56 protein-coding genes and 1 pseudogene (2 of these 57 running past the window's edge) are annotated in these 57,671 nt (G+C 39.0%); 34 read left to right on the forward strand and 23 right to left on the reverse strand.

Annotated features, from left to right (window positions below):
• The 4 genes from aceE to ampD all read right to left on the reverse strand — a co-directional run.
• Positions 1-826, reverse strand: the 5' portion of a protein-coding gene (gene aceE, locus AOR04_RS15290) for a pyruvate dehydrogenase (acetyl-transferring), homodimeric type (RefSeq protein ID WP_096793815.1). 1,841 nt of this gene lie to the left of the window's left edge; 826 of the gene's 2,667 nt are visible here — the first part of the coding sequence; it begins with the start codon at positions 824-826; the stop codon falls past the left edge of the window.
• An 88-nt stretch (positions 827-914) separates the two neighbouring features.
• Complete coding sequence (pdhR, locus tag AOR04_RS15295) at positions 915-1,664, reverse strand: pyruvate dehydrogenase complex transcriptional repressor PdhR (protein ID WP_002957764.1); 750 nt, start codon at positions 1,662-1,664, stop codon at positions 915-917.
• Between the two features lie 402 nt (positions 1,665-2,066).
• A complete protein-coding gene (ampE, locus tag AOR04_RS15300; RefSeq protein ID WP_096793816.1) occupies positions 2,067-2,918 on the reverse strand; it encodes a beta-lactamase regulator AmpE in 852 nt (283 codons plus the stop codon).
• A 13-nt stretch (positions 2,919-2,931) separates the two neighbouring features.
• Positions 2,932-3,486 (reverse strand): 1,6-anhydro-N-acetylmuramyl-L-alanine amidase AmpD, encoded by a 555-nt coding sequence (ampD, locus tag AOR04_RS15305; RefSeq protein WP_096793817.1) that lies wholly within the window; start codon positions 3,484-3,486, stop codon positions 2,932-2,934.
• A gap of 774 nt (positions 3,487-4,260) precedes the next feature.
• Here ampD and nadC point away from each other — a divergent pair.
• The 7 genes from nadC to yacG all read left to right on the forward strand — a co-directional run bounded on the left by nadC (position 4,261) and on the right by yacG (position 11,163).
• The gene (gene nadC, locus AOR04_RS15310) at positions 4,261-5,106 is read left to right on the forward strand and encodes a carboxylating nicotinate-nucleotide diphosphorylase (RefSeq protein WP_096794146.1); all 846 of its coding nucleotides are present in this window, start codon (positions 4,261-4,263) and stop codon (positions 5,104-5,106) included.
• Between the two features lie 460 nt (positions 5,107-5,566).
• Positions 5,567-6,025 (forward strand): pilin, encoded by a 459-nt coding sequence (locus AOR04_RS21900; protein WP_269467059.1) that lies wholly within the window; start codon positions 5,567-5,569, stop codon positions 6,023-6,025.
• Between the two features lie 60 nt (positions 6,026-6,085).
• A complete protein-coding gene (locus AOR04_RS15320) occupies positions 6,086-7,312 on the forward strand; it encodes a type II secretion system F family protein (RefSeq protein ID WP_096793818.1) in 1,227 nt (408 codons plus the stop codon).
• A gap of 15 nt (positions 7,313-7,327) precedes the next feature.
• On the forward strand, positions 7,328-8,212 hold the full coding sequence (locus AOR04_RS15325) for a prepilin peptidase (RefSeq protein ID WP_096793819.1): 885 nt from the start codon (positions 7,328-7,330) through the stop codon (positions 8,210-8,212).
• Between the two features lies 1 nt (position 8,213).
• Positions 8,214-8,861, forward strand: a complete 648-nt coding sequence (coaE, locus tag AOR04_RS15330) for a dephospho-CoA kinase (RefSeq protein WP_096793820.1) — start codon at positions 8,214-8,216, stop codon at positions 8,859-8,861.
• Positions 8,862-9,139: 278 nt separating this feature from the next.
• Positions 9,140-10,816 (forward strand): type IV-A pilus assembly ATPase PilB, encoded by a 1,677-nt coding sequence (gene pilB, locus AOR04_RS15335; RefSeq protein WP_096793821.1) that lies wholly within the window; start codon positions 9,140-9,142, stop codon positions 10,814-10,816.
• A 116-nt stretch (positions 10,817-10,932) separates the two neighbouring features.
• Positions 10,933-11,163 carry a DNA gyrase inhibitor YacG gene (gene yacG / locus AOR04_RS15340; protein ID WP_007376049.1) on the forward strand — a complete coding sequence of 77 codons (231 nt, stop codon included), beginning with the start codon at positions 10,933-10,935 and terminating at the stop codon, positions 11,161-11,163.
• Positions 11,164-11,445: 282 nt separating this feature from the next.
• Here the strand turns inward: yacG and AOR04_RS15345 are convergent, their stop codons facing one another.
• The gene (locus tag AOR04_RS15345) at positions 11,446-11,934 is read right to left on the reverse strand and encodes a periplasmic heavy metal sensor (RefSeq protein ID WP_096793822.1); all 489 of its coding nucleotides are present in this window, start codon (positions 11,932-11,934) and stop codon (positions 11,446-11,448) included.
• Between the two features lie 189 nt (positions 11,935-12,123).
• Here AOR04_RS15345 and AOR04_RS15350 point away from each other — a divergent pair, with 189 nt between their 5' ends.
• The 3 genes and pseudogenes from AOR04_RS15350 to AOR04_RS15360 all read left to right on the forward strand — a co-directional run bounded on the left by AOR04_RS15350 (position 12,124) and on the right by AOR04_RS15360 (position 15,156).
• Entirely contained in the window at positions 12,124-12,813 is a 690-nt protein-coding gene (locus AOR04_RS15350) for a response regulator (RefSeq protein WP_008136799.1), read from the forward strand.
• Complete coding sequence (locus tag AOR04_RS15355; protein ID WP_096793823.1) at positions 12,791-14,206, forward strand: ATP-binding protein; 1,416 nt, start codon at positions 12,791-12,793, stop codon at positions 14,204-14,206. The genes AOR04_RS15350 and AOR04_RS15355 overlap by 23 nt, the downstream gene beginning before the upstream one ends.
• A 3-nt stretch (positions 14,207-14,209) precedes the next feature.
• A pseudogene (locus AOR04_RS15360) lies at positions 14,210-15,156 on the forward strand (alpha/beta fold hydrolase).
• A gap of 103 nt (positions 15,157-15,259) precedes the next feature.
• Here AOR04_RS15360 and AOR04_RS15365 read toward each other — a convergent pair.
• Positions 15,260-16,102, reverse strand: a complete 843-nt coding sequence (locus AOR04_RS15365) for a cation diffusion facilitator family transporter (RefSeq protein WP_081824583.1) — start codon at positions 16,100-16,102, stop codon at positions 15,260-15,262.
• Positions 16,103-16,261: 159 nt separating this feature from the next.
• On the opposite strand from AOR04_RS15365, the gene trmL reads away from it, so the two are divergent.
• From trmL to AOR04_RS15385, 4 genes are all read left to right on the forward strand, one after another.
• Positions 16,262-16,726 (forward strand): tRNA (uridine(34)/cytosine(34)/5-carboxymethylaminomethyluridine(34)-2'-O)-methyltransferase TrmL, encoded by a 465-nt coding sequence (trmL, locus tag AOR04_RS15370; protein ID WP_077536891.1) that lies wholly within the window; start codon positions 16,262-16,264, stop codon positions 16,724-16,726.
• Positions 16,727-17,204: 478 nt separating this feature from the next.
• Positions 17,205-17,879 carry a TorF family putative porin gene (locus AOR04_RS15375; RefSeq protein WP_096793824.1) on the forward strand — a complete coding sequence of 225 codons (675 nt, stop codon included), beginning with the start codon at positions 17,205-17,207 and terminating at the stop codon, positions 17,877-17,879.
• Between the two features lie 10 nt (positions 17,880-17,889).
• Entirely contained in the window at positions 17,890-18,615 is a 726-nt protein-coding gene (locus AOR04_RS15380; RefSeq protein ID WP_096793825.1) for a substrate-binding periplasmic protein, read from the forward strand.
• Positions 18,616-18,813: 198 nt separating this feature from the next.
• Complete coding sequence (locus AOR04_RS15385; RefSeq protein ID WP_096793826.1) at positions 18,814-20,301, forward strand: methyl-accepting chemotaxis protein; 1,488 nt, start codon at positions 18,814-18,816, stop codon at positions 20,299-20,301.
• Between the two features lie 41 nt (positions 20,302-20,342).
• Here AOR04_RS15385 and gpsA read toward each other — a convergent pair whose 3' ends face one another.
• Genes gpsA through AOR04_RS15405 form a run of 4 tightly spaced genes read right to left on the reverse strand, consistent with a single transcriptional unit; the run spans position 20,343 to position 22,594 of the window.
• Positions 20,343-21,350, reverse strand: a complete 1,008-nt coding sequence (gpsA, locus tag AOR04_RS15390) for an NAD(P)H-dependent glycerol-3-phosphate dehydrogenase (protein ID WP_096793827.1) — start codon at positions 21,348-21,350, stop codon at positions 20,343-20,345.
• A gap of 3 nt (positions 21,351-21,353) precedes the next feature.
• Complete coding sequence (secB, locus tag AOR04_RS15395; RefSeq protein WP_007376038.1) at positions 21,354-21,839, reverse strand: protein-export chaperone SecB; 486 nt, start codon at positions 21,837-21,839, stop codon at positions 21,354-21,356.
• Positions 21,840-21,873: 34 nt separating this feature from the next.
• Complete coding sequence (gene grxC, locus AOR04_RS15400; protein ID WP_002957783.1) at positions 21,874-22,131, reverse strand: glutaredoxin 3; 258 nt, start codon at positions 22,129-22,131, stop codon at positions 21,874-21,876.
• 31 nt (positions 22,132-22,162) lie between these two features.
• A complete protein-coding gene (locus AOR04_RS15405; protein WP_007376037.1) occupies positions 22,163-22,594 on the reverse strand; it encodes a rhodanese-like domain-containing protein in 432 nt (143 codons plus the stop codon).
• A gap of 264 nt (positions 22,595-22,858) precedes the next feature.
• On the opposite strand from AOR04_RS15405, the gene gpmM reads away from it, so the two are divergent.
• The 4 genes from gpmM to AOR04_RS15425 all read left to right on the forward strand — a co-directional run bounded on the left by gpmM (position 22,859) and on the right by AOR04_RS15425 (position 27,669).
• Positions 22,859-24,403: a 2,3-bisphosphoglycerate-independent phosphoglycerate mutase gene (gene gpmM, locus AOR04_RS15410; protein ID WP_008136787.1), complete on the forward strand. Its 1,545-nt coding sequence runs from the start codon at positions 22,859-22,861 to the stop codon at positions 24,401-24,403.
• Between the two features lies 1 nt (position 24,404).
• Positions 24,405-25,544, forward strand: coding sequence for a murein hydrolase activator EnvC family protein (locus AOR04_RS15415; protein ID WP_096793828.1), 1,140 nt, complete (start codon positions 24,405-24,407; stop codon positions 25,542-25,544).
• A 34-nt stretch (positions 25,545-25,578) separates the two neighbouring features.
• Entirely contained in the window at positions 25,579-26,835 is a 1,257-nt protein-coding gene (locus tag AOR04_RS15420) for a S41 family peptidase (RefSeq protein WP_007376034.1), read from the forward strand.
• 66 nt (positions 26,836-26,901) lie between these two features.
• On the forward strand, positions 26,902-27,669 hold the full coding sequence (locus AOR04_RS15425; RefSeq protein ID WP_373462520.1) for a divergent polysaccharide deacetylase family protein: 768 nt from the start codon (positions 26,902-26,904) through the stop codon (positions 27,667-27,669).
• A 479-nt stretch (positions 27,670-28,148) separates the two neighbouring features.
• Here AOR04_RS15425 and rpoH read toward each other — a convergent pair whose 3' ends face one another.
• The 4 genes from rpoH to ftsY form a co-directional block, all read right to left on the reverse strand.
• The gene (gene rpoH / locus AOR04_RS15435) at positions 28,149-29,012 is read right to left on the reverse strand and encodes an RNA polymerase sigma factor RpoH (RefSeq protein ID WP_007376032.1); all 864 of its coding nucleotides are present in this window, start codon (positions 29,010-29,012) and stop codon (positions 28,149-28,151) included.
• 334 nt (positions 29,013-29,346) lie between these two features.
• Positions 29,347-30,333, reverse strand: coding sequence for a permease-like cell division protein FtsX (gene ftsX, locus AOR04_RS15440; RefSeq protein ID WP_007376031.1), 987 nt, complete (start codon positions 30,331-30,333; stop codon positions 29,347-29,349).
• The gene (ftsE, locus tag AOR04_RS15445) at positions 30,330-31,007 is read right to left on the reverse strand and encodes a cell division ATP-binding protein FtsE (RefSeq protein ID WP_096793829.1); all 678 of its coding nucleotides are present in this window, start codon (positions 31,005-31,007) and stop codon (positions 30,330-30,332) included. The genes ftsX and ftsE overlap by 4 nt, the downstream gene beginning before the upstream one ends.
• An 85-nt stretch (positions 31,008-31,092) precedes the next feature.
• Positions 31,093-33,009: a signal recognition particle-docking protein FtsY gene (gene ftsY / locus AOR04_RS15450; RefSeq protein ID WP_096794148.1), complete on the reverse strand. Its 1,917-nt coding sequence runs from the start codon at positions 33,007-33,009 to the stop codon at positions 31,093-31,095.
• 208 nt (positions 33,010-33,217) lie between these two features.
• Here ftsY and rsmD point away from each other — a divergent pair, with 208 nt between their 5' ends.
• The 14 genes from rsmD (at position 33,218) to AOR04_RS15520 (ending at position 49,040) form a co-directional block, all read left to right on the forward strand.
• The gene (rsmD, locus tag AOR04_RS15455; RefSeq protein WP_007376028.1) at positions 33,218-33,823 is read left to right on the forward strand and encodes a 16S rRNA (guanine(966)-N(2))-methyltransferase RsmD; all 606 of its coding nucleotides are present in this window, start codon (positions 33,218-33,220) and stop codon (positions 33,821-33,823) included.
• 145 nt (positions 33,824-33,968) lie between these two features.
• Positions 33,969-34,184 (forward strand): 30S ribosomal protein S21, encoded by a 216-nt coding sequence (gene rpsU, locus AOR04_RS15460; protein WP_002957797.1) that lies wholly within the window; start codon positions 33,969-33,971, stop codon positions 34,182-34,184.
• 19 nt (positions 34,185-34,203) lie between these two features.
• The gene (locus AOR04_RS15465) at positions 34,204-34,650 is read left to right on the forward strand and encodes a GatB/YqeY domain-containing protein (protein ID WP_007376027.1); all 447 of its coding nucleotides are present in this window, start codon (positions 34,204-34,206) and stop codon (positions 34,648-34,650) included.
• A 242-nt stretch (positions 34,651-34,892) separates the two neighbouring features.
• Entirely contained in the window at positions 34,893-36,644 is a 1,752-nt protein-coding gene (gene dnaG, locus AOR04_RS15470; RefSeq protein WP_008136894.1) for a DNA primase, read from the forward strand.
• 124 nt (positions 36,645-36,768) lie between these two features.
• Complete coding sequence (gene rpoD, locus AOR04_RS15475) at positions 36,769-38,619, forward strand: RNA polymerase sigma factor RpoD (protein ID WP_007376024.1); 1,851 nt, start codon at positions 36,769-36,771, stop codon at positions 38,617-38,619.
• A gap of 68 nt (positions 38,620-38,687) precedes the next feature.
• Positions 38,688-39,569, forward strand: coding sequence for a 50S ribosomal protein L11 methyltransferase (gene prmA, locus AOR04_RS15480; protein ID WP_096793830.1), 882 nt, complete (start codon positions 38,688-38,690; stop codon positions 39,567-39,569).
• Positions 39,570-39,850: 281 nt separating this feature from the next.
• Positions 39,851-40,822 (forward strand): tRNA dihydrouridine synthase DusB, encoded by a 972-nt coding sequence (gene dusB / locus AOR04_RS15485; protein ID WP_198022396.1) that lies wholly within the window; start codon positions 39,851-39,853, stop codon positions 40,820-40,822.
• Between the two features lie 19 nt (positions 40,823-40,841).
• A complete protein-coding gene (gene fis / locus AOR04_RS15490) occupies positions 40,842-41,132 on the forward strand; it encodes a DNA-binding transcriptional regulator Fis (RefSeq protein ID WP_002957804.1) in 291 nt (96 codons plus the stop codon).
• Positions 41,133-41,457: 325 nt separating this feature from the next.
• Positions 41,458-43,044 (forward strand): bifunctional phosphoribosylaminoimidazolecarboxamide formyltransferase/IMP cyclohydrolase, encoded by a 1,587-nt coding sequence (purH, locus tag AOR04_RS15495; protein WP_096793831.1) that lies wholly within the window; start codon positions 41,458-41,460, stop codon positions 43,042-43,044.
• Positions 43,045-43,150: 106 nt separating this feature from the next.
• Positions 43,151-43,972, forward strand: a complete 822-nt coding sequence (locus tag AOR04_RS15500; RefSeq protein ID WP_096793832.1) for a class I SAM-dependent methyltransferase — start codon at positions 43,151-43,153, stop codon at positions 43,970-43,972.
• 15 nt (positions 43,973-43,987) lie between these two features.
• Positions 43,988-45,271 (forward strand): phosphoribosylamine--glycine ligase, encoded by a 1,284-nt coding sequence (gene purD, locus AOR04_RS15505; RefSeq protein WP_096793833.1) that lies wholly within the window; start codon positions 43,988-43,990, stop codon positions 45,269-45,271.
• Between the two features lie 96 nt (positions 45,272-45,367).
• Positions 45,368-47,908 carry an EAL domain-containing protein gene (locus AOR04_RS15510; RefSeq protein WP_096793834.1) on the forward strand — a complete coding sequence of 847 codons (2,541 nt, stop codon included), beginning with the start codon at positions 45,368-45,370 and terminating at the stop codon, positions 47,906-47,908.
• Positions 47,909-47,930: 22 nt separating this feature from the next.
• Complete coding sequence (locus tag AOR04_RS15515) at positions 47,931-48,740, forward strand: DUF2797 domain-containing protein (protein WP_008136908.1); 810 nt, start codon at positions 47,931-47,933, stop codon at positions 48,738-48,740.
• Between the two features lie 6 nt (positions 48,741-48,746).
• On the forward strand, positions 48,747-49,040 hold the full coding sequence (locus tag AOR04_RS15520; RefSeq protein WP_096793835.1) for a hypothetical protein: 294 nt from the start codon (positions 48,747-48,749) through the stop codon (positions 49,038-49,040).
• A 13-nt stretch (positions 49,041-49,053) separates the two neighbouring features.
• On the opposite strand, the gene AOR04_RS15525 is transcribed toward AOR04_RS15520, so the two are convergent.
• The 6 genes from AOR04_RS15525 to AOR04_RS15550 form a co-directional block, all read right to left on the reverse strand.
• On the reverse strand, positions 49,054-49,971 hold the full coding sequence (locus AOR04_RS15525; RefSeq protein ID WP_096793836.1) for a histone deacetylase family protein: 918 nt from the start codon (positions 49,969-49,971) through the stop codon (positions 49,054-49,056).
• Positions 49,972-50,074: 103 nt separating this feature from the next.
• Positions 50,075-51,616 carry a serine hydrolase gene (locus tag AOR04_RS15530; RefSeq protein ID WP_096793837.1) on the reverse strand — a complete coding sequence of 514 codons (1,542 nt, stop codon included), beginning with the start codon at positions 51,614-51,616 and terminating at the stop codon, positions 50,075-50,077.
• 15 nt (positions 51,617-51,631) lie between these two features.
• On the reverse strand, positions 51,632-52,126 hold the full coding sequence (locus AOR04_RS15535) for a gamma-glutamylcyclotransferase family protein (RefSeq protein WP_096793838.1): 495 nt from the start codon (positions 52,124-52,126) through the stop codon (positions 51,632-51,634).
• A 26-nt stretch (positions 52,127-52,152) separates the two neighbouring features.
• On the reverse strand, positions 52,153-52,791 hold the full coding sequence (locus tag AOR04_RS15540; RefSeq protein WP_096793839.1) for a LysE family translocator: 639 nt from the start codon (positions 52,789-52,791) through the stop codon (positions 52,153-52,155).
• 11 nt (positions 52,792-52,802) lie between these two features.
• Positions 52,803-53,576 (reverse strand): hypothetical protein, encoded by a 774-nt coding sequence (locus tag AOR04_RS15545; RefSeq protein ID WP_096793840.1) that lies wholly within the window; start codon positions 53,574-53,576, stop codon positions 52,803-52,805.
• Positions 53,577-53,606: 30 nt separating this feature from the next.
• Positions 53,607-54,092 (reverse strand): CreA family protein, encoded by a 486-nt coding sequence (locus tag AOR04_RS15550; RefSeq protein WP_007376009.1) that lies wholly within the window; start codon positions 54,090-54,092, stop codon positions 53,607-53,609.
• Positions 54,093-54,296: 204 nt separating this feature from the next.
• Here AOR04_RS15550 and AOR04_RS15555 point away from each other — a divergent pair, with 204 nt between their 5' ends.
• Positions 54,297-54,626: a 5-carboxymethyl-2-hydroxymuconate Delta-isomerase gene (locus AOR04_RS15555; RefSeq protein WP_007376008.1), complete on the forward strand. Its 330-nt coding sequence runs from the start codon at positions 54,297-54,299 to the stop codon at positions 54,624-54,626.
• An 85-nt stretch (positions 54,627-54,711) separates the two neighbouring features.
• Here the strand turns inward: AOR04_RS15555 and AOR04_RS15560 are convergent, their stop codons facing one another.
• Positions 54,712-56,295: an EAL domain-containing protein gene (locus AOR04_RS15560; protein WP_157770552.1), complete on the reverse strand. Its 1,584-nt coding sequence runs from the start codon at positions 56,293-56,295 to the stop codon at positions 54,712-54,714.
• Between the two features lie 295 nt (positions 56,296-56,590).
• On the opposite strand from AOR04_RS15560, the gene AOR04_RS15565 reads away from it, so the two are divergent.
• Complete coding sequence (locus AOR04_RS15565; RefSeq protein ID WP_232525483.1) at positions 56,591-56,935, forward strand: hypothetical protein; 345 nt, start codon at positions 56,591-56,593, stop codon at positions 56,933-56,935.
• 14 nt (positions 56,936-56,949) lie between these two features.
• On the opposite strand, the gene AOR04_RS15570 is transcribed toward AOR04_RS15565, so the two are convergent.
• Positions 56,950-57,651 (reverse strand): HNH endonuclease, encoded by a 702-nt coding sequence (locus AOR04_RS15570; RefSeq protein WP_096793842.1) that lies wholly within the window; start codon positions 57,649-57,651, stop codon positions 56,950-56,952.
• Positions 57,638-57,671: the end of an AAA family ATPase gene (locus tag AOR04_RS15575; protein WP_096793843.1), read on the reverse strand. Its footprint extends 1,526 nt past the window's final position; only the last 34 of its 1,560 coding nucleotides appear in the window; the start codon falls outside the window, past its right edge; it ends in the stop codon at positions 57,638-57,640. Before AOR04_RS15575 ends, AOR04_RS15570 begins: the two co-directional genes overlap by 14 nt.

Below are 57,671 nucleotides of genomic sequence, written 5' to 3' on the forward strand. Positions count from 1 at the left end.
GAATAATTTTACCGTTACCCATAACTGGGCCGTCTAAGCGCTGTAAGTTACAGTTAACTAAATAACAAAGGTTATCTAGCTTTTCACGTGCAGCAAAAGAAATAGCACCGCGTGACTCTGGCTCATCCATTTCACCGTCACCTAAAAACGCGTATACACGTTGGTTTTTAGTGTCTTTTAAGCCACGACCATCTAAGTACTTTAAGAAGCGTGCTTGGTAAATTGATGAAATAGGACCTAAGCCCATTGATACCGTAGGGAACTGCCAAAACTCAGGCATTAACTTAGGGTGAGGGTACGATGGTAAGCCTTCGCCATCAACTTCTTGACGGAAGTTATCTAGTTGCGCAGCCGATAAACGACCTTCAACAAATGCACGTGCGTAAATACCCGGAGAAATATGACCTTGGTAATAAACTAAGTCACCACCGTCTACATCATTTGGTGCTTTAAAGAAGTGGTTAAAACACACTTCATAAAATGCAGCAGATGATTGGTAAGACGCCATATGGCCGCCTAAGTCGAGATCTTTTTTAGATGCACGTAGAACGATCATAATCGCGTTCCAACGTATAATTGAACGAATACGACGCTCAAGATTTACATCACCCGGGTAAGCAGGTTCTTGATCTACAGGAATAGTATTAACGTAGTTCGTGGTAATACCCGTTGGCATATCAACGCCGTCTAAACGGGCTTGCTCTAATACTTGCTCAAGTAAAAACTGAGCTCGTTCAACACCTTCTTCGCGCACAACTGATTCAAGAGCTTGTAACCACTCTTGTGTTTCTAGCGCGTCTACGTCAATTTTATTGACTTCAGACATATGGAGGTTTCCTTATGTTTAAAATACGAATATTGTTAATTTAATATCACAGCTACTTAATGTGTGTTCAAAGTAATTATGTACTAACTTAATTTTGTTTAGTGCGTCTTAAACTACGTTCAATTCGCGAATGTTCTTTGCCTGCTTCAAGCAATGCTTCTTCTATAAATGCTAAGTGCGCATTACTTGCTAAACGGGCTTGTTCTGGATTACCGTCAATTACGGCATCCATTAATAAACGCCTGTGTTGGGCTAATTGACTGCTAATATCTGACTTTTTTAATAGAACAGTTAAATTTTGCAGTACATTTTGCTCAAGCAGCGCTTTCATACCTCTAACTAAATGCAATAACACGACATTATGCGAAGCTTCAGCCACACTAAAGTGAAATGCATTAATTGCTTTTGCTTTTTGCTGTAAATCATCATTAACTAAGGCAATTTCATCAAAGCTTTGTTTTACTTTGCTAAAATCGTTGCTGGTCCCGCGCAGTGCTGCGTAATAAGCAGCAATCCCTTCTAATGCATGACGAAATTCAAGTAAATCAAACTGCGACTCAGGGTGTTTACTAATCAAATCAAAAAGTGGATCAGTAAGCCCTTCTTCGAGCTGATTTTTTACAAACGTGCCGCCACCTTGACGACGCGTAACTAAACCTTTCGCTTCTAACTTTTGAATTGCCTCTCGCAGTGACGGGCGAGACACTTCAAATTGCTTTGCTAGTTCACGCTCTGGTGGCAACTTTTCACCTGGTGCTAACGAGCCTTCAAGAATCATGTTCTCAAGTTGCTGTAAAATAACATCAGATAATTTTGCTGCTTTAATCTTTAAAGACATGAATCAACGTCCGCGTTGTATAAATACCAAGAGCCCACAAAACGGGGCTTTAAGTCGTATGATTTACCCAAAAGGTAAATTGGTCATACCAAAAATTTTCAATACGGTATCAAAAAGCCTAATAGCTGTCAATTCACAGTGTATTTATACGTTGGCAGTAGCGTAACGCATTTTGAACGAAGATTAAACAATGCGCAATTTACAAAAATTGTTATAACGTTAATAGGATGAAAACAATTGGTCTGACCAGATGGATTTAGAGTTTTAACTCTACTTTAATTGAGGGTTTGCTAACGAAAAAGCGATATCAAAAAATAAGTACGGAGGGTGGGGGCTGCACTTTATATAAATGCCCCACCACTCATTTTATTAAACGATTTTATAGAAGAGAACTCAGCGTTACTAAGACAGTCCGCCAAACAAGGTTAATAGCGCGATTAACACTAAATAAAATAATACATTACGTTTTACTAGTTTAATCATGCAGGTGGCTTCGTAAGTGCAACCATAATAACGTTTTTCTACTTGTTCAGCAGCTAATGCGGTATACGTCACAACTTTACGGTTAGGACTTGAAAAATCAAGCGCATAACGTAACCAGCAACTTGTGCCTTTATTAAAGTTACCTATTACTAAATAACCAAAGCTAGTAATACGCGCAGGTAACCAATCAAGCCAAAATAGTAGTTTATGTATAAGCTTAAAGCGCTTAGCAAAGATTACTTTATGATCTTCTCGTACTAAATCAGCTAAGGTACGCACTAATGCATATAAAACAGCGCCTGGCGCGCCTAAAACAACAAACCAAAAAATAACAGCGCAGTAAAATCTAAAATTTACCCACGCCAAAGTTTGTCCAAAAGTTTCACCGTTTTCTTGCGCTTCAGTACGTTTTTGCCCTATTTGTAGTGCATATAAAGATGCAGCAGTACCGTCATCTCGCGTTAACGCATTTAAGTACGACTTATACAAAGCACGCTGCTTAGCACAACCAAAGCAAACCAAAAGCACCGCAATATTAATACCCAACTGCCACAATACAAAATCTGACAAACAATAAACTAGCGCTATAGCTATAACAGGGAGTGCAAGCCAAACTAAAAATCCCAGTGTTGAGCTAAATAAGCCCTTATAACCAAGTAATTTATTAGAGCGATTTAAATAACCATTTGCGTAATAACTTATTTGCCAATAATTAGACCGAGCACCTAGACGCTCAAGTATTAGTGCAATTATTATAGAAACCAAAATCATTGTAGTTACTCTCTTAGCTTGATTGCTCAAGCATATTTAAAAACAATTGCCAATTAAAGCTACTACCTGGGTCGGTTTTTCGCCCTGGAGCAATATCGCAGTGCCCCACAATACGTGAAGGCGTTATTTTTGGATAGCGCTGCATTATTGATTTGCTCAAAACAGCTAACGCATTATATTGCATTAAAGTATAAGGAGTGGTGTCAGTTCCTTCAAGCTCAATACCAATGCTAAAATTGTTACACGCCGCATGCCCTTCAAATTCAGATAAGCCGGCGTGCCATGCGCGCTTATTAAATGGCACGTATTGTAAAATATTCCCGGTGCGCTTAATAAAGCAATGGGCAGATACACGTAAATTCTTTAAGTCACTAAAACTCGGATGAGCATTACAGTTAATGCTACCCATAAATAACTCATCAACGAAAGGTGTACCAAACTGCCCTGCTGGCAATGATATATTGTGAATCACCAATAAGGAAATATCAGCCTCATCAGGGCGCTCATCAAAATGCGAACAAGGCCGCTGCACTACCGTACTTAAAACACCACTTAAATCTATTTTCATGATACGTTTGCTATATAAATATCAAGATATACATATCGCTGATGCTAAAGGATTTATTAAAACAATGATAGTAACAAGCGAGGTATAAAACCTTACCTACAACATACACCAAACCGTAGGTGCGAATTTACGCCCGCTTATTTAACGTAGCTTGGGTGTTTAAAAAGCGAGGTGTAAAACCTCACCTACAACATACGACAAACCGTAGGTACGAATTTACGTCCGCTCATGTAACGTGGCTTTGGTATTTAAAAAGCGAGGTGTAAAACCTCACCTACAACATACACCAAACCGTAGGTGCGAATTTACGTCCGCTCATTTAACGTAGCTTGGGTGTTTAAAAAGCGAGGTGTAAAACCTCACCTACAACATACACCAAACCGTAGGTGCGAATTTACGTCCGCTCATGTAACGTAGCTTGGTTTTTTAAAAAGCGAGGTGTAAAACCTCACCTACAAATAATTTAAACCCACACGTAGGTGCGAATTTACGTCCGCTCATGTAACTTGGCTTGGGTGTTTAAAAAGCGAGGTGTGAAACCTCACCTACAAATAATTTAAACCCACACGTAGGTGCGAATTTATTTCGCGCTCATGTAACGTAACTTTTTAAATTAAAAGCGAGGTGTAAAACCTCACCTACAACATACACCAAACCGTAGGTGTAAATTTACTTTGCGCGCTTATCTTTATATCGGAACAAAGCCAATCGCTTCTCTTTCATCTACAAACATAGTAAAATTTCCTTAATTTATTAACGCTTATGAGCTTTGCTATGTCTATTTCGCACACCTTAATTAGTCAACTTGTTACTCTTGCACTCGACGAAGATTTAAATTACCAAACCGCGCAAGATGGCGATATTACCGCACAACTGATCCCACTAAACGAGCAAACAAATGCCAAAGTAATAACGCGCGAAGACTGCGTTTTTTGCGGAAAAGACATCATCCTTGAAGTATTTAAACAAGTAGACCCGACTGTAAAAGTAGCCGTACTCGTAAATGATGGCGACGTAATTAAAGCAAACAGCACATTATTTACAGCCTCTGGTTCAGCACGTTCAATATTAACTGCCGAGCGTACTGCACTTAACTTTGTGCAAACCTTATCAGGAACAGCGACTACTACAGCGCATTATGTAAAAGAGTTAAGCGGTACCACTACACAACTACTCGACACTCGAAAAACCATACCAGGGCTTCGCGCATTACAAAAATACGCAGTAAAATGTGGCGGTGGTGCAAATCATCGTATTGGCTTATTTGATGCGTTCTTAATTAAAGAAAACCATATAGCAGCCTGTGGCACGATTGATAAAGCAGTAGCTCAAGCAAAACTGAACCATCCTAATAAATCAGTTGAAGTCGAAGTTGAATCACTTCATGAGCTAAATCAAGCTATTCACGCTGGCGCTGATATTATAATGCTTGATAACTTTAGCATTGAGCAAATTAAGCAGGCAGTTACATTAACGCATAAACGCGCCAAACTTGAAGTTTCAGGCAATATGACTCTACAAACACTCAAAACCTACTCACAAGCGGGTGTTGACTTTATATCAAGTGGTGCGCTTACAAAAAATTTACAATCAATCGATTTATCAATGCGCTTTGAATAAAAAACACGCTAAAAAAGGTTTAAGCATAGCTAATTCATTGACATTTTAAATAATTGAGCATTTAATAGTAAAAAAGAACTACTCTTTAATATTTTGTTAAATAAAGTACCTTTAACATTGAATACGTATGCTAAATAACAATAAACAGTGCTAGACTCGCACTGTTGTATCAACTTATTTTATAAGTTCAGCCAAAATAGTTACTTAGCAATTTAGTTTAAAAACTAAATACACTAAATTATTTTATCAAGTGTCTAGTATTCATTGCTAACGTATAATTTGATTGATACAACGTAGTAGCACACAATGAATTTATAGCTTTTGTGGTCAACACTCAAAAGTTAACGTGAAATAAAGTTTTTTTAAGTAAAACTGTAAACTAAATCAGCTAAATTAAGTTAGGCAATTTTGCTGCTTATATGATTTAACCTACAAAAATCTATCCTTTAGGAGAGGAAACATGAAAACAATGACTCAAAAACAACAGGGTTTCACCCTAATTGAATTAATGATCGTAGTAGCAATCATCGGTATTCTTGCTGCAATTGCATTGCCTCAATATCAAGATTATACCCAAAGAACTAAAGTTAGCTCGGCGCTAGCTGGAGTAGCTTCATTTAAAACTGCAGTAGCTCTTTGTAGCCAGATGAATGGCAGCTTAAGTGACTGTGATGGTGGTTCTGAAGACATCCCAGCAAACATTGCAGCTGACGATGGTGCAACAATCAACTTTGTTGATGCAGTTACTACTACTGATGGTGTTATTTTATTAACCACTACAGCTACAAATAGTGCCGGTGCAAATATGGTACTAACAATTACACCTACAGTTGGTAATGGTAGTCTAAAATGGGTTATGACGGGAACTGGTTGCTCTGCAACAACTCCTGGTCGTGGTATAAACTGTGATGTAAACTAACTTAAGCAAAATGGGTAGCTGTATATACTGCTACCCCTTAAGTGACTGAAGGCCTGAAAAGTGTCTAAAAAAAATAAAAACGATGATTTAAATACTTTCCAATGGATAGGAGTTAGTACTAGAGGAAAGCGCTTAGAAGGTGAAATCGCTGGTATCAGTATTGCCTTAGTAAAAGCTCAACTTCGTAAGCAAGGTATTACTCCCTCAAAAGTAAAACGTAAACCAAAACCTTTATTTGGCGTACACACTCAAAAAATAACACCTAAAGATATCGCCTTGGTTACTCGCCAAATTGCCACTATGTTAATGGCTGGCGTACCCTTAATTCAATCTATTGAAATGATAGCTTCTGGCTCAACAAATAAAAGCGTTACCAAGCTTATCTCAGCTGTAGGCGATGATGTAAAAGCTGGTCAGCCTTTGTCTTTATCACTTAGAAAATATCCACGTTATTTTGATGACTTATATTGTGATTTAGTTGAATCTGGCGAGCAGTCAGGAGCACTTGATAAAATATTTGATCGCATAGCTATTTATAAAGAAAAATCAGAAGCGCTTAAATCAAAAATTAAAAAAGCAATGTTTTACCCTATTGCTGTCTTAGTCATTGCCCTTATAGTGACCTCAATTTTGCTTATTTTCGTAGTGCCACAATTTCAGGACATTTTTGCAGGGTTTGGGGCTGAACTCCCTGCATTTACGTTATTTGTAATTGGTATTTCAGATTTTATGCAAGAATCTTGGTGGATGGCTCTGATTGCGATAGTGGTTTTTGGCTGGACTTTTAAAGAGGCTAAATTAAGAAGCCTAAAGCTCAGGGATGCAACCGACAGAGCCATACTTAAGCTCCCTGTTATTGGCATGATTTTAAACAAAGCGGCTGTGGCACGTTACGCGCGAACACTTTCGACCACATTTGCTGCCGGTGTTCCATTAGTTGATGCACTTGATTCAGCAGCAGGTGCTTCGGGCAATGCAGTGTACCGTTATGCTATTTTAGATATTAAAGCAGAGGTTAGCTCAGGTAACCAAATGAACTGGGCAATGAGAAACTCAAAAATCTTCCCTGACATGGTAATCCAAATGGTTGCTATCGGTGAAGAATCTGGCTCGCTCGATGGTATGTTAGCTAAGGTCGCGACTATTTATGAGCAAGAAGTAGACGATGCTGTAGATGGCTTATCGAGCTTACTAGAGCCATTAATTATGGCTGTATTAGGTGTACTTGTTGGTGGTTTAATTGTTGCTATGTACCTCCCTATTTTCCAACTCGGTTCTGTTATTTAATTATTTGGTTTTTATATGCAAAGTATTGTAGAAGTAATGCAAAATGAGCTGTGGTTTTATCTAACCACCGTTGGCTTGGTTAGTTTATGTGTGGGCAGTTTTTTAAATGTAGTGATTTATCGCCTACCACTTATGATGCAAAAAGAATGGCAAAGTGAGTGTAGAATACTGTTAGCAGACGAACTTAAAAATAGTAAAGCAATAAATAATGAGCAATTTAATTTAGTAAAGCCGAACTCAACCTGCCCAAAGTGCAAAACAGCTATTAAACCTTGGCAAAATATTCCTGTTATTAGCTGGTTATTTTTAAAAGGAAAATGTGCAAGTTGTAATAACCCTATATCAATACGCTATCCTGTAGTCGAAGCCATTACAGCAATATTGAGCTTATTTATTGCTTTTACTATGGGCGCAAATGAACAAGCTTTACTGTATATATTGATTACTTGGGCATTAGTTGCACTAACCTTTATTGATATAGACCATATGCTATTACCCGATCAACTTACATTACCACTAGTATGGCTTGCTTTAATAGCGTCAATAATGGGCTATACCGTAGCGCCGAGCGATGCAATTATGGGTGCGGTTTTTGGTTATTTAAGCCTATGGAGTGTATTTTGGCTATTTAAGTTACTAACGGGCAAAGAAGGCATGGGCTATGGCGACTTTAAATTACTCGCTGTATTTGGTGCATTACTTGGTTGGCAATCACTACTTAGCATTATATTACTTTCAAGTATTGTTGGCGCTGTTATTGGCATTGTATTACTCAGTATTCAAGGAAAAGACAAAGCAACCCCGATTCCATTTGGTCCTTACCTTGCCATTGCAGGCTGGATCACTATGCTATGGGGCACTGAATTACAAAACATTTATTTTAATTTAATTGGTTATTAAAATGAGTGAGCAAACAATTAAACTCTCTAGCAATAAAAAAAACAATTGGGTTTTGGGTTTGACAGGTGGTATTGGCTGCGGAAAAACAGCAGTTAGTGACATGTTTGAGGAACTTGATATAACCATTGTTGATGCGGATATTATTGCTCGCCAAGTAGTTGAGCCCAAGAGCTGTGGTTTAAATGCAATAATAACGCACTTTGGCAATACGTTATTACTTAGCGATGGCACGCTAAACAGAAGTGCCTTACGAGAGCGCATTTTTACTAACGATGCTGATAAACAGTGGCTAAATAACTTGCTGCATCCTCTTATTCGCAAAAAAATAGTCGCTGATTTAAATGCCGCTAATAGTGCTTACGTGGTTTTAGTTGCCCCGTTATTATTTGAAAATGGTCTCGATAAGTACTGTAACCGAACCCTACTCATTGACGTACCTAAAAATGTCCAAGTCGAGCGCACACTTAAGCGTGATAATGTGAGCCTTGAACAAGTAAATAGTATTATTGCAACACAAATGTCTCGCGAAAATAAACATAAAAAAGCAGATGATATTTTAAATAATGATAGGGATTTAGCGTTAGTCAAATTATCTCTTCGGTCTCTACATACTCGTTATATGCAATTAGCATTAAAAAATGCGAGTTAGATAACCCGAACTCTGGATAATAAATCTATCTTAAGCTGTTACTTTCAGCGCTAACTGCGTTGAAATATCTAGCTAGAGAAAACTAAATTTAAATATTATTATGGTTCAATATGTTAATAAATCCCTTAATCAGAGTTCAGGTTAAGTAATTTAAAACAATAATATAATTTATAAAACAATATTTAGTTAGCAAAACTAGTCCATCTGATGAAGAGTAATATAATCTCCTTGTTTTTTCTGATAAATTGCTAATCATTAACGAATTAAGCAGGTGCGCAATGAATATTAACTCACCGTTACTAAGAAAATTTATTACCCTTGGCCGTATTGATGCAGATACCGTTAAAGTAAAACAACGAGATTTTGCCTCAACCGCCGAGCTTATTGCCAAATGTGGAAACATCGATAGCAAAGATTTAGCTGAGCAATGTATTGATTTATTTCGCGTACCTTATTTCGATTTAAAAGACTTTGAACCTGCAAGGATCCCTGCCGAACTTGTAAAAGAAAAGCTGATCCGTAAACACCATATTTTACCCTTGGTGCAAAAAGGTAGAAAAGTATACATAGCCGCGTCTGATCCGACCGATTATGGTGCGTTTGAAAACTATGAATTTAGTACCGGCTTATCCTGTGAAATAGTAGTAGTTGACTACATTGAACTTGATAAAAAAATTGACCAATTGCTTGATGCAACTGGTAGCTTAAATTTAAGCGATGACGAATTTAAAGAATTTGCTGACTTAGATAGTGAAAACACTAAAGAAGCCACCCCACAAGATGATGAAAAAGATGATGCACCTATCATTGTTTACATCAATAAAATCCTAATGGATGCCATTAAAAAAGGCGCCTCTGATTTACACTTTGAACCTTATGAGCATAAGTACCGCATCCGTTTTCGTATTGATGGTATTTTACATGAGGTAGCCAGCCCACCTAATACCTTAGCAACAAAACTTTCTGCACGAATAAAAGTAATGTCACGCCTAGATATTGCCGAAAAACGTAAACCACAAGATGGTCGTATAAAGCTAAAAATTACTGAACGCAAAAGTATCGATTTTCGTGTAAGTACAATGCCGACCCTGTGGGGGGAAAAAATAGTAATGCGTATTCTTGATTCATCAAGCGCAATGCTAGGTATTGATGTATTAGGCTACGAGCCGGAACAGAAAAAACTCTATATGGATGCGCTTGCTCAGCCTCAAGGGATGATTTTAGTTACAGGACCAACGGGCTCGGGTAAAACAGTATCACTTTACACTGGTTTAAATATACTTAATCAACCAGAGCGTAATATTAGTACCGCAGAAGATCCTGTTGAAATTAATCTCGAAGGTATAAACCAAGTGCAAATTAATATTAAAGCCGATATGACCTTTGCAAATGCATTACGTGCATTTTTACGCCAAGATCCTGATGTCGTCATGGTAGGTGAAATACGTGACCTCGAAACAGCTGAAATATCAATAAAAGCGGCGCAAACAGGTCACTTAGTACTATCAACTCTGCATACTAATTCAGCACCTGAAACGATAACTCGGTTATTAAATATGGGAGTACCAGCTTATAACGTAGCAAGTTCAATTAGTTTGATTATAGCCCAGCGCTTGGCTCGACGTTTATGCCCTAAATGTAAAACACCGGAAATATTACCAAACGAAGAACTTACCCGCCAAGGTTTTAGCGAGCAACAAATTAGTGAAATGACCCTCTATGCACCTAAAGGATGTGATAATTGCACTGATGGTTATAAGGGTCGTGTCGGTATTTATGAAGTAATGCAAATAACACCAGAGATAGCACAAATTATAATGCGTGGCGGTAATTCATTAGAAATAGCAGAAGTATCACTTAAAGCAGGATTTAATAACTTGCGATTATCAGGTATTCGCAAAGCGGCTGATGGAATGACTTCGCTTGCTGAAATTAATCGAGTAACAAGTTTTTAAAGATCCATAGTTAAAAGCGACAAGGTTCTGAACACTAAATTCAGAGCCTTACTTATACCTAGAGACTCATATCTAAGTAATGTAAAATGCAAAAAAAAGATTGTAGAGAGTAAATTATGCCTACTATTGTAAACTGCCCAACCTGTAAAGCTAAAGTTGAGTGGTCAGAACAGAGCCCACATCGGCCTTTTTGTTCTAAACGCTGCCAACTAATTGATCTTGGTGAGTGGTCGTTTGAAAATAATAAAATTTCAGCGCCAATTACATCAGCACAAGAGTTTAGCCAAGATATGATTGAAGATATTGAAGCTATGATGGCCAAAAATGAAGATGACTTTTTTAAATAATTTATCTCCATAATGCCCTAATACCAATCCGCAATAATACTTAATCAATTTGAGGGGTTAAATCAGACGTTAACTACGTTAAAAATTTCTGATATACGACTGCATGGATGCAGGAGGTAGAGCAATGCAGGAGCAATTGCCGAGAACAACTAAATAACGAAATTTTTGCCTTGTTATCGACACGATTTTCTTCCCTCAAAATAGATCACTTAATTAAGCGAATTGGTATAAAAGCAAAAACCAGCATTACGCTGGTTTTTTAGTATTTACAAAAAAGTAAAATTAACTTTTTTGTTTACGGTGCTTTTTATTCATACGCTTTTGCATTTTAGCAAATTTCTCTTTTTGCTCAGCGTTAAGTACTTGCATTACTTGGTGCTGCGTTTTTAGTTTAATTAAACCAAATTGTTCACCCTTTTCATAGCGTTCATTTAATAACTCTTTAGCTGCATTTTCATCAAATGTTGCAGCCGAAAGTAACGCATCCATTTTTGCTTTATGCGCTTCACGCATCGCTTTACGAGCTTCTTTATCGTCGCTACGTAATGCTTTCATTTGTGTTTTTTGCGCTGAAAAAATAGCTTTTAGCTTAGTTTGCTGCTCATCTGTTAGGCTTAATTTTTCAACGCCGCGCTCAGAAAGTAAAAAACGAGCTTGAGAATGACCTTGTTTATGCCCGTCAGCTTTAGCCATAACACTACCGGCACCAAGTGTTGCTGTTGCCAGGCCAAAAACAAGTACTAATTTAGAAAGTGTATTTAATTTAGTCATAATCATTACCTTAACTATTTGGTTTAACTATTGGTTCTATTTGTGTGGTTGTGACTGCTTAATCAACTAAGTTAACTATACCTAACTCAATGCAAAGTAACGCAAAGCAGTGTAAAGGTTGTGTAAAGATTCACTTTTGCACAATTTAGTGGGTAAAATAACGCCATAAGCAACTCTAAGGGTTTGTAAATGAAACTATTAATGATTGACGACGATACCGGCCTTTGCGAGCTATTAAGTGAATATTTAACTGCCCAAGGTTTTGAAATACAAAGCGTACATGACGGTGAACAAGGTCTTAAGCTCGCGCAAGTAAACGATTATGCGTTAATACTACTTGATGTGATGCTACCAACTCTAGATGGCTTTGAAGTACTTAAACAACTTAGACAAACAAAATTAACGCCGGTAATCATGCTTACAGCAAAAGGGGAAGATTTCGATCGTATTTTCGGATTAGAACTTGGCGCAGACGACTATATCCCTAAACCATTTAACCACCGTGAGTTACTTGCGCGTGTTAAAGCGATTACACGCCGTATAGAACATATTAATAGCTTTAACATTACTACCAGTAATAAGTTACAGGTTAATGGGATCACAGTTAACTTAGCCGCTCGAGAAGCATCTGTTAATGATCATGCACTTACATTAACAGGCACCGAATACGAAATACTAGCCCTTTTAAGCAAAAATGCAGGCGAAGTAGTCAGTAAAGAACTCATAAGTGAAGAGGTACTTGGCCGTCGCTTAGCTTCCTTCGATCGCTCTATTGATATGCATGTAAGCAATATCCGTAAAAAAATAGCTGAGCATATTTCAGGCGAGCGAATCAAAACAATGCGAGGAACAGGTTATGTCTTTATCCAAGGAGAATAAAGTAGGCTCTTTGTCTTGGCTTAAACATCCTGGGCATTACTTATTCTTTAAAATATTTATATGGTTTTGGCTAACTATAATAGGCACGATTACAGCACTGGTTTTCTTAAGCAACATTACGGCAATCAACGCCGTTAGTAACGAGCCATTACACGGTCCGATGGAAAAAAACTTACTCTATACAGCCAAAAGTATAGAACGCTCTGTTGTAAAACATAAGCGGACACTGAGTGATATGTTGTCTCACCCACGCTTATCTAAACGTAAGTTATTATATTTAAGTGCTGAGCAACAAGAAGACTCATTAACAAATAAAGAAGTCCCGAATGACGTTGATTTGAGCCTACTTAATTTTACTAAGACAATGTCACCGCAAATTATTTTTACTGAAAAGTATCAAGCATTTGGCCCTATTCAAATTACAGTACCCTCGGGCAACTTTTACTTGTATGAAATAGACATAAATCATCAGCCACCTTTGTTCCTTCGCTTAAAGCTTATGCCTGGATGGATGAAAATTTCTATCGCCATCATCGCTTCTCTAATTTTAAGCTTTTTATTTAGTCGTAACTTAATTGCCCCTATAAATAGCCTAAAAAAAGCAGCTGTTAAATTATCTGGTGGTGATTTAAGTGCTCGAGCGGCCATTTCAGTAAGCAGAAAAGATGAACTCGGTATACTCGGTCGTGATTTTAACAGCATGGCTAATCAATTAGAGCAATTAATTAGCTCGCAAAAACGCTTACTTGCAGATATATCACATGAGTTACGCTCACCTCTTACCCGCTTAAAAATGGCAACGGGCCTTGCTCAAATGCAAGCAAATGAAGCGAGTCAGTCCTATTTACTGCGCATAGAAAAAGAAGCGAATCAACTAGACAAAATGATTGCTGATGTACTGCAAGTGTCTCGTTTAGAGGCGAAAAGTCAGGCACTTTCACTTCAACAACAATCATTGCAAATTATAATTGACCATGTGATTAACGACGCACAATTTGAAGCAAAACAAAACAACAAGCAATTACAGATTATGGGAAGTGCAGACATTAGTGTTAACTGTGATGAAACACTAATTGCCAGCGCACTTGAAAATTTACTACGTAATGCGATTAAATACGCCAATAGCACTATTAGCATTACTCTAAAGCATACTGATGCCATTTATATAGAAATATGTGATGATGGACCTGGAGCCCCTAATAACCAACTTAATAAGCTCTGTGAACCATTTTTTAGACAGTCAGATGCGCGAGACCGAGTTAGCGGCGGTACGGGGTTAGGCTTGGCAATTGCCAAAAATGCAATTACTGCACATGGTGGCAACTTAGTATTATCGAATAAAGAACAAGGCGGCTTATGTGCAAATATAACGTTGCCAATAATTAAAGAGTAAACAATGTTTTATAGTAGTGAGAACGAGCTTAAAAGTAACCAATCGGCCATTAGTAACTTTTATGATAATACACTGACAAAATCTTATTTAAATACACCTTATGGACAACTTTTTTACGCTTACGCTATCCCAAAAAATCCACACATTGCGATTGTTATTAGCTCAGGTCGTATAGAGGGCTTAGAAAAATATAAAGAGTTACTATGGGAACTTTATAATAATAATTATGCGGTGTTTATAATTGATCATCAAGGCCAAGGTCGTTCTTACAGGCATTTAAAAAACAAGCACAAAGGCTACGTAAAGCGCTTTGAAGATTATGCCGCCGACCTTCATTTATTTAATAAAGAAGTTGTAGATAATTATTGGCAAGGTAAAAAGGTATTAGTCAGTCACTCAATGGGGGGGCTATTGCATTTGATTATCTTGCACATTTTGAACACACTTTTAGTGGCGCGTTTTTATCTGCGCCAATGCTCGACATTTACACCAAAGGCACACCAAAACCTTTAGCTAAATTAGTCGCAAGTACTGCAACATTACTTGGCTTTCAATACAGCTATGCGCTCGGGCAAACAGATTATACGCCTGATGAGTTTGCTATAAATACCTTAACTAGTAGCCCAATACGTTACGAACTATTTAGGAAAGCCTATAAACAAGAGCCTAAATTACAACTTGGTGGTGTGACTTATGGTTGGCTACACACTACTTTTGCATTTATTTCATCCGTGAATAAATTAACGGTTAATATTCCACTTTATATTGCCAGTGCTCAAAATGATGAAATAGTTGATAACAGTGCGCAATATAAACTGGCAAACAGGCACGAAAATACAATACTTGAGAGCTTTGCCGACGCTAAACACGAACTATTTTTTGAGCGCGATGAAATACGCCAACCACTGCTTAAAAGCTTATATCAGTTTTGTGAATCTGTGACGATTTAATAGCTAATTGTGTTAAATTTTATTGTAATAGTGCAATTTAATTCGTTAAATTGCTCAAAGATTTATACAGGTTGGCATTACAAATCAATATGCTAAAAATCGCTTAATCCGAGTTTAAGTTAAGCACCGACAATGGATCGAGGTGGATCAGAATATCGACCTCAGATTCAAACTCTTTGGTTATCAATACTTCTACTTCATCAGCCACGTTATGCGCACGAATCAAACTTAAATTGTCATCAAGCTCTAAATGCATTTGGATAAATTTTATCTTACCGCCTTGGCGAGTACGAATACCATGTACGCCATGTACATCAGCATGCGCTTTAGCTATTTCAAATATGCTTTGTTTTTCGTCATCTGGCAGCTCTTTATCCATTAAGTGATCGGCACTATCTCTGGCTATTTCCCAGCTGTTATAAAGTAAGTAACCCGCTACGCCAATAGCAAAAACAGGATCGGCATACAATACGCCATAGTATGCTAATAAAATAGCGAGTAACACGGCGGCATTTAAAATCAAGTCGCCTTTGTAATGTACTGAATCAGCTTTTATTGCGATTGAATCGGTGTACTTAATCACTTTATTTTGTACAAATACAATAACCAAGGTACACGCAATAGCAAAAATGCTAACCCACACGCCTAATAAAGAATGACTGAGCTGTATTGGGTTAAATAATCGCTCAATACCATGAAATGCCAGTAAACAGCCTGAACCTGCAATAAAAGCGGCTTGCCCAAGCCCTGCTATAGCTTCAGCTTTGCCGTGACCAAATCGGTGATCATCATCAGCTGGGCGCAGCGCATAACCTAAAACTAAAAAGCTCATTGCAGTAGCCGTTATATCCATTAACGAATCGGTTAGTGAGCCAAGCATTGATGCTGAACCCGATGCAAGCCACGCCCACGTTTTTGCAGTAATCATTAAACTAACCATTATCATGGTAACAATACTAGAAGTTTTAACCCAAAATTCGTAACTGCGGTTGTGCACGTTTTTATCCGTTAATAGGTGTATTCAATACAGTGAGTATATCATTTTTTTAAAAGGTTTCGTGTATACTGAAAATCGTTAAACTACTGATCATTTAAAAGGCTTATTATGCTGGATATCGTTTTATACCAACCTGAAATTCCTCCTAACACTGGTAATATTATTCGTCTGTGCGCAAACACAGGCTATTCACTGCATTTAATTGAGCCCTTGGGTTTTGAATGGGATGATAAACGTGTAAAACGTGCGGGCCTTGATTACCATGAATTCAGCCATGTTCAACGTCACGCTTCATTTGAGGACTACCTTGAAAAATGTAAGCCTAAAAAAGTATATGCATGTACTACTAAAGGTAGCCAGTTTCATCATCAAGCAAGTTACGAAGCTGGCGATTGCCTTGTATTTGGCCCAGAAACCCGTGGCCTTCCTGATGATATGATCCAAGCCCTACCAAATGAACAACGTGTTCGTATTCCTATGCAAGCTAATAGTCGTAGTATGAACTTGTCAAACGCCGTGGCTGTATTTGTTTATGAATCTTGGCGTCAATTGGGTTTCCCTAACGCACAATAACTAATGCACTTACTAATATTGTAAGCCAAGATATGGCTCTTAGTTTAAATGAGCTCTAAATTAAAGCCCTTGGCTACACTATTAGCTGATGTATGCAGTTATCAGAAAATACATACAAACTTAAAATGTTGGACTACAAAATTACAGCCCAGGAATAAAAGCAACAACCTATCTTCGGCTGCGTATTATCTAACCTGAATTTACTTACAATAGGCCCATTATTGGCGTGTAAATTCACCTTGCTTTCACTGCAAATCCCTTGCTAGAGAAAAATAAATTAAAATATCATTATTGTTCAATATATTAGTAAATCCCTTAACCGGAATTCAGGTTATCTGTATGCATCTCATTTAAACCGCCCCAAAGTAAAGACTATCCTGTATCAAATTAACATTCATTTTTTACTATACAGTTCTCATAATCATAATTATTGAACTAAGCTCAATGTCATACAATTATTTAATTACATTGAAACTCTATGAAAAAAATATTTCTTTGCTCACTTATTTTATGCTCTACATCGAGTATTGCTGCTACATCAGCGACAGTTACCTTAGCATCTGATTACTTATTCAATGGTGTAAGTCAAACTCAAGAAGACCCGGCTTTACAAGCAAGTTTTGATTGGGCCGGAAACTCGGGGTTGTATGCCGGAATTTGGGGCTCTAATGTCGACTTTGGTGAAGGCACTGATATAGAAGCCGATGGCTACATTGGCTATTACACAAGCTTAACAGACTCGATTAATCTAGATATTGGTATTGCGCAATATACTTACCATGGTGAAGATTTTAGCTCCGATTATAACTACGCTGAAACTTACGCCAAATTCAATTATGGCAACACTAACCTTAACTTTTGGTACGCATGGGATTACTTTGCTACAGGGGCTGGGCATAGCATCATTATGCTGACGCACAACGTTCCGATTAATGACGTTTTTTCAATTGATGTAGGCGCCGATTACTCTATGAGTTTCGACGATGACAAGTGGGAATGGGAGCCTGGTGATGATAATTATATGCATTGGCGTATAACTGCAAACTATACTTGGAATGAGTGGAATTTTACTGCTGGTTATGAAGACACAGATTTAGAAACGTACGGTGATGCAACTTTACTAGCAACCGTTTCAAGAACATTTAACTTCTAAGGGTTTATAAATGAAAACCACATTATTCTTTCTTTTACTTACTTTTTCTAATTTTATAGCTGCTGAAACAGTTTATTTAACATCCTTGGCTTGGCCTCCTTATTCAGATAAATCATTAGAACAACAAGGAGCATCAGTCGCAGTCGCAAAAGCAGCATTTAAGGCCGAAGGACATGAGCTTATCGTAGATTTTTATCCTTGGTCACGTGCCGTTAACTCTGCTTCACAAGCAAATTCTAAGTATGTTGGCTACTTTCCAGAATATATGCATGAAACATCGGATTTTGTTTTTTCTGATGCAACAGGGACTGGACCTCTGGGGCTGCTACAAAATAACGCTAAACCAATTGCCTATTCATCGGTGGGAGACCTTAAAGGTAAACGTATTGGTGTTGTACAAGACTATGTTAATACAAAAGAACTTGATGACATGATTGCCTCTGGCACAATTAAAGGAGACGCAGCTCCTTCTGATGTATTAAATATTAAAAAAGTAGCTGCGGGGCGAATTGATGCTGCAGTAATAGACGCAAACGTACTTAAGTACTTACTGGATACCGATAAGTCGCTATCAGCACTAAAAAATAAGGTAGCAATGAACACAACATTATTAGAAGATAAAAAACTACACATTGCCTTTAGAAATGATGCTGAAGGGCAAAAATGGCAGAAAATCTATAATCAGGGGCTTACAAAAATAGATGTAAACACCATTATGGCAAATTATCTTAAGTAATTTGGACTTTGAATAGTAAATATATCCCAAGCAACTATTTTCAACATTAACCTCGTTGAATTTAGTTGCAACGAGCCAGCTATTAACGCGTAAATTCGCTTTGCTCTCCTAAAATACCTGGACAGAAAAATAAATTAACTATCGTTCAAAACGTTATCAACAACTTTAACCAGAGTTCCGATTAAGTAAGGAGATATTTTGACTCGTTCAATTCTATTTAGGCTGGTTATTACTACATTAAGCGCTATGGTTTTTGTTTTGCTTTGCTTTGGTATTTATGATTACACCGCACAAAGCAATCAATTAAGGCTAAAGCTTGATACTGAAATCAATCTTGCAAAAGAGCGTGTTGGGCTGTCACTACCCAATGCGATGTGGAACTTCCAAGATGAATTAGCCAAAAAGCTAATAAATGCCGAAGTTGCATCCCAAAATATATCCAAAATAGTAGTATACGATACGAATGGAGAGGTATTCGTTGAAACAGATGGTGCAGAAACACCATCAATGACACAAACTGAGTTATTCTACGATGATGCAGGAACACAAAATAAAGTAGGCAAAATTAATCTTTATATTGAGTTTAGTCATATTGAGGCTGTGCTACTTGAACTGGCTATTTTTTCAGTTATAGAAATATTACTACTCGTCACTATTTTAGCTGGAGTTTTAATCTATATTTTCAAAAAATTAGTTGCTCAACCATTATCTGAAGTGGCTGAAAAAATGGCAACCATTGCCAATGGCGATGGTGATTTAACACAAGAGATAATTGTTCGTCGCAACGACGAAATAGGCCAACTCGCGGCTTCATTCAACCAATTTGAACACAAAATTGCTGAGCTTATTAACGGTGTGAAACTATCAGTAGAGGATTCCTTTAACGTTGCTGGGAGTATTTCTAATGTTAGCAGCGAAGGTGTTCACTATTTAACAGAACAACAATCAGAAACAGACCAGATAGCAACTGCAATTACGCAAATGGCATCGTCTGCGGTAGAAATTGAAAATAATGCCAAATTAACGCTAAGCTCCGCCGAAACAGCAAATATAGATGCAAAAAAAGTTCATGATGCATTCCTAAGCTCTATAAATTCAATAGAGAACTTGGTGGGACAATTAGATGAAGCATCAACTGTAATTGCTAGTCTTGAAAATAGCGTGCAAGATATTGTATCTATGCTGGATGTTATTCAAGCGATAGCTGAACAAACCAATTTGCTAGCATTAAATGCCGCTATTGAAGCAGCCAGAGCTGGTGAGCAAGGCCGTGGATTTGCTGTTGTTGCTGATGAAGTACGCTCTTTAGCAAGTAGAACACAAACGAGTACAGCTGAAATTCATGAAACAATTAACAAATTACAACAAGGCTCACAATCTGCTGTTAATGTTATGGGCTTAAGTAAAAGTATGAGTCAAGAAAGCATGAGTGCTGCAAATGCAGCCAGTGAATTAATAGAAAATATATCTGAAGTAATAGAATCTATTACACATATGTCGAGTCACATCTCTAGTGCTGTATCAGAGCAGAGCACTGTTGCTGAAGATCTAAGTAAAAATATCAATGAAGTTGTCAGTGCTGGTCAAAACAGCATGGGGAAAATTGAACAAGTTCAAACATATTCAGAAGATATGAAAACACTCGCTCTTAAACTGAAAAAATCAGTAACTGTTTTTAAAACGTAAAGAAAATAAGCCTTTCAGATATTAGCTAAAAGGCTTATTTTTTATTCCGACTTTTGCTCTCGGCCTAATAGCGCCATAGCTGCATCTTTCATGTCTTTATTTTCATAAAGAACTTTATAAATTTGTTCAGTAATTGGCATTTCCACACCAGTGCGCTGCGCTAACAAATACACTTCTTTAGTATTTCTAAAGCCTTCAACAACTTGGCCAATTGACTTAATAGCAGCATCTACACTTTCGCCTTTACCCAGCGCTAAACCAAATCGACGATTACGTGATTGGTTATCTGTACAGGTTAATATTAAATCACCAAGGCCAGCCATTCCCATAAAGGTTTCTGGCTTAGCACCCAGAGCACAACCTAAACGAGTAAGTTCGGCAAGTCCTCTCGTTATGAGCGCTGTACGTGCATTTGCACCAAAGCCTACGCCATCCGAAATACCGGCACCAATTGCAATTACATTTTTAACCGCACCACCAAGTTGAATGCCAATAAAGTCATCATTGTTATACACTCGGAATGAGCGACCACAATGAAGTAAATCCGCAAGCTGCTGGGCAAATTCAGGCGACGTAGAAGACACAGAAATAGCCGTAGGTGAACCCATCGCCATTTCTTTTGCAAACGTGGGACCCGAAAGCACCGCAAGTGGAATATCATCTCCCAATTCTTGCAGTGCAACTTCTTGCAACAAGCGCCCAGTATTAGGCTCAAGCCCTTTGGTAGCCCATGCTACTTTTGCGCCTTTTTGTAATGCTGGTTTGATTTGCGCAAGTGTATCGCCAAAAGCATGGCTTGGCACAACAACAAGTACAATAGCGCTGCTAGCAACGGCACGTTGTAAGTTGGCTTCAAGAGTAAGGGTGTCAGGAAAAGGGGCATCTGGTAAGTAACGTTGATTTTTCCGCTCAGCTGCAAGCGTGGCAACGTCGTCGCTATTTCTTCCCCAAAGCGTCACGTTGTGACCATTTCGGGCTAAACAAATAGCAAGGGCGGTGCCGTAAGACCCCGCCCCTAATACAGTAACAGCTGTAGTTGCTGTACTCATAAGTTATGCGTCTGCTGTAACCTGGTCAGCTGGCGCAGTACGTTGTTGCATGTACTGTGCAAATAACGCATCAAAATTTACTGGCGCAAGATTAAGCTGTGGGAATGTACCACGGTTAACAAGGTTTGATACAGCCTCACGTGCATATGGAAATAACACGTTAGGGCAAAATGCACCTAGCATATGTGCAAGTTGCACTTCTTCAACATCAGCAATAGTAAAAATACCCGCTTGTTGAATTTCACATAAAAACGCAGTTTCTTCACCAAGCGAAGCTGTTACTGTCAATGCCAAAACAACTTCAAATACACCCTCATCTAACTTGTTAGAACGTGTATCTAAATCTAACTTAACTTCTGGCGTCCATTCTTTTTGAAAGATGGCCGGAGAGTTTGGCGTTTCAAAAGACACATCTTTAGTGTAAATACGCTGAATAGTAAATTGTGCGCCGGCTTCTGCAGCTGCTACGTTTTGAGTTTCTTCGTTCATTGTTATTCCTAACTTGTTCGTTATTATAATTAAATTAAGCGTTTAGCTTGGCGTCAAGTTTACCTTGCGCTTCAATAGCCATCATGTCGTCGCAGCCACCGATATGTTCATCATTAATAAAAATTTGCGGTACTGTGCTTGCACCACCTGCTTTGGCAATCATTTCATCGCGTAGCTCAGGCTGTACACCAATATCATAATTTGTGTATTCAACGCCTTTGCTGTTTAAAAGCGAAAGAGCACGCTGACAAAATGGACAATACGCCTTGGTGTATAAAACAACATTACTCATAATAAATCCTCTATCGGCCTAGCTAAACTGATTAGCGACCTGTTGTAGTTGGTAAGCTAGCAGATTGCCACGCACCCATGCCACCGGCTAATAAGTAAACTCGTTCAAAACCAGCTTTACTCATAGCGGCTGCAGTACCTTGGGCAGTCATACCTGTAGTACATACAACTATAATGGGTTTAGTCTTGTACTTTTCAAGGCTTGAAAAGTCAGATTTTTTCGCATTCTCTGGGCTTAAGTGCTCAGCACCAGAAATACGCCCTGCATTAAACTCTTTTTGCGCACGTATATCGATTACTTGACCGTCATCACGGTTAATAAGTAACGTAAGCTGCTGAGGATTTATTTGACGAACAGCTGAAAACTTACTTTTTATCCAGCCACTAACAATAAGAAATACAATACCCACCCAAGCAAGGCTTAAAATTGGGTGATTGGTGATAAATTCAATATATTGATCCATTCGACTTCCACTATAAATTACATCCTAAAACGTAGTGTTTTAGATATTTTAGACTTTAGCCACGCAAGTATACCCAAACCAACTTAAAATGCGAGTTTAGACGTTGTTTAAAAGTACATAAAACGCCCCATATATACCTTATCTAAGTGTGTGTTTACGTTTTTCAGCAGAGTGAAAAAAATTAATATGCGGCTTTGCATGCTGACCCTAGTTACAAAACACGGTATGCTAAAGCCAAACAGGTGCTAACTTTCAGGAGTGACTATGACAGAACATAAAAAACCACTGGTATTAATGATTTTAGACGGTTGGGGGTATCGCGAAGATGAGCAAAGTAATGCTATTTTGGCGGCAAACACGCCAGTACTAGACAACTTATGGGCTACACGCCCTCATACATTAATTTCAGCTTCGGGCTTTGATGTTGGTCTTCCTGATGGGCAAATGGGCAACTCTGAAGTTGGCCATGTAAACTTAGGGGCTGGACGCGTCGTTTATCAAGACTTTACTCGTATCACCAAAGCCATTAATGATGGCGAATTTGATTCAACACCTGCACTTGTTGAAAATATAGATAAAGCTGTGAAAGCAGGTAAAGCCGTTCATATTATGGGCCTATTGAGCCCCGGCGGTGTGCACAGCCACGAAGATCATATCGTTGCAAGTATTGAACTTGCTGCTAAACGTGGTGCTAAAGAAGTCTATTTTCACGCCTTTTTAGATGGCCGTGACACACCACCACGTAGCGCTAAAGCGTCTATTGAACGTATTGAAGCATTATTTAGCGAGCTTAAATGCGGTCGTTTGGCTTCATTAATTGGCCGTTACTACGCCATGGACCGAGATAATCGCTGGAATCGTGTAGAGAAAGCCTATAACGTAATGACTCTTGCCGAGGGCGATTTTAATTACGATAACGGCGTAATAGCACTTGAAGCTGCATATGAGCGCGACGAAAACGACGAATTTGTAGCTGCCACCACAATTACCCCTGCAGGCGCGACACCAGCAACAATAAATGATGGCGATACTATTATATTTGCTAATTTTAGAGCAGATAGAGCCCGCGAAATTACACGTGCATTTGTTGAACCTGATTTTGATGGGTTTACTAAAAAAAGAACGCCTGAACTTAGTGCTTTTGTAATGATGACAGAATACGCAGCCGACATTAACGCACCAGTGGCATTTGGTCCTACGCCTTTAGTTAATGTTTTAGGTGAATGGTTTGAAAAAAATGGTAAAACTCAACTACGTATTTCTGAAACCGAAAAGTACGCACACGTTACGTTTTTCTTTAGTGGCGGGCGCGAAAGTGAATTTGAAGGCGAAACACGCGAACTAATTCCTTCGCCGCAAGTAGCAACGTACGATTTACAACCAGAAATGAATTCAGAAATGTTAACCGACAAGCTGGTAGCTGCAATAAAAAGCGGTAAATACGATGCTATTATTTGCAACTACCCTAACGGCGATATGGTTGGTCATTCTGGTGTATTTGAGGCTGCTGTTAAAGCCTGTGAAGCTGTAGATAGCTGCATTGGACGTGTTATTGATGCGCTAGAAGAGTTTGGTGGTGAAGCGTTAATAACAGCTGACCATGGTAATGCTGAGCAAATGGCTGATCTCAAAACAGGCCAAGCACATACCGCCCACACTAGCGAACCGGTGCATTTTATTTATGTTGGTCGCGATGCAGAGCCAATGCAAGGTAAAGCCTTAAGTGATGTAGCCCCAACAATGCTTCACTTAATGGGTATGGAGCAACCAAGAGAAATGACTGGTACGCCTATCATGATGTTGAAATAAAATGAATAAACGTATTAACCGGTTAATTAAGTGCGGCTTAATACTTACTTCGTTAGCGGCTGCACCTGCAGTCGCTAACGAAGAGCGCACTAAAAAAGATTTATCCGAAGTACAAAACGCGCTTGAACAAAATCAAGCGCAATATAATGAACAACGAAAAAAAATAGCAAAACTACAAAAAAATCTCAAAAGTCATGAGCTCAACATAGCAAAAAATGCTAAAGCGCTTAATATGGCTGAGCAATCGGTTAAAAAAAACCAACAGCAGCAAAAACTGCAACAACAAGAAGCAGAACAACTTGATCAAAAACACGCCCTATTTCAGCGCATTTTAGCCGCGCAATTAAAAAGTGCCTATATGGCTGGCGGCGATGACTACTCTAAAATGATTTTGAACCAAGAAGACACAGCAAAATTTGAGCGCACTCTCAGTTATTACAATTACTTAAATAAAGCCAGGATAGAGCAAATTGAAGACCTAAAAGCCCTTCAAGAGGAAATAGCTTCTAATCAGATAGAGCTGGCTAAAACAAAACAAAGGTTAATCGCTTTACATGACGAGCAAAAAAGGCGTCAAACTGCTTTGCTTAACGCTCAAAGTGAACGCCAAGCAAATCTTAAAAACTTACAAGCTCAGCTCACAAGTACCAAAAGCTCTATTAATTACCTTAAAGAAAACCAACAAACTTTAATTACAACCATTGAAGAGCTTGAAAAAGAGAAAACGCAAAAGATCGAATTACTCGGCCTAAATAAAAGTAAGGGTAAACTAAATTGGCCGACCAGAGGTAAGTTAGAGCACACCTTTGGCCAGCGTAAGCATGGCGGTATTGATTGGAAAGGCGTGTTAATTGGTGCAAAAGAAGGCGTGAATGTTAATAGCGTGCACAATGGCCAAGTTGTATTTGCCGATTGGCTAAAAGGTTATGGCTGGGTGATCGTTGTTGATCATGGTGAAGGCTTTATGAGTTTATACGGCCATGCACAGACACTCCTCAGAGATGTTGGCGATATGGTTAGAGAAGGTGAAACTTTAGCTTTAGTTGGCCAAAGCGGCGGACAAGCAAGTTCTGGTCTATACTTTGAAATACGCCACAAAGGACGCGCAGTAAATCCTGTAAAATGGTGCAGACGCATTTAATTGAATAAACCGCTGCACCGCTCTGGAGCAGCTGATGAAAAACAAAACCCCAACGACATTCTACGAAAAAAAACAAAACACAGGTTTCATTTTAAGCCTGTGTTTACTTGTCTTTATTTTCTTTATCAATAGCGCCTCTGCCAGCTCAGTAAAACAATTGAAGAGGCAACAAATAGACGAAATTTTATTTAATATTCATGCTTATTATGTTGATGACTTAGAATTACAAAATAGCATGCATATAAAATACAACAATCATCAATTTGAACGCTTATATTCAAAGCTCGATCCTTATTCTAAATACCTCGACGAGCATGAACTCACTGCATTATTTGACAACACAAACGGTCGTTACACAGGTCTTGGTATTGAAGTTAAAAATATTGACGAGCAAATGACTATTATCGATGTTGTTAATAACTCTCCGGCCAAAAATGCAGGGATTTTACCTAACGATATTATAATTAGTATTAATAACCATACTGTTGCAACACTTACAATTGACCAAGTAGCTGCTTTAATAAGGGACAGTAAGTTTGCAAGCATTCACTTAACAGTGCAACGTAATACAAATAAAACCCATATACCTTTTGATGTTACCCGCACCCAAATAGATTTAGAAAGTGTAACCAGTCAGCTTTTAGATACCGGCACTGGCTACTTAGCTATCAATAGCTTTTCCAATCACACACTACATGAGGTAGCAATACAAGTTGCAGCCATGCAAAATCACTATGGTTACCCACTCAAAGGGCTGGTCATCGATTTACGCGACAATCCTGGTGGCACCTTAAAAAGTGCTGTGGCAGTATCAGACCTGTTTTTACAAAGCGGCACTATTGTAACCACTAAGGGGCGTTTTTTTGATGCAAATCAAGCCTTTTACGCCAAGCACGGTGATGTGTTAAAAGGTGCACCAATTGTGGTACTCATAAATGAAAACTCGGCTTCAGCAGCTGAAATTTTAGCGGCTGCTTTAAAAGATAATAATCGTGCAAAGATTGTAGGAAGCCAGTCATTCGGTAAAGGCTCTGTTCAATCTCTCATCCCATTAGGTGACGGTAATACAGCCTTAAAACTGACTACAGCAAAATACTTTACGCCTTCAGGTAAATCAATTGATGGTGTAGGAATAACGCCCGATGTGGCGATTAATCAAACAAACCTTTCACAAAACAATAAAGCCGTTATAATAAAAAACGAACAGACTAAAGGTACTCAGCAATTACTTTCAAGTAATTTGGCTGATTTACAATTAGTTAAAGCAAAACAGTTGCTCAGTATGCAATAACATTCGCTTTATTTAGAGCAACTTACTGAGCTTAATAAGATAATAAAAATTATAAATTTGAAAAATATTAACGCAAGCATTATAACGTGGCTTTTATTAGTCACTTGCTTTGTCTCTTTTGATGTTAAAGCGAAGCAAATAGCAATCGTAATTGACGATATAGGCTACCATCAAAGAGATTTAGAGTTCTTAACCTTACCGGGGCAATTGTCATATTCAATTTTACCTCACACCCCCTATTCGCAAGCTTTTGCTTCGCTAGCGAGTCAGTCAAATAAAGAGCTATTACTTCATGTGCCCATGCAGGCGCTAAATGGGAAAAAACTAGGCCCCGGCGCGCTTACATTAAGTATGAGTAAAGAGCAGCTCCAGCAAACTCTAGGCACTGCCTTAGCTAGTCTGCCACAAGTTAAGGGCGTTAATAATCATATGGGCTCAGCACTAACACAACAAAGCCAAGCTATGAAATGGACAATGGAAGTGCTTAAAAAACGCCATTTATACTTTTTAGATAGTCGTACCACAGATTTAAGCCAAGCTCAAAATGCGGCAAACTTTTTAGGTGTTGCTAATATTAGCCGCCAAGTATTTTTAGACAACATTATCACCCCCGAGCAATTGCAGTTAAGGTTTGATGAATTAAAACAGCAAGCAACCGATCACAATTTTGCCATTGCTATCGCCCACCCTTATCCTGAAACTATTGATTTTTTACGTGAAGCGTTACCACAGTTAATAGATCAAGGCTTTGAACTTGTGCCGGTTTCGCAGCTGGTTGAGCGTAAATACATTCAGTTGGCGCAGGCTGAGGGCAAAGGGGTTAGTGCTCGATGATATGTACTTTAATAAGGAAATTATATGTATAGCAAACATGAAAAATAACTAATTTTTTTCCTTGCTGATTATTTTCTGAATCATGGTAAAGAAATACAAACAATTAACTCCATAGCCAAAGCTTTTACTCTGAAGCTTCAATTAACAAGCTACGTAATTTTCATTTAATAAAATTTATTGTTGCTGAAGTTATAGAGATTTCACCTACCATGATTTCTGAAAGAGAAAAATTAAAAGCCCCACCCAACTATTTTCAAACTTCAAAAGTATGGTGGTTTAGTAAACCTTGGGCTGTCGCGTTAACTACATTAATTATAATTTTACCAGCCATAAAAACATATATAGATATTCTCAGTTACTTATTTAAAGTAGAGCCAGTTATCAATTTTAGCACTAGGCAGGTGAAAGCTTACGGCCGTAAACAAAAAAGCCCCGCATTTTCATGCAGGGCTTTTTAAATTTTGCTGCTTGAGCTGTGTTTAGCTCATAGCGCTTTGTAACTTTTTCATCGCTGTTTTTTCAAGCTGACGAACACGTTCGGCTGATACACTGTACTTTTGTGCCAGCTCTTGAAGAGTCGCCTTATCATCAGACAACCAACGTGCGCTAACAATATCTTGCGAGCGTTCATCAAGTGTTTTAAGTGCGCTAAATAAACGCGTATGCGCCTGCTCTTTCCACTGTTGTTGTTCAACGTCGTCAGCCAGATCAGCTGCACCATCCGTTAAATATTGTACTGGAGAGTAAGTACTTGTTGGTGCGTTATCATCGTCGTCACCTGTCAAGTCGAAGCCCATGTCTTGGCCGCTCATACGCGATTCCATTTCACGAACTTCCTTTTCACTCACACCTAACTCGCTCGCAACAGTGCTAACTTCTGCTTGGTTAAACCAACCTAAACGCTTTTTATTTTTGCGAAGATTAAAAAACAATTTACGTTGTGCTTTAGTTGTCGCAACTTTAACTATGCGCCAATTTTTAAGCACAAACTCATGAATTTCTGCTTTAATCCAATGAACTGCAAACGATACTAAACGAACTCCCACTGTAGGGTCGAAACGCTTTACCGCTTTCATCAGGCCTATATTGCCCTCTTGGATTAAGTCTGCTTGTGGTAAACCATAGCCCGAGTAGCTTTTAGCAATATGTGCTACAAAGCGTAAATGCGACATAATGAGTTGCTTGGCAGCACTAAGATCGCCTTCTTCCTGAAGCCTTTTAGCAAGCTCTTGTTCTTGTTCAACCTTAAGCATAGGAATAGTGCTTACCGCTTGAAGGTAACCGTCCATGCTTGCGCTTTGTTGTCCGACTGTAAGTGCCATTGCGTATAAATCTTTACTCATTTTTCACCTCGGTGATAAACATTTGAAACCATCTTAGCACTCTTTAACCAAGAGTGCTAACCCCAATTTAAAACTTTTTTTAATCATAAATCAAGAGGTTTTTTTGCGTTATTTAAGTCTACTATAAGCGGCTGAATAAGTGATGAATTAAAGGGATGCAAGAGGTTCACCTCATCGCAGCACCTCATTTATAACTTATTACCTTGAGGAGAATAGTACACAAACATGACAGTTTTAATAAAGGAGGTACTACCCAACCCGATAGCATACGCATACCGAGCAGGGTTAGTTCACTTATATGGTACATAAGCATCGAACGACTAATAGATTCGAATTATACTTTATCGGGTTCTATTTCTTTAATGTATCGATTTACAGAAAGATACGAACCAATAAAGCCCAAGCTTGTTGCAAGTAAAACTAACAGGCCAAACTCTTTTAATGTTAAACCAATTAACGAAAAACTTGTTTGGTAAACACCCGCTACACTACTAACAGCAGAAGATAGCCACCACATCATTAAAGCAACCGATATAAAAGCAAATAGCCCACCGATAACACCATACCAAATACCGGTCCATAAAAATGGTGCATGAATAAATGTATTAGTAGCCCCAACTAATTTCATTACTTGTATTTCTTCTTTTTTATCCATAATAGATAAACGAATAGTATTACCAATAATAAGCGTGACTGAAGTAAGTAACAGTAGCGTGATCGTTATTACACTCTCTTTTAACAAACTCAACAATGCATTTAAACGCTCTAACCATGCTATATCGAGCTTACCAAAATCAACCTCACGCTCAGCTTCCAGCTTAGTTAAAAGAGCTCTAGCTGCATTAGGCTGACGATCACGCTTAGTTGGCGTGACCAACACAACATCAGGAAGTGGGTTACTATCTAAGTACTCTAATGCTTGCCCAAACCCCGAGACACTTTTAAACTCTGTAAGTGCTTGCTGCTTTGAAATAAATGCCACACTCTCAACTTCGGGATACAGTGCTAAACGTTTCACCAAAGTTTGTGTTTGTTGCTCGCTCATCGTCTCTTTTACAAACAAAGATATTTCGCTTGCTTCTTCAAACCCGCTACTGACTTGTTGAACATTTTTAACCACTAAATAAAGTGTTGCTGGTAGCGTTAAACTTAAACCTAGTACAGCAATTGTCATCATCGAAGCTAAAGGCGTACGCCACATTTCACCAAGGCTGTGTATTCCTTGACGAAAAATATTAATAATAAAAAAATAACCGCCAGCTAATATAGATTTTTTTTGCTTTTCGTTTTTATTTTGGCGCCCCTTAAATAGTAAGCTCATAAAACCTCCTGCGCTAAGGGGTCTTGAAGCATTCGCCCGTCTTTTAAAGTTAAGCTTCTATATTTCATACGCGCAACCAAGCCTAAATCATGAGTGGCAATAAGCACGGTTGTACCGTGTTTATTAAAATCTTCAAATAATCGTAAAATTTCCATCGAAAGTTCAGGGTCAAGGTTACCTGTTGGCTCATCGGCCAATAAAATTGGTGGCGAGTTAACTATCGCGCGAGCAATACCTACGCGCTGTTGTTCGCCGCCAGAAAGCATAGACGGGTGGCATTTCACTTTATCAATTAAGCCCACTTTATCGAGCGCCCCATGAACCCGCTTTGCAATTTGATTATGATGAGTACCCTCAATAATTAATGGCAATGCCACATTATCAAATACAGTATGGCGCTCTAATAAGCGATGATTCTGAAAAATAATACCAATGTCACGACGGGCATAGGGAATTTGACGCGAGTTAACCTTATTTAAATCAACACCGTTGATAAACACGTTACCCGCAGATGGGCGCTCCATTAAGCTAATTAACTTTAATAACGTACTTTTACCTGCACCACTGTGACCAGTTAAAAATGCAAGTTCGCCCGGCTTAATATGAAAATTAACTTTTTCAAGGGCCCGATGCCCTCCTGGGTAGGTTTTACTTACTTGCTGAAAATTTATCATTTTTTATTATGCCAACCTCATCATAAACACGAATGCAATTGGTATTCCTCGCAATTAAAAAGGGAGCAAGCTCCCTCTTAGTAAATTAAACGTCGTCCTCATCTTGGCTAAATAACGCATCAATAAAGTCATCACTCTTAAAAGTACGTAAATCATCGATACTTTCGCCAACACCAATATAACGAATTGGAATATTAAACTTATCAGCCACCGCAAAAATAACACCACCTTTTGCAGTTCCATCAAGTTTTGAAAGGGTAATACCAGTTAAGCCTACACACTGATTAAACAAATTCACTTGGCTAATCGCATTTTGCCCTGTGCCTGCGTCAATCGTTAACATCACTTCATGCGGCGCATCAGGGTCAATTTTTTTCATTACACGCGCTATTTTTTCAAGCTCTTGCATTAAATTATCTTTATTTTGCAAGCGCCCAGCTGTATCGGCGATTAATACATCCACTTTACGAGCTTTCGCGGCTTGAAATGCGTCAAAAACAACTGAAGCACTATCAGCGCCGGTGTGTTGTGCAATAACAGGAATACTATTGCGCTCACCCCATACTTGAAGTTGCTCAACAGCAGCCGCTCTAAACGTATCACCAGCAGCCAACATAACCGACTTACCTTCGTTTTGAAATTGCTTAGCCAGTTTACCAATAGTCGTGGTTTTACCTACACCATTCACACCCACCATCAGTATTACAAATGGTTTTTTATCAGTTGGTATCACTAAAGGCTGCTCTGCAGTTTTAAGCATAGTGGCCATTTCTTGTTTCATTAGCTCGTAAAGTGCATCGCCATCTTTTAACTGTTTACGATTAGCCCCATCTGTTAATCGATCGATTAACTTCATGGTTGTATCAACGCCCAAATCGGCAGTTAATAGCTGGGTTTCCAGCTCTTCAAATAAATCGTCATCAATTTTTTTGCCGCTAAATATAGACGCAAATCCAGATCCAATATTAACGCGAGTTTTTAATAAGCCTTTTTTAAGGCGAGAAAAAAAACCTTCTTTTTTGGGTTTATCTTCCTTCTCCGCTTTAAGTTTTTCAGCCTCAATACTCGCTTGCTCTAAACGCTCACTTTCAACTTTTTCAGCCGCAACACTCTCTTGTTCTAGACGTTCAGCTTCAGCTTCAGCTTTTTCAGCTGCAACACGTGCTTGCTCTAGACGATCGTTTTCAACTTTTTCAGCTGCAACACGCGCCAGCTCTAAACGCTCGGTTTCAGCTTTTTCAGCCTCAATACGCGCTTGCTCTAAACGATCGCTTTCAGCTTTTTCAGCCTCAATACGTGCTTGCTCTAAACGCTCGGTTTCAGCTTTTTCAGCCTCAATACGTGCTTGCTCTAAACGCTCGGTTTCAGCTTTTTCAGCCTCAATACGTGCTTGCTCTAAACGCTCGGTTTCAGCTTTTTCAGCCTCAACACGCTCTTGCTCTAGACGATCGCTTTCTGCTTGTTCTGCTGCAATACGCGCCAGCTCTAAACGCTCGGTTTCAGCTTTTTCAGCCTCAACACGCGCTTGCTCTAAACGCTCGATTTCAGCTTTTTCAGCCTCAATACGTGCTTGCTCTAAACGCTCGCTTTCAGCTTTTTCAGCCTCAACACGCGCTTGTTCTAGACGATCGCTTTCTGCTTGTTCTGCTGCAATACGCGCTTGCTCTAAACGCTCGGTTTCAGCTTTTTCAGCCGCAATTCGCTCTTGCTCAAGGCGCATTTGCATTTCTTGTTCGGCTAAACGCTGTTGCAGCTCTAATTGTTTTGCGTGGGCATCAGCTTGTTCTTTTGCCAATAATTCAGCATTTGCTTGTTCAACCGCTAACTTTTCAGCTTGCTCTGCATCGTGCTTCTCAGTTTCAGCGCGCTCTTGCTCTATACGCTCAGCTTCTTGTTGTTCGGCCAACGCTTGTTGGTTATTAGTTTCTTTTACTTGCTCTGCTTGTTTTTCATCTGACTTACCAAAACCAAACCAAGACAGGAATTTACTTTTTTTTGCCATACTTGCTAATAACCACTTATAAAAATCTGATAAACTAAAATTTGAAAATAGCTTTATTGTGCTCGGCAATATCTGCCAGCAAAAAAACAGTTCAAAACATTAAGAGCTAAATAGTAACACTTTTAATGCAGTTGAAAAATGAAGCTATACGTAATCTACTGCAATATTATCTGAGCTAGATCCCAGATACCATTTTTTAGTGAGCTAAATGAGAAATAAAACGGCGCAAAATAAAGTAATTAATAAATCAAGTGATGGCTTTATTAGAATTATAAGCGGTCAATTTCGTGGCAGAAAGCTACCAGTAAAGGATGTGCAAGGTCTGCGTCCAACCACCGATCGCATAAAAGAAACAGTATTTAACTGGTTAATGCAAGATACGCGAGATACAAACGTACTTGATTGCTTTGCCGGCTCTGGTGGTTTAGGGTTTGAAGCATTATCTCGTTTTGCTAAAAGCGCTACTTTTATTGAGCTTGATTTATTAGCAGCAACGCAATTAGAACACAATATAACAACTTTAAAATTGCAAAACGCGCACGTAAAAAATATAAATACATTATCGTTTTTAGAACAAAAAAACCTAAATGAACCTTTTGACCTCGTTTTCGTTGATCCCCCTTTTCGTAAAAACCTAGCCCAAATTAGCTGCGATTTTTTAGAAAAGAATCAATGGCTCAGCTCAGAAGCTTTAATTTACGTTGAAGTTGAAAGTGATTTAAACTCATTCACAAAACCAGATAACTGGCTGTTAATTAAAGAAAAAAAAGCTGGGCAAGTGTTTTCTAGGTTGTACCAACGCCAATCAAATTAATACTGTTTTACATGATGTGTTTCTGTTAATATTGTCCTTTACATGTGGTGTTGCTTCGGATTACAATACCGCACCATTTTTGAACCACTTGATCAATGTTTGATCAACTTGAGCAACGCTCATAATTTAGGTAGGTGAATTTTTAATGCCAGTAATTAAAGTAAGAGAGAACGAACCGTTTGACGTAGCACTTCGTCGCTTCAAGCGTTCATGTGAAAAAGCAGGAATCCTTTCAGAAGTTCGTCGTCGCGAGCACTATGAAAAACCAACAGCTGAACGTAAACGTAAAAAAGCTGCTGCAGTTAAACGTCACATGAAAAAACTTTCTCGTGATAACGCTCGTCGCGTTAAATTATACTAATATATTAGGTCTTGTATAAATGAGCCTTTTAATAACGCTAAAAGATGCGCAAAAAGATGCGATGAGAGCCAAAGACAAGCAACGTCTTAACCCTATTCGTATGGTACTTGCTGCAATCAAGCAACGTGAAATTGACGAGCAAATAACGCTAGACGACGCAGGTATTACCTCCGTTATAGTGAAGCTTGTTAAACAACGTCGTGACTCTTACACTCAGTACAAAGATGCTGGGCGTGATGATTTAGCTGATATTGAAGCCAATGAAATAGTAGCGCTTGAAACTTTTTTACCTCAACAATTGAGTGAAGAAGAAATCATTGCTCTCATTGACGCGGCTATTGCTGATACTAATGCAGCAGGTATGCAAGACATGGGTAAAGTAATGGGTATAATCAAAAGCAAGGCTGAGGGTCGCGCCGATATGGGCAAGATCTCTGGTTTAATTAAGCAACGATTAACTGCCTAATACTCCCACATACATTAAAGTATGATTGAAGTAAACCGAGCCTTGTGCTCGGTTTCTTTGTTTTTAACTTTAATAAAAGTGCTTCAATGTGGTTATTTAAAGATAAAATTATTTATAGCTACTCTGTTTATTTAGCTTTCGTTTTGGTAAGTTAAAGCACGTTATACTCTGCGCCAAGCGAGTATAAAAAGTAAATTTCACATTCGTTATTTTTATCATTATCTCAGGACTGCATTTTACTAATGGCTGGAAAGATCCCACGTAACTTTATAGACGATTTACTTGCCAGAACCGATATTGTCGACCTGATAGACTCAAAAGTAGGTCTAAAAAAAGCAGGTAAAGATTATCAAGCTTGCTGCCCTTTTCATAATGAAAAGTCCCCTTCGTTCACGGTATCTCAAGATAAGCAGTTTTATCATTGTTTTGGCTGTGGCGCTAACGGGAATGCGATTTCATTTATAATGGAATACGAAAAGCTCGAGTTTGTTGATGCTATTGAAGAAATAGCCAGCATGCTTAATTTAGAAGTACCTCGAGAACAAGGCACAAGTTCAGCACCAGAACGCACCGCAGCACAAAAGCGCTCTGATTACGATTTAATGCTCCACACAGCACGCTTTTATCAACACCAATTAAAACACCACAGCAATTCAACGGCTGTAATAGACTACGTTAAGGGCCGAGGTTTAAGTGGTGAAATAGTTAAAAAATTTATGATTGGTTACGCTCCAAGTGAATGGGATGGTTTATGCCTACAGCTTGGCCGCAACAAAGAACAAAAAGAGCAATTAGTTGAGCTAAAGCTCGCTTCAGAAAAAACACCCGGTAGACAATTTGATTTTTTCCGCGACCGCTTAATGTTTCCTATTCGCGATAAACGCGGACGTGTTATCGCCTTTGGTGGGCGTGTAATGCAAGCCGACCAAGGTCCTAAATATTTAAACTCTCCAGAAACCAGAATTTTTCATAAAGGTTTTGAGTTATATGGTTTATATGAGGCAAAACAAGCTCATAAAAAGTTAGACCATGTACTTATTGTTGAAGGTTATATGGATGTGGTGGCGCTTGCTGAACAAGGTATTGAATATGCTGTTGCTGCACTTGGTACTGCAACTACGAGCGAACACATGCACACCCTTTTTAGAACAACAGATAAAGTTATTTGTTGTTACGATGGGGATCGCGCAGGGCGAGATGCAGCGTGGCGGGCACTTGAAAATGCTCTTCCTTATTTGAATGACGGAAAAGCCTTAAATTTTGTTTTTTTACCCGATGGTGAAGACCCTGACTCTCTAGTACAAAAAGAAGGTAAAGAGCTGTTTGAACAACGCTTGAGTGAAGCCGATGACTTTACTAAAGTATTATTCAATAAATTAAGCCTAGAAATAGATTTAACACTCGATTCTGGCAAGGCAAAATTACTTAGTGCTGCACTGCCATTAATAGAAAAAATACCCAGTGAGTTTTATCAAGAAAACATTCTTGAACAACTCGGTCGTTTAATTGGTCGAACACGTGAGCAGCTTAATAGTCGCTTAAAAACACCTAAGCAACAGCACTCTATTGAGCGAAAATTTAAAATAACACCTATGCGACAGGCCATTGGTATTTTAATTCAGCACCCACAATTGGCTAAAAGTATTCCTTATTTGCCCGATTTAGCGCAAATGAGCATAGCCGGTATTGGATTATTACTGCGCCTACAAGAACAAGCATTAGAAAAAGAGAATGTTACCACCGCGCAATTACTCGAATTTTTTAGAGGAACTGAAGATTACGAGCCATTAATAAAGCTTGCAACGTGGCAACACGAAATAAATGAAGAGCGTTTAGAGACTGTTTTTCAAAATACTTTTAAATTTATTGAAGATCAGTGTTTAAATTATCGACTAGAGACCTTATTAATAAAGGACAAGACACAAGGTCTCAATAGCGATGAAAGACTTGAATGTCATTTGTTAATGACAGCGTTAAAAGCGACTAACAGCTAGTCAGATCTAATTTTGGCTGTTATACTGTGCTATTCACTGCGTCACATTATTCTAGTTGGCTTAAATGCAAACTACATGATGGCGCCTGTTGTATCAACTTATCAGAGTGGAAGAAAAAATCTCTATGGATCCAACTCCTCAGTCACAATTAAAACTTCTGATTCAGAAAGGTAAAGAGCAAGGCTACTTAACTTTTGCAGAAGTAAATGATCACCTTCCACAAGACATTATAGACTCAGATCAAGTAGAAGATATCATAAGCATGATTAATGATATGGGTATCAAGGTTAGCGAAAATGCGCCTGATGCTGATGAATTAATGATGCAAGAAACAACGACAGACGAAGACGCAGCAGAAGCTGCCGCTGCAGCCCTTGCGACTGTAGAAAAAGAAATCGGCCGTACAACTGATCCGGTACGCATGTACATGCGTGAAATGGGTACTGTTGAACTTCTGACACGTGAAGGCGAAATTGTAATCGCTAAACGTATTGAAGAAGGCATTAACCAAGTTCAGATTTCTGTTGCAGAGTACCCTGAAGCAATCACTTACCTACTTGAACAGTGGGATAAGTTTGAAGCTGAAGAAATGCGTTTAAGCGATATCATCGTTGGGTTTATCGATCCGAATGAAGATACAGCGCCAATTTCAGCAACTAATATTGGTTCAGAATTAAGTGCTAAGCAACTTGACGACGATGATAAAGACGACAAAGACGATGCTGATAGCGACGATGAAGATGAAGAAGAGATAGACACAGGACCAGATCCTGAAGAAGCTCGCATTCATTTTGAAAATCTACGTGATTTATACAACAAAGCACGTGATACGTTTGAAGCTAAAGGTCGTTCGCATCCTGAATCACAAGCAGCCATTTTTGAAATTGGCGAGCTTTTCAGAACCTTTAAATTAATACCTAAACAGTTTGACCGCATGGTAAATAACATGCGTGAAATGATGGATAGAGTTCGCGTTCAAGAACGTCTAATCATGAAACAAGCTGTACAAATTGCTAAATTACCGAAGAAAACGTTCGTTAAGCACTTTGCTAACAACGAAACTGACGCTTCTTGGGTTGATTTAGAAATTTCAGGTAACGAAAAGTATTCAGCTAAGCTTGAAGAAGTTAAGCCAGAAATCATTCGTAGTATTAATAAATTATCTGTTATTGAACAAACAACAGGTTTAAGCATTGAGCGTATTAAAGACATTAACCGTCGAATGAGCATTGGTGAAGCGAAAGCACGCCGCGCGAAAAAAGAAATGGTTGAAGCTAACTTACGTCTTGTAATCTCAATTGCTAAAAAATATACAAACCGTGGCTTACAATTCTTGGATTTGATCCAAGAAGGTAACATTGGTCTGATGAAAGCCGTTGATAAGTTTGAATATCGCCGTGGTTATAAGTTCTCTACTTATGCTACGTGGTGGATACGTCAAGCAATCACTCGCTCTATTGCTGACCAAGCAAGAACAATCCGTATTCCGGTACATATGATTGAAACGATTAATAAACTTAACCGTATTTCTCGTCAAATGTTACAAGAAATGGGTCGTGAGCCAAATCCAGAAGAATTAGCAGAACGCATGATGATGCCTGAGGATAAAATCCGTAAGGTACTTAAGATTGCTAAAGAGCCAATTTCAATGGAAACACCAATCGGTGATGATGAAGATTCTCACTTAGGTGACTTTATCGAAGATACAACCATTGATTCGCCAATCGATTCGGCAACAATGGAGTCTCTTCGAGGCGCAACTAACGATGTACTTGCAGGCCTAACAGCTCGTGAAGCTAAAGTACTACGTATGCGTTTTGGTATTGATATGAATACCGACCACACCTTAGAAGAAGTAGGTAAACAGTTTGACGTAACACGTGAACGTATTCGTCAAATAGAAGCAAAAGCGCTGCGTAAATTACGCCACCCTTCTCGCTCAGATTTACTGAAAAGCTTTTTAGACGCTAAATAATTTTAGCGCTACTATATAAACTAAAAAGGCCGCTATAGCGGCCTTTTTTCTATTTGAAGGAAATAACCATGGCTTGGATCCAAATTCGTATTAATGCCAATGCTGCAACAGCTGATGCCGTAAGCGACCTATTAATGGAAGCGGGTAGCGCCTCAGTAACCTTTATTGACGCAAAAGACACCCCTATTTACGAGCCTAAAATTGGCACTGTTGTGTTCTGGGCTGATACCACAGTCATTGGCTTGTTCGAAGCTAATCACGATATGAACGCAGTTGTTGCGTTATTGAAGCGCCATGATGAGCTAAAAGACAATTTAGTATACAAAATAGAGCAACTTGAAGATAAAGACTGGGAACGTGAATGGATGGATAACTTCCACCCTATTCAATTTGGCGAAAAACTATGGATTTGCCCAAGCTGGCGCGACATTCCTGACCCTGATGCAGTAAATGTATTGCTAGACCCTGGCCTTGCTTTTGGCACGGGCACACATGCAACAACGGCCTTATGTCTTAAGTGGTTAGAAAGCCAAGATCTGACGGGTAAAACGGTTGTTGATTTTGGTTGTGGCTCAGGAATTTTAGGTATTGCAGCTATAAAACTAGGTGCAGAACGTATGATTGGGATAGATATTGACCCTCAAGCGCTTGAAGCAAGCCTTGATAACGCTAACCGAAATGGTGTTGCAGACAAACTCGAAGTATACCTTCCAGAAAACCAACCTGAGTTTACTGCCGATATAGTTGTGGCTAATATTTTAGCCCAGCCACTTCGCGAATTACATAGTGTGATTTTAGGGTTATTAAAGCGAGGTGGTAAAATTGCTATGTCGGGCATATTAGAAGAGCAAGCCCAATCGGTTGCTGACATTTATGCACCGTTTATTGAGCTAGATGACATTGCCGTTGAAGGTGATTGGACTCGAGTGAGTGGCACTAAAAAAGCGTAATAAACTGCACAATCAAATTTAGAGCATTAACTCAAAACATGCATGTAAAGCCTGTATTTAACAGGCTTTACTATTTTTTTACATAATAAAAAATAAACTTATTTTGTTGCAAAAACAAAATGCGCTCAAATTTCGCACAAATAAAGCCATTCCTCATACGGTTATCAAATGTCAATACGAAAAGGGCAAAAAAAAGTCACTTTTGTTCAATTTATAGCCTTTGATTTTTGCTAAAAAAACCGTAAACTTAGCGCCCCTTGAAAAGAGGCCTATTGAATATAGTGCGTATCGGTAAATACCAACTTGAGAATAATGTAATTGTCGCGCCAATGGCAGGCATTACAGACAGACCATTTAGACAACTTTGCCGTCGTTTAGGCGCAGGGCTAGCTGTTTCTGAAATGCTATCGTCTAATCCTAAGGTTTGGAAAACGGAAAAGTCGATGAACCGTATGGATCACAGCGGTGAGTCGGGTATACGCGCGGTGCAAATTGCAGGAGCAGATCCTGAGCTTATGGCGCAGGCCGCACAATTCAATGTTGCTAACGGTGCACAGATCATAGATATCAATATGGGGTGCCCAGCAAAAAAAGTGAACAAGAAACTCGCAGGCTCTGCCTTATTACAGTTTCCTGAACTTGTGGAAGAGATTATTGATGCAGTCGTAAATGCTGTTGATATACCTGTGACACTTAAAATCCGTACAGGATGGGATCCGGATAACCGTAATGGTGTAGAGATTGCGAGAATAGCTGAACGTTATGGCATTGCATCACTTGCTGTACATGGGCGTACGCGCGCATGTATGTACAAAGGTGATGCTGAGTACGCCACGATTAGGGATATAAAACGTTCAGTGTCGATTCCTGTTGTTGCCAATGGTGATATTACATCACCAGAAAAAGCAAAACAGGTTTTAGACTATACGGGTGCAGATGCCATTATGATTGGCCGAGCCGCCCAAGGTCGCCCTTGGATATTTAGGGAGATAGACCACTATTTGCAAACTGGGGAACATTTACAGCCGCCTGCTATTGCAGAGGTGCGCAGTATATTAATGGAGCATTTAACAAACCTCCATATGTTTTACGGTGAGCCAATGGGAGCGCGAATTGCTCGCAAACATGTATCTTGGTATTTGCAAACCCATGACAGTGATGGTCAGTTTAGGCGAGTATTTAATGCGCTCGACAACCCACAGGCACAGGTCGTCGCATTAGAGCAATACTTTAAAACACTAGCAGCTAACTAAGAAAGAAAGAGACTTAATAATGTTCGAACAAAACGTGACTTCTCCATTTATCACTAACCCTCATGTTCAGTCACACGAGAAACCGCAGCCATTGCGTGATGCAGTAAAAAAAGCTGTTCACCACTATTTAAAGCAGCTTAACGGTCAAGATGTGCAAGACGTTTACGACCTTGTTCTTTCAGAGCTAGAAGCGCCATTACTTGAAGAAGTGATGACATATACACGTGGTAACCAAACTCGTGCAGCAATTTTACTAGGTATCAACCGTGGTACTTTACGTAAAAAGCTTAAAAAATACGGCATGAACTAATACCAATTATATTGAAAGCGTAAGTATTCTAACGAGCTAAACAAGCCCATAACGTCGTTAATAATTTTTTATGTAGAATAACTACACAGCAAAATTTTTGCCTTGTTATAGACTTGTTTTTCTATCGTTATAACTACTTACTAATCCAATACAACTGGTATTATGCAAAAAAAGCACCCTCGGGTGCTTTTTTTATGCCTACAACTTATTAACCAAATTGCAAAATGCTCACCCTCATCGGCGCTTTATAAGTCGTTTTTTGAGTTGTAATCAGTTAAAATGCCCGCTTCTAAGCTAGCTCATTAACTGAGGAAATCAAACTACAATGGATACTCATCGTCCCATTCGTCGCGCACTATTAAGTGTGTCTGATAAAACCGGTATTGTTGAATTTGCCCGCGCACTAGAAGCGCAAGGCGTTGATATTTTATCAACTGGCGGCACATGTAAACTACTTGCTGATAACGGCATAAAAGTGACTGAAGTATCAGATCACACAGGCCACCCTGAAATCATGGATGGCCGCGTAAAAACTCTTCATCCAAAAATTCACGGCGGCATATTAGCCCGTCGCGGACAAGATGAAAGCGTAATGGCAGATAACAACATTTCTGCTATCGACATAGTTGTAGTTAACTTATACCCCTTTGCGAATACAGTCGCTCAAGAAAACTGCAGCCTTGAAGATGCTATTGAAAATATTGATATTGGCGGCCCTACAATGGTTCGTGCAGCCGCTAAAAACCACAAAGACGTAACAATCGTGGTAAACGCGAGCGACTACGACCGTGTTATTAGCGAAATGCAAAACAACAATGGCTCTACTACGTATAAAACACGTTTTGACTTAGCGATTGCTGCTTACGAGCATACTGCACAATACGATGGCATGATTGCTAACTACTTCGGTAAAATGGTGCCTGATTACACAGAGGAAGCTGCTGTAGAGACTAAATTCCCACGTACTATCAATATGCAGTTCACTAAAAAGCAAGATATGCGTTACGGTGAAAACTCACATCAAGATGCTGCTTTTTATGTTGAAAGTGACATTGCTGAAGCATCAGTTGCAACAGCAACTCAATTGCAAGGTAAGGCCCTTTCGTTTAACAACATTGCCGATACCGATGCAGCACTTGAATGTGTTAAAGAATTTGATGTACCAGCGTGCGTAATTGTAAAACATGCTAACCCGTGTGGTGTTTCAATTGGCGACAATATCCTACAAGCATACGAGCGCGCTTTTAAAACAGACCCTACATCAGCATTTGGTGGCATTATTGCCTTTAACCGAGAGCTAGATGCTGCAACGGCACAAGCCATTGTTGAGCGTCAGTTTGTTGAAGTAATTATTGCACCGAGTATTTCGAGCGACGCTGCAAAAATTGTTGAAGCTAAAAAGAACGTTCGTTTATTAGAATGTGGACAGTGGACAGGCAAAGCCGCTGGCCAAGATATTAAACGCGTTAACGGCGGTATTTTAGTTCAAGACCGCGACTTAGGCATGGTAACGCAAGGCGACTTAAAAGTTGTTTCTAAGCGCCAACCTACAGAGCAAGAACTTAAAGATTTACTGTTTTGCTGGAAAGTAGCTAAGTTTGTTAAATCAAACGCGATTGTTTATGCCCGTGACGGTATGACCATTGGTGTAGGCGCAGGCCAAATGAGCCGCGTATACTCAGCTAAAATTGCAGGCATAAAAGCTGCAGACGAAAACCTTGAAGTTAAAGGTTCAGTTATGGCGTCTGATGCGTTCTTCCCATTCCGTGATGGCATTGACGCAGCCGCAGCCGCTGGCATTACTGCGGTAATTCAGCCAGGTGGCTCAATGCGTGATGAAGAAGTGATTGCGGCTGCTGATGAAGCTGGCATGGCAATGGTACTAACTGGTATGCGCCATTTCCGCCACTAATCACACAAAGGGTTAAACGTTGGTTTAACCCTTTTTGTTTGCTATAAATTCACGTATTCTGATTATTCAATAACCTATTTAAAATTATAATGTGAAGGAACAAACAATGAAATTTGCGCTAAAATCGCTACTTGTAGCCACACTAACGATGACATCGACTATGACGCTTAGCCATAACCACGAATCGAGCCTTGAACATGCACTTCAATCAAGCGAACGCAGCGCTAAAAACAGCGTTCGTGACGAATATCGTCACCCGGCTCAAACACTGGCATTTTTTGGCTTTAAACCAACTATGACAGTTGTTGAAATTGCGCCCGGCGGTGGTTGGTATAGTGAAATTTTAGCGCCAGCACTAAAAGAGCAAGGCACTTATTATGCCGCGCACTTTCCTGCTGATTCATCAGTTGGCTACTACCAACGCTCTCTTGCGGGCTTTAAACAAAAAGTAGCTGAAGATAAGCGTTTTAGTAGTGTTAAAATTACTGAGTTTGCACCTGTAACACATTTAGATATTGCGCCAGCTGGCAGTGCCGATATGGTTTTAACATTTCGTAATGTACATAACTGGTACATGGGCAAAGATAAAAGCGGTGCATTAAGTGCATTCCAAGCTTTTTATAAAGCCCTTAAACCAGGTGGTACATTAGGTTTAGTTGAACACCGTTTAGCTGAAGAACGTGCTGACGAAGATCAAAAAACATCAGGTTATATGAAGCAGAGCTACGTAGTAGACCTTGCTAAACAAGCAGGGTTTGAATTAGTAGCAAGCAGTGAAATAAATGCAAATCCAAAAGATACAGCCGATCACCCTAAAGGTGTATGGACGCTACCACCAAGCTTAAGACTCGGCGAACAAGATGCTGATAAATATAAAGCCATTGGTGAAAGCGACCGCATGACGCTGAAATTTAAGAAACCGCTTTAAATAGGAATTTTCGCCATGAATGTTTTAGTCATTGGCAGCGGCGGCCGCGAACACGCACTTGCGTTTAAAGCCGCTCAAAACACCAAAGTAAATACTGTATTTGTAGCCCCTGGTAATGCAGGTACTGCACTTGAACCAAAACTTGAAAACGTAGCAATAAACGTTGACGACTTAGAGGGTTTACTTAATTTTGCACAGCAAAATAAGGTAGAGCTTACTATTGTAGGTCCTGAAATACCGTTAGTACTGGGTGTTGTTGATAAGTTTCGTGAACATAACATGGCTATTTTTGGACCAACGGCGGGTGCAGCTCAGCTTGAAGGTTCTAAATCGTTTACTAAAGACTTTTTAGCACGTCATAAAATCCCAACGGGCGACTACCAAACGTTTGAACAGATTGAGCCTGCCCTTGCTTATTTAAAAGAGAAAGGCGCGCCAATTGTTGTAAAAGCAGATGGTTTAGCTGCGGGTAAAGGCGTAATTGTAGCCATGACGCAAGCCGATGCCGAAGAAGCTATTCGCGATATGCTTGCGGGTAATGCTTTTGGCGATGCGGGAAGTCGTGTTGTTATTGAAGAGTTTTTAGACGGTGAAGAAGCGTCTTTCATTGTAATGGTTGATGGCAAAAACGTATTACCATTTGCTACCAGTCAGGACCATAAACGCGCTTACAATGGCGATGCGGGTCCTAATACGGGTGGCATGGGTGCATACTCACCAGCGCCAGTTGTTACGGATGAAATCCACCAGCGTATTATGAATGAAGTGATCTACCCTACGGTAGAAGGTATGGCAAGCGAAGGCCATCCGTACACTGGCTTTTTATATGCAGGTTTAATGATTGACGAAACAGGCACCCCTAAAGTAATTGAGTACAACTGTCGCTTTGGCGACCCTGAAACTCAACCAATGATGCTACGTTTGCAATCAGACCTAGTTGAATTGATTGAAGCTGCTAATCGTGTAGAACTTGATAAAACAACAATTAAGTTTGACCCACGTGCAGCTGTTGGTGTTGTACTTGCCGCTAAAGGTTACCCTGGCGATTACCCTAAAGGCGATGCTATTTCTGGGCTACAAGTTAACTACCCTGCGGGTGAAAAAGTGTTTCATGCGGGTACTAAGCAAGATGGCAATGACGTTGTAACCGCAGGCGGTCGCGTATTATGCGCAACAGCACTTGGTAACACTGTTACGCAAGCGCAGCAACGCGCCTATGAGCTTGTTAAACAAATTAGCTGGGATGGTATGGAATATCGTACAGATATTGCTTACCGTGCTATTGCACGCGAGCAATAGGCTTATAATACCAGTTAATTTAACTAAAAAAGCGCAGTCTCTCTGCGCTTTTTTAGTGCTACACTAATTAAAAGTTTTTTTAAAAGTACGCAAACGTTGGAACTAAGAACTTTACGTTATCATGCAATTGCTGTTGCCATACTAGTACTTATATTTTTTATTATAAGTACACTGGCATCAAACCTCGTCTTGCCTACACGATATACAATTGATAAAACCGCGCCCGTATATCTTGATTACGCGTACTATATTGATGAAACTAAGAGCCTTACTTTTAACGATGTTATAACCCAGCCGCAGTTACTCACTCATCAAAAATTTTCGGAAATACCATGGAGTTTTACTCAACAAAATTATTGGCTGTTTCTCGATTTAGAAAATAAGAGCTTCAAAAAAGAAAACGTTGTTGCCCATTTTGATAACCCCATGGTTGATCACCTAACTATTTTTCGACTCAATAAAAACAACCAATTAATGGATACTTATAAGCTCGGAGATAAAGAACAAGCACTTACTTTATTTCAATACAGTGTGCCGCATATTCGCTTTTCGCTCGAAAGTAAGTCCTCACAACGACTCGTAATGAAAATAGATACGATAGGTATAAGTAAAACACCTGTAAATTTATATCGTGATAAAGAGTTTATTGACTTAGTGCGTTCGCAAACAGGGATTTGGGGGATTTTTGTTGGCGTATTGCTAATGGCTGCACTGTACAATCTTGTTCTTTATTTTGGTATAAAAGACCGAGTTTACTTAATTTATATTGGCTACATTATTAGCGCTATTATACTAATGGGAGCGGTATTAGGTTTTGGCTTTTATTTATGGCCAATGGAATGGCAATTATTTATTCACGAAAAAATAGTGCTTGGTAATTACGGCGTTGCTTTTTTTACCCTCTCCTTCTGTATTATGTTTTTACGTTATCACAAAGAAAAATGCTGGCGCTATAAAATGAGTACAGCGCTACTTAAGCTTATGTTTGTTCTTGCTGTAAGCAGCCTTTTTATCCCTGAAAATATAGCAGCACCTATTTTTTTTGGAGTGATGAGCCTACTTTATATAGCGTGTATTATTTTAATTTATAACAAATTACGTAGTGGTTTTAGATGGGCTAAATTTTATGTTTTTTCATGGGTGCCACTAATTTTTGGCGCGGCGATTCAACCTATGGAACTGACTGGCCTTTTACCTTATAGCTTTACCACACGCCACGCCTTTTTAATGGCTATACTATGCGAAGTAATATTAATGGCAATGGCATTAGCAGACCGAGTTAGGTATCAGCGTGAACGTGCTTTATATCACGCTACGCACACTCAACAAACAAAGCTTCTTAATAGTGCTAAGCTCAAGCAAACCTTTATGGAGTTACAAGCAAAAAACCGCTCAACAACTTTGTGTTTGATTAAAATACGCCACTTTAACTCTCTTAATACTATAATTACCCCTTCTCAAGGCTATGCACTTATAAAACATATAGCGAGAGAATTAGAGTTAGAATTGAGCCACGAGCGCGAATTTATAAATCTTGATACTAACTTAAACACCATCCCTCGATTAGCCGATCTCAATAGCGGCGTATTTGCCTGTATTTCGACTAAAACACAAAACCAAGAAATGCTAGAAGCACTTCTCACTAAAGTAATTAGCAACTTACCAAAACAATACGAAATTAAAGGGCTAAACCTGCAACTTAATTACAGTATTGGCATTAGCTGTGCGGGTAAAACTAACGACTTTGAGTATTGGTTAAAACGTGGATATTTAGCACTTAAAAAAGCAAAAAGTAGTGTTAATCAAGTAGGGTTATCATCAAACGTGAATAACCAAATGATGGACGTTTCCTTAGCTGCAAAGCTACAAAAAGCCATAAAAACAAATCAACTTGCACTCTATTACCAGCCGCAAATAAATTTATTAAATAACCAAGTAATTGGCGCAGAAGCTTTACTACGCTGGCCCGATCCAACCTTTAATAATTTACCGATTGAAGAGTTAGTAATTCTTGCTGAACATACAGGTATTATTAACGAACTAACACTGTGGGTCATTGAACAAGCCTGTAAAGATATTGCCGAACTAACAAAAAATGGTTACATCAATCATACTATTAGCGTCAACCTCAGCGCTAAAAACTTGACCATAAATAACTTAGCTGAAAAAGTAGAAAATATACTAATTAAATACCAAGTACCGGCTCGTTTACTTAAGTTTGAACTAACCGAATCAGCTTTTGTAGAGAGTCAAGATGCACTCATTAAATTAGTTGATGAATTATCGGCATTAGACATTAACGTTGTTTTAGACGACTTTGGTACAGGTTACGCATCACTTAACTACTTAGTTAACTACCATTTTAGTGAACTAAAAATAGATAAGTCGTTTGTTTTTGATTTACCTAATAACCCCACTCATCAAGTTATTGTACAAACAGCCATTGATATGGCGCACAACCTTAATTTATCAATAACAATTGAGGGGGTAGAAACTCAGGAGATTCATCACTTACTTAAAGACATGAATGCTGATTCTGCCCAAGGTTATTTATACGCAAAAGCACTGCCTTACACCGACTATTTACACTTCTTAAAAAGCCAATATAGCTTAAAAATGTTAGACTCCTCTTTTTAACATCTTTAGGGGCCAAGTAAAGATGCAAGGCACACTGCGTAAACTAAAATCGAGTTTAACCGAACCAGTACAATATCACTTACCTGTAGGTGAGCACTTAGTAGACTTAAATGCATTTATAGGTAAGGAGCTTACGCTCACATTTAGTGGCACTATTTTATGTTCTAACTGCGGTAAAAAAACCAAAAAAAGCTATTCTCAAGGTCACTGTTTTGTATGCATGCGCAAGCTCGCTAGTTGTGACATGTGTATTATGAAACCAGAAACTTGCCACTACGATCAAGGCACTTGCCGAGAGCCACAGTGGGGCGAAGAAAATTGCATGATCCCACACTATGTGTATCTCGCTAACACCTCTGGATTAAAAGTAGGTATTACCCGCCACACACAAATACCGACTCGTTGGGTTGACCAAGGCGCTACTCAGGCATTACCTATTTTTAAAGTGCAAACTCGCCTGCAATCGGGTTTAGTGGAAGTTGCTTTGGCTGAATTTATTGCCGACAAAACTAATTGGCGTAATATGCTAAAAGGTCAAAACGACGCACTTGATTTAAAAGCAGCCGCAGCCGAACTAATTCCACAAATTAGCGAAAAACTAAACGAGCTAAGTGAGTTATTTGGCGCAACAGCAATAGAGCAACTTGACGAAGATGTGGTTGATTTAGATTTTCCAGTAACCGAATACCCAACAAAAATCAGCTCATTTAACTTTGATAAAGACCCTGTTGTAAGTGGTGTTTTACAAGGTATTAAAGGTCAGTACCTAATCTTTGAAAAAGGCGTTATTAATATTCGTAAATTTACGTCTTATGAAGTAACCGTAGGCTAACGGGCTATGTCAAACAGCTACCCACAGTTATTGGTTATTTATAATGAGCTTGAGATAGCTCAAAACCAAAAAGAGCAACAAGAGTGCTTACACAGCGTTATGCAAAGTGAGCTAAGCGATGTGCGAGTACTTAATAAGCAAGGTGACTACCTTAATTTACAAGGCACTGTTTGCCCTGAATTGAATGGCGAGCAGCTAGCACAGCTTGTTACAGCTTACTTATTAAATGAAGGACAATGTTGCCTTGGTAAAATAAAAACCCTAAGCACAGCGCAGGCGTTTGATTTACTAGGGCTATAAACACTCTTATTATTTAAACCTCAGTAAGCACTTTTATATGCGCTACAGCACTGCGACCTAATGCTGATAGCGCATAGCCACCTTCTAAATACGAAATAACCCCTTTGCAACGGCCCTCCTTTGCCACACTGCATAGCTGCTCGGTGAGCCAAATGTAGTCACTTTCAACAAACTTTAAGCTTGCCATATCATCTTCTAGGTGCGCATCAAACCCTGCGCTTATAAAAAGTAATTCAGGCTTAAACGCTTTTAATTTTGGTAACCATTGCCCAGTAAACGCGTCTTTTAGGTCGTCGCCATTACTAGCAATTGGCAGAGGGGAATTAACTATATGGCTATTATTTTTAACTGCTGTATTTGGGTAAAACGGATACTGAAATAACGAACAAAGCAGTACATTTTCGTCATCAATAAAAATGTCTTGTGTGCCATTACCATGGTGTACATCAAAATCCGCAATAGCAATGCGTTTAACCCCTTTGCTTTGTGCGTACTTAACGGCAATAGCTAAGTTATTAAACACACAAAACCCAGATGATGACTCTTTATTAGCATGATGTCCTGGCGGGCGTACTGAGCAAAAAGCAGCATCGAGTTTATCGGCAAGTATTTCATCAACAGCTAACAACCCCGCACCTACTGCACGCTCAATCGCTTTAAACGAATCGGGGCACAGCCAAGTATCGCCATCTAAATTAGCGAGTCCTTCGGTTGGTAGTGTAGTTTCTACGTGTTTAACTAAAGCTTCATCGTGAGCAAGTAAATAATGCTCACGCTCGGCCTTAGGTGCTTGCAGGTGTGTTAAGCCAACATCTACACCGCTGGCTAATAATCTATCGGTAATTGCATCTAAGCGCTCTGGGCACTCAGGATGGTCGTCTATCATTTTATGCTTACGGCAATGAGGATGAGAAATAACAGCGGTACGCATAAAAAGTCCCTTACAAGGTGTAAAAACTTAATATAACAAAGCCACCGGCTGGTGGCTTTGCGACTTTGGTTTATATCAACACTTTAAATATCAAAACTATTAACTACTTTGCTTTTAAATGCAGGTTTCTAAAATCAAAGCTAAAGTCGGTCACTTGTGTTGATACTGCACGCATTTTAGCGCTGTTTACACGATTACTAACATCCATATCAAAGGTAATAAACGCATCTGCTTCAAGTAGCTTTTCATCCCACTTAACAATAAATGTATTGCCAGTGTAGTGCTCAAGTGTGCCTTTTAAACGTTTAGTATGCGTAAAATCAATGTGTAATTTACTATCGAGCTGCTCAATAATCACATCACCATACCAATTGTCGTGCAATGTACCGGTGTAATTAATATTTGGTAATTGTGGCTGGTAGTCAGCAGGTGCTTCTGGTTTTGCATTAGCGTACGCTTTTTGTTTTCTTTCAAAATGGCTTTTAGCTAGATCTTCTACCCAGTCTTTATCTTCAAGTTCAAGCGCATCTTCAAGTACTTCATGGGTTACCGCCGAAAGCGCACCAAAAGCTTGTTGGTTAGATAAAATAACAATACCGAGTTTTTTCTCAGGCAATAAAGTAACTTGCGATACCATACCTAAAATACCACCGCCGTGACCTAACTTTTTAAAGCCGTGGTAGTCTTCAATGCTCCAACCTAGCCCATACCCTCTAAACTGCTGATGGTACGACTCAAACGCGCTTTTAGATGCCATAGACGTAATATGTGGGTGCCACATTTGCGCTTGTTGCTTTTCGCTAAACAGCTGCTCGCCATTAGGCATTTTACCGCCCGCTAATTGCGTACGAAGCCATTGACTCATATCGCTTACACTTGAAGCGATGGCGCCTGCGCCTCTAAAGTCTTCTAGGTAGTTCACAAAAAAGGGATGAAGTGAGCCATCCATAGGAATATGACCTGTTGCCCAGTTAGTGTTGCTTTTTGGGATGCGTGAAAAACCTGCGCGTGAGTTGTCCATGTGTAGCGGTTGTAATATATTTTTTTCGATGTAATCGTTCCAGTTCATACCCGACACACGTGCAACCACTTCGCCAGCGGTAACAAACATCAAGTTGTTATAAGCGTACTTACTACGAAAGCTGCTCGCTGGTTTTAAATACTGTAATCCCGCTAAAATTTCATCAACGGGCTTATCCGTGCTTGGCCAAATCATTAAATCGCCTTGCCCAAGCCCTAGCCCACTGCGGTGACTTAATAAATCACGAATACGCATTTCGCGTGTTACGTACGAGTCGTACAATCTAAACTCTGGTAAATGATCAATTACGCGGTCATCCCAGCTCAACTTCCCTTCATCAACCAACTTGGCAAGTGCCGCTGTTGTAAACGCTTTTGTGTTTGAAGCAATACCAAACAAGGTGTCTTTGTTTACTTTTTTGTTGGTATCGAGATTAGTTACACCAAAGCCTTTAGCAAATATCACTTTATCGTTTTCAACAATGGCGACTGCCATACCTGGTACGTCAAAACGTGCCATTGACGCTTTAATAACGTCGTCAATTTTGTTGGTATCGACTTGTGCCCAGCTACTAAACGTAGTGCTTGCTAGTAATGCAATTGCGGCTAATTTGGTTAATTTCATATCAATCCTATTTTATTATTTTTGATGAACTGCAAATTCAATTTCGGCACGCTCTTTATTGGTATCGCTTTTGTGCGGCCTATTGAGTATTGCATCACTGTATTCTTTTGGTACGCCTGCTTCAAGTGCGCCGCGATGAACGTGTTTTATGTACCAATCATATGGGAGTACATCGCTGTCATGGGGATTAGCTATATAACAATGTGCGGCTACAGCCTCACCCGTTAAAAGCATTGGGGTTATATCTACGCAGTCGTAACCTGCGCCCTCAATACTGTCTAAAATGGTTTTTTCTTCTTCATTAAGCTCATAAATAACGCCATAAACCAACGCATCTTCTTTATTGCTTGGGCAAATACTGCACTTACCTGAGCCATCTTTAAATAGCATATCAAAAGTAAGCTCGTAACCTTTAAGTACCGCTGTTCCTACACGCTTTACATTCGGTAAACGCGCCAACAAACGGTTAGATGACATATTAGAGCCAAACGAAAAATTATATAACGGCATTTTATCTCCTGCGCTTTTTAAATAAGTTAAATAACAACACGTACTGCAAGGGCAATTAAAATAACGCCAATTCCACGGTCAAACCAATAACCACGCTGCTGGAAAAAGCCCCTCACATTATCTCTAGAAAGCATTATTGAAAGCATTGAAAACCACACCCAAGTAGCCAGTGCCATGTACACGCCATAAACGATCTGCACGCTAGTAGGTGTTGTTGGACTAATCACGAGTGTAAATAACGACATAAAAAATAACGTGGCTTTTGGGTTTAATGCATTGGTGAAAAAGCCGCGTCTAAAAGCAACCCAAACAGGTTCCTCTTGAACGGTTTTGTTTTCAACATTTTTTGCAGCCTCGCCTTCATTACTTGCAGGCTGTTTTGCAGCTCTAAGAGCTTGTACGCCTAAATACGCTAAATATGCACCAGCAAGGTACTTAAGTGTCATAAATAAACTAGGCGATTGCGTTAAAATAAGCGCTACACCTAACACGCAATAGCCAACGTGCAGTAAAATAGCAGCGCCAACACCGGCGCTTGTCCACAATGCATTGCACCTACCTTGTTGCACACTTTGCTTGAGCACAACGGCAAAGTCAGGCCCAGGGCTTGCTACTGCAAAAAAATGAGCAATAACAATCAGTAAAAATTCATCTAAGTATTCCACGCAAGTCCTTGCTAGTTTGGCGAATAAGCTAATAACAGCGGGTTGGCCGAGTTATTTACCAATGCTTTAATTTCTTTTTGTGCTTTTTTAAACTGACCACGCAGATGCGGTTTTAAGTGTTTTTTAGAGACTTTATCGTTTTTAAAGTAACTAATAAGGGCATGCATAAATACCGTATGTGTTTCACTTAGCTTAGCTTCACGGTTAGCGTATGGGTTGTAACAAGAACCACAACCGCCCTTAAACTGATACACCGTGTTGCTCATCATCACACCAAACCCTAAAAAACAGGCAAGCGCATCGGCAGCTTGTGGTAAATACTCCCTACCACCTGGCGGTAGCACCCCAACGTGATGAATAAGTATAGTGGCCAGAGTACCCGCATAACTTGCTACTAAATCTTGTGGCTGATTAATCTGATTAGGATTAAAAGAAATGCTGACCTTATGGCTTGGCGGCACAATTAAATGGCTGCCTTCTCCACGTATTTCATTGCTAAATTCAAAGTGTGGAAAAACCTGAGGCTGCAATTGCTGAGGTGCAACTAACTGAATAGGCCACGCGCTCATACCTGCATAATTAGTAACGCGGGTAAAAACGTTAGTCGCCATTTCTTCAATACTTGATACCGAATCAGGAAAAAACGCTGCTGTCGGCAATATTATTTTTGTTTGCTTAGTAAAGTACTCCGCATCAAAATTCTCTACCGCCCAAATAAACGTATCAATAAGCCATTGCTGTTCTTGATCTTCCAATAATGGTGCCGATTTAAATAAAGCTAACATAAGGTGCTCTTATAAGTTTTAGGTGCTAGTTTAGTTTTTTTGTGTAAGCGCCCATTCCCACGCTTGAGTATTGTATAGCGGCACTGTTGATAGCGCATGATGATGGCTGCCACTGGATTCTTTCGTTGAGTACGATAAATACAATAAGGTGCGGTTTTCAGCATCGTAAATACGACGCACCTTTAAAGATTTAAATAAAATACTTTTAGATGATTTAAATACCACCTCGCCCGACTTACTTCGGTCAATTTCTTGTAGCTGCTGTGCTGTAATAGGCCCCGTTTGACGGCACGCAATTGACATATCAGACGGATCAGAAAAGTCTAAATCAGCTTCAATATGGCTAATGTGGCACGTAACACCTTTAATAATCGGATCTTGCTGCGAATTAACCACGACATCTTTAGTTGTAAATAACCCAAGGCTTACCGACGCAACATCATCAGAGCAAGCACTCAACGTAACTACCGCACCTGCAAGTAAAGCTAAACGTTTAAATTTTTGTGGTAATTTCATACTTATCCTTATCTATAATAGGTAACTTAGCATCTACGTCACTAAGCAAAGGTTCACCTGTTTGTTTTATACTAACATCAAAAATAAATACGACTAAATTAGTTTAAAGTAAAGATTTTAGATAGCCCTAGGTTTAGCGAACCCTGTTGTATTTGATACAATTAACCCTCGCTAATGCAGTAACTCATAATAGGAAACGCCTAAATGCCGCATATTATTATTGAACACTCAGAAGACCTCCCTGTTTTACCACAAGTACTAGTAGAGAAAATTCATAACAGTACTTTTGAAAGCGGACTTTTTGATTTAGAAACAATTAAAACACGCGCAATTGCATATCAACAATACCAACTAGGTATAGGTAAAGAAGGGTTTATTCATATTCAAGTGCATATAATGGCAGGGCGAACGGTAGAACAAAAACAAATGTTAAGTGAGCACCTACTCGCATGTTTAAAAACCTACTGCAGAGACTCTGATAGCTTAAGCGTCAATATTTACGATATGGATCATGATGTATATCGTAAAAATTAGAACGTATTTTTAGAAAACGAGTAAACATTCGATGACGCTGCATTACTGTTGCACAAAACTTTTTTAAATTTAAAGTATGCGCTTCTCAAGCGTTACCAATAATCTGACTCACAGGGCTCGCTTTGTGATAAAGCCAACCTTGGTGTAAAAATACCCCTTTTGATAAAAGGTAATCAGCTTGCTCTTGGGTTTCAACCCCCTCAGCAACAACATCAATTCCAATCGTTTTAGCAAGCTCAATTAATGCATCAAGCAAAATAGCCAGTTGTGACTCAGTGCCTATAGCACTGACATAACTTCTATCAATTTTTAATATGTCTAAAGGCAATGCCTTGAGGTACTGTAAGCCCGCATAACCAGTTCCAAAGTCATCAATTGCAATTAGAATATTTTGATCTTTGAAGTCTTGCATAGTCTGAATGACTTCTTGATCGTCTAAATCAATTAACTCATTTTCTGTCAGCTCCAGAACCAAGTGAGGAATAACAGCGTTTAACGCAAAAACTAACTGTTTAAAATAATCATCCTTTAAATGCTCACCTGTAATATTAATGTTTATTTTTATATTGCTATCCCAACCAATTAACTCTGCGGAGTCTGCTATTAAGTTTTTAATTACAGCATAGGTAAGGCTTATATTCAGATGATTGCTTTCGATATCAGGTAAAAAACGATTTGGTGTTAAAACACCTTCAATAGGATGCTTTAAACGAACCAATGTTTCAGCCCCAGCAAACTGTTTTATATTCGAATCCCAAATGAGTTGATAATAATTAACAAAACGCCCTTGTTTTAAATAATTTCGCAATTCACTTTTTCTACTTTGGTAGTTTTGTTGATACACCTCAGTAAAAATGAAAATCAACAAAAAAATAATGATATACAAAGCAACATGGCTATATGAGGGGTAATACACATCTTCGTATAGTACGTTTTCATCAATCGCTATCATTAAGGCAAGGCGTGGTAAATATTTCAGTGGCTCAATAATTAAAAAATGTTTTTTTGCATCATCAAATACGACACCTTTTACAGTAAGCGGTTTTGTTAATGGAAATAGCGGGTAGTTAATCGGTAAAGTATAATCCCCAACCACTGTTACTACTTTACCTTTTCTAGCATCAACAGTAGCAACATAAGTATAATTTCTATCGAGTTCATTAATACGGCGATTTAACAGCGATTGCGGTAGCAATGCATTAATTTCGTATCCATCACTTCTGGTTTTAGCGATAATTAAAGCGGTTTCACCAATAAAATTAGCAGCAATAGGCCCAAAAAAGCGTAATCGTTTAGATTTAGTTGGTTTAATTCCGGATGTTTTCATAGGCTTTTTAAGTTTTTGCCAACTCGTACAAATTAAATTACCTTTAGGGTCTCTAATCCCTAGTTCAGCTATATTTTGAATATTAAAGTGTGCTTTACGCAGTGCTAACAGCGTTGCTGGGGTACAAGAAGGAGTAAGGTTGTCATTTTCAACAAAAAAGTCATTAAGCTGCTTTAACTGTTTATTTAAATCGCTTTTAAACCAATTAAAATCAGCCTTTACTTGAGAGCGCAAAAAAGCTTTTTTAGAAACAACCTCTAATGGGTAGTCAATCAACATAACTAGCAATACGCTAATAGTAGCAATAACGAATGCTTTAAACTTATACTGAAACTTTGGCACTATACAATTCCCAGAATGAATGGCTTTCAAAACTCCAATAAACATAACCTAATACTAACAATAAATTAATTTACATAAACACTTAAATTTTACTTTTGACTAGCAATGTTGCTAAAAACAGCATTATTTCACTTCCATCAATAGTGGCTAAAAATTTAATTGTATTTAACTCTCAGTTAAAAAATAGCAAAGAGCGTATGAGCTTTTAACAATAGCCAAAGTATCAGAGCGTAAAGCTGATAGCCGTCCAGCGCTAGACAGCAAATGGCTAGGTCGAGAAGGTAGTATTTATACAGTGAAAGGTAAAGGCGGCCTAATCCGAGATGTATTAATACCTAACGCATTAGCTACACAGCTAGAGCAAAGGCGCTTAGCACAGCCTATAACGGTTCGTGATAGGGAAATTAACTATTTACAACGTTATGATATTGGTGGTGGTCATAAATGGTCATGCTCATTCTCAAAAGCATCTAATCGCGTTCTATTTTTTTCTAATGGTGCTCATGGCCTTAGACATAGCTATGCACAAGAGAGAATGAATGAGCTACAAAAGTTAGGGCTTAGTAGGCTATTAGCTCTTGAAACAGTTTCACAAGAGCTAGGCCACTTTAGGGCTGAAATTACATTAGCATATATTTAAATAAATGAGGCCATTTAGGCTTGACTATACCTTCGTAAAACCTCTGTAAAAAGCTCTGGGTTATTTTTAAGCTTATTAACAATCTCTGATACTTCATCTGTATCAGATATATTTTCTGTACTATAATTTGAATACTTATAACAAAAACGTAGTAAACCGCAAATCTCGACAGTCTCCCTCCCTTTTTTACTAAGAGGTTTAAAAACAAGAACGTTACCATCTTGATTCTGTATTTCTATATGTTCATCGTATTCGTCAAAGTGAGGATGTATAATTTTAAAAGAAGCTGAACTTTTGGGGTAACGAGGTTTTTTTGCTTTTGATGGTTTAACTAACACTTGTTTTGTACCTTTACCATCAGCCCCATTACAATCAGGGCATGAGATGCATAAGTTCAAAGGTTCAAATGTAAAAATTCCATGACTATGCTTATCAACAATATGCTCAGTTTCCCATATTTTTTTATTAAGAGTTAAATTTTTCTGTTTGCAATATGCACATTTAAAATCCTGTTGCACTAGGTAGTGTACTTTTATTGATGACTTTATCTCTCTAATAATTGATGCCTTTGATTTTAATTCATCTGTTTTAGCACTTGCATGGAGAGTCTCAAATTCATAGTCATAACCCCAAATTCCTTTATCGTGGGAACTAAGACTTTTTCTGAAGTTATCAACGAAAGCTTTTTGTTCTTTATTGTATTTAACAGCCTTCATTAATATTTGCCTTTAGAGTT

This window comes from Pseudoalteromonas sp. 1_2015MBL_MicDiv (assembly GCF_002407505.1).
In the GTDB taxonomy this organism is placed as follows: Bacteria; Pseudomonadota; Gammaproteobacteria; order Enterobacterales; family Alteromonadaceae; genus Pseudoalteromonas; species Pseudoalteromonas fuliginea.

Coding starts and splice junctions, on each gene's coding strand:
- pdhR (WP_002957764.1), bottom strand. CDS start 1,664: ATGTCTTTAAAGATTAAAGCAGCAAAATTATCTGATGTTATTTTACAG.
- ampE (WP_096793816.1), bottom strand. CDS start 2,918: ATGATTTTGGTTTCTATAATAATTGCACTAATACTTGAGCGTCTAGGT.
- ampD (WP_096793817.1), bottom strand. CDS start 3,486: ATGAAAATAGATTTAAGTGGTGTTTTAAGTACGGTAGTGCAGCGGCCT.
- nadC (WP_096794146.1), top strand. CDS start 4,261: ATGTCTATTTCGCACACCTTAATTAGTCAACTTGTTACTCTTGCACTC.
- AOR04_RS21900 (WP_269467059.1), top strand. CDS start 5,567: ATGAAAACAATGACTCAAAAACAACAGGGTTTCACCCTAATTGAATTA.
- AOR04_RS15325 (WP_096793819.1), top strand. CDS start 7,328: ATGCAAAGTATTGTAGAAGTAATGCAAAATGAGCTGTGGTTTTATCTA.
- coaE (WP_096793820.1), top strand. CDS start 8,214: ATGAGTGAGCAAACAATTAAACTCTCTAGCAATAAAAAAAACAATTGG.
- pilB (WP_096793821.1), top strand. CDS start 9,140: ATGAATATTAACTCACCGTTACTAAGAAAATTTATTACCCTTGGCCGT.
- yacG (WP_007376049.1), top strand. CDS start 10,933: ATGCCTACTATTGTAAACTGCCCAACCTGTAAAGCTAAAGTTGAGTGG.
- AOR04_RS15345 (WP_096793822.1), bottom strand. CDS start 11,934: ATGACTAAATTAAATACACTTTCTAAATTAGTACTTGTTTTTGGCCTG.
- AOR04_RS15350 (WP_008136799.1), top strand. CDS start 12,124: ATGAAACTATTAATGATTGACGACGATACCGGCCTTTGCGAGCTATTA.
- AOR04_RS15355 (WP_096793823.1), top strand. CDS start 12,791: ATGTCTTTATCCAAGGAGAATAAAGTAGGCTCTTTGTCTTGGCTTAAA.
- AOR04_RS15365 (WP_081824583.1), bottom strand. CDS start 16,102: ATGATAATGGTTAGTTTAATGATTACTGCAAAAACGTGGGCGTGGCTT.
- trmL (WP_077536891.1), top strand. CDS start 16,262: ATGCTGGATATCGTTTTATACCAACCTGAAATTCCTCCTAACACTGGT.
- AOR04_RS15375 (WP_096793824.1), top strand. CDS start 17,205: ATGAAAAAAATATTTCTTTGCTCACTTATTTTATGCTCTACATCGAGT.
- AOR04_RS15380 (WP_096793825.1), top strand. CDS start 17,890: ATGAAAACCACATTATTCTTTCTTTTACTTACTTTTTCTAATTTTATA.
- gpsA (WP_096793827.1), bottom strand. CDS start 21,350: ATGAGTACAGCAACTACAGCTGTTACTGTATTAGGGGCGGGGTCTTAC.
- secB (WP_007376038.1), bottom strand. CDS start 21,839: ATGAACGAAGAAACTCAAAACGTAGCAGCTGCAGAAGCCGGCGCACAA.
- grxC (WP_002957783.1), bottom strand. CDS start 22,131: ATGAGTAATGTTGTTTTATACACCAAGGCGTATTGTCCATTTTGTCAG.
- AOR04_RS15405 (WP_007376037.1), bottom strand. CDS start 22,594: ATGGATCAATATATTGAATTTATCACCAATCACCCAATTTTAAGCCTT.
- gpmM (WP_008136787.1), top strand. CDS start 22,859: ATGACAGAACATAAAAAACCACTGGTATTAATGATTTTAGACGGTTGG.
- AOR04_RS15415 (WP_096793828.1), top strand. CDS start 24,405: ATGAATAAACGTATTAACCGGTTAATTAAGTGCGGCTTAATACTTACT.
- AOR04_RS15420 (WP_007376034.1), top strand. CDS start 25,579: ATGAAAAACAAAACCCCAACGACATTCTACGAAAAAAAACAAAACACA.
- rpoH (WP_007376032.1), bottom strand. CDS start 29,012: ATGAGTAAAGATTTATACGCAATGGCACTTACAGTCGGACAACAAAGC.
- ftsX (WP_007376031.1), bottom strand. CDS start 30,333: ATGAGCTTACTATTTAAGGGGCGCCAAAATAAAAACGAAAAGCAAAAA.
- ftsE (WP_096793829.1), bottom strand. CDS start 31,007: ATGATAAATTTTCAGCAAGTAAGTAAAACCTACCCAGGAGGGCATCGG.
- ftsY (WP_096794148.1), bottom strand. CDS start 33,009: ATGGCAAAAAAAAGTAAATTCCTGTCTTGGTTTGGTTTTGGTAAGTCA.
- rsmD (WP_007376028.1), top strand. CDS start 33,218: ATGAGAAATAAAACGGCGCAAAATAAAGTAATTAATAAATCAAGTGAT.
- rpsU (WP_002957797.1), top strand. CDS start 33,969: ATGCCAGTAATTAAAGTAAGAGAGAACGAACCGTTTGACGTAGCACTT.
- AOR04_RS15465 (WP_007376027.1), top strand. CDS start 34,204: ATGAGCCTTTTAATAACGCTAAAAGATGCGCAAAAAGATGCGATGAGA.
- dnaG (WP_008136894.1), top strand. CDS start 34,893: ATGGCTGGAAAGATCCCACGTAACTTTATAGACGATTTACTTGCCAGA.
- rpoD (WP_007376024.1), top strand. CDS start 36,769: ATGGATCCAACTCCTCAGTCACAATTAAAACTTCTGATTCAGAAAGGT.
- prmA (WP_096793830.1), top strand. CDS start 38,688: ATGGCTTGGATCCAAATTCGTATTAATGCCAATGCTGCAACAGCTGAT.
- fis (WP_002957804.1), top strand. CDS start 40,842: ATGTTCGAACAAAACGTGACTTCTCCATTTATCACTAACCCTCATGTT.
- purH (WP_096793831.1), top strand. CDS start 41,458: ATGGATACTCATCGTCCCATTCGTCGCGCACTATTAAGTGTGTCTGAT.
- AOR04_RS15500 (WP_096793832.1), top strand. CDS start 43,151: ATGAAATTTGCGCTAAAATCGCTACTTGTAGCCACACTAACGATGACA.
- purD (WP_096793833.1), top strand. CDS start 43,988: ATGAATGTTTTAGTCATTGGCAGCGGCGGCCGCGAACACGCACTTGCG.
- AOR04_RS15515 (WP_008136908.1), top strand. CDS start 47,931: ATGCAAGGCACACTGCGTAAACTAAAATCGAGTTTAACCGAACCAGTA.
- AOR04_RS15520 (WP_096793835.1), top strand. CDS start 48,747: ATGTCAAACAGCTACCCACAGTTATTGGTTATTTATAATGAGCTTGAG.
- AOR04_RS15525 (WP_096793836.1), bottom strand. CDS start 49,971: ATGCGTACCGCTGTTATTTCTCATCCTCATTGCCGTAAGCATAAAATG.
- AOR04_RS15530 (WP_096793837.1), bottom strand. CDS start 51,616: ATGAAATTAACCAAATTAGCCGCAATTGCATTACTAGCAAGCACTACG.
- AOR04_RS15535 (WP_096793838.1), bottom strand. CDS start 52,126: ATGCCGTTATATAATTTTTCGTTTGGCTCTAATATGTCATCTAACCGT.
- AOR04_RS15545 (WP_096793840.1), bottom strand. CDS start 53,576: ATGTTAGCTTTATTTAAATCGGCACCATTATTGGAAGATCAAGAACAG.
- AOR04_RS15550 (WP_007376009.1), bottom strand. CDS start 54,092: ATGAAATTACCACAAAAATTTAAACGTTTAGCTTTACTTGCAGGTGCG.
- AOR04_RS15555 (WP_007376008.1), top strand. CDS start 54,297: ATGCCGCATATTATTATTGAACACTCAGAAGACCTCCCTGTTTTACCA.
- AOR04_RS15570 (WP_096793842.1), bottom strand. CDS start 57,651: ATGAAGGCTGTTAAATACAATAAAGAACAAAAAGCTTTCGTTGATAAC.